This is a genomic window from Methylocaldum sp., from assembly GCF_035627495.1.
Taxonomy (GTDB): Bacteria; Pseudomonadota; Gammaproteobacteria; order Methylococcales; family Methylococcaceae; genus Methylocaldum.
In genome coordinates this window covers 1-57,671 of sequence record NZ_DASPLO010000177.1, presented here as the reverse complement: position 1 = coordinate 57,671, position 57,671 = coordinate 1, and the positions used below count along the sequence as shown (strand labels likewise).

The window sequence follows — 57,671 nt, the reverse complement described above, 5'->3', positions numbered from 1 at the left end:
GGTTCAAGACGGCGTCAGCGATGGATTTCCGATCCAACTCGGTGACTTCCTGAAAGCACTTATCGAGCACCGCCGCGGGCTGGAAGTTTATATTCTGAATTGGGACTTCGCGATGCTTTATGCACCCGGCCGAGAAGTCCTACCCATCTACACTCTCGGCTGGCAAAGCCATCGGCACCTTCACTTTTATCTCGACGGCAGGCATCCGGTTGGTGCTTCGCACCACCAGAAAATCATAGTAATCGATGATGCCCTGGCCTTTGTCGGCGGTATGGACTTAGCCCAGGAACGTTGGGATACGCCCGACCATGAACCCAACGCACCCTACCGTTGTCGGTCCAACGGCCAAGCTTACGCTCCGGTCCACGACGTGCAAATGATGGTGGACGGGGAGGCTGCGGCGGCACTCGGCGTGCTTGTCCGCGAGCGCTGGCGGTACGCGACCGGATGCGACATCCATGACACCAGTCAGGCCGAAACTGATCCCTGGCCCCGGTCGGTCATCCCGGACATCACCGATGTGGATGTCGCGATCGCCCGAACTGCCCCGCGGTTCAACGGTGCCGCTGAAATCACCGAACTCCGGCAGCTATACCTCGACGCTATCAAATCAGCGAAAAACGCGATTTACATCGAGAATCAATATTTGACGGCTTCCTCGGTCGGCGATTTGCTCGAATTACGACTTCGCGAGCCAACCCCACCGGAAGTCGTCGTCGTGTCGCGACTGACGGGTGGCGGCTGGCTGGAGCAAACCACTATGGAAGTCTTGCGAGCCCGGCTGCTTCGCCGCCTTCGCGCAGCCGACCGACATGGCAAATTCCGGATCTACTATCCCGACTGCGACGGCCTGAACGGCCAATGCATCAACGTGCATTCCAAACTGATGGTGGTAGACGATCGCCTGGCGATTGTCGGCTCGGCGAACCTGAACAATCGCTCGATGGGGCTCGACACCGAATGCAATCTCGCCATAGAAGCGGCCGAATCGCGGACTGCAAAAGCGATCGGCGACTTTCGAAATCGCCTGCTGGCTGAACATCTAGGTGCCGGAGCGGAGCGAGTGGAGCAGGCGATCAAACGCGAGAAATCACTCATTTCCGCCATCGAGAGCTTGCGGGGAAACCCGCACACGCTTCGGCTTCTCGAAGGCGAGGTGTCGCCCGATGCCGACGCGCTTCTGCCGGAAGGCAGCGTGGTCGATCCGGAAAAGCCTATCGACCCTGACCGCCTGATCGACGAACTCATTCCCGTCGAGCACCGGCCTTCCGCCCGCAAACGGATTGTTGCCACTTTTGGCCTGCTCGCCATGATCGGGGGGCTCGCAGCCGCCTGGCGTTGGGGGCCATTGCACGACTGGCTCGACAAGGACACGCTAATCGGTGTCGGACGTGCGCTGCAACAGGCCCCAGTAACACCGGTATGGGTACTCGGGGCCTATGTACTTGCGGCCTTAACGGCAATACCGATCACATTGGTGATCTTTACGACGGTGGTCGTATTCGGTCCTACTATGGGCCTCGTCTATTCGCTTCTTGGATCGCTGGTGGGAGCTTCCCTCACCTTTGCGCTCGGTCACGCTTTCGGTCGAAACATTGTGCGGCGTTTGGGCGGCGCCCGGCTCAACACGCTCAGCCGTTGGTTACGTCATCGAGGTCTGCTCGCCATGCTCACGGTTCGACTGGTGCCCGTTGCGCCTTTCACTGTAGTCAATCTGGTAGCGGGCGCCTCTCATATCCGCTTCCGCGACTTTTTGCTCGGAACGGTCTTCGGCATGCTCCCCGGCGCGACGGCCATCACGGTTTTTTCGGATCGTTTGGCTGCCGCGGTCCATCACCCCAGCATTGCCAACATCGCCTTGCTCGTCGGCTCGACCACCGTCATCGGCGTCGTTGCGTTCGCAGTGCACCGATGGCTCCGGCGCCGCGAAGCGGAAAATACGGCATGCGCCGACAGTTCGGCAGGGTAGCGAATCCACACCAGTCATGTCTTTAGTCGTCGCAACCTACAATGTTCATGACTGCATCGGGCGCGACGGCCGTTACGATCCGGAGCGGGTCTTGACAATCATTCGCGAGCTCGACGCCGACCTCATTGCACTTCAGGAACTGCAATGGGAACCTGAAGTGGCTCTTGATCTGCTTCAACATTTCGCTTCCCGTTTGCAGTACCGGGCAATTCCGGGCCCGACGCTGTTACGCCGCAACGGGCACTACGGCAATGCCATCCTTACTCGGCTGCCTGTCCGTAACATCCGGCGCATCGATCTCAGCTTTCCGCACCGGGAGCCTCGCGCCGCTATCGATCTGTCAGTCGAGAGTTCTTGCGGTCCTCTGCGCGCGATCGGCACCCATCTGGGATTGTTTCCCGGCGAGCGGCGGAAACAAATGACCCGGCTGCTAAGTATACTTGCCAATGCGCATCCACCGGCGCTTCTATTCGGCGATTTGAACGAGTGGTTTCTGTGGGGAAGGCCTTTACGCTGGCTGCGTAACCATTTCGGGCACATACCCGATATTGCGACTTATCCCTCCATACGCCCGCTGTTCGCTCTCGACCGGATTTGGGTCAAACCTCGCGAACTTCTTGCGAATATCGCGGCGTACTCCACGCCTCTGGCCCGGGAAACCTCCGACCATCTGCCGTTGCGCGCTGTGCTGAAGCGCCCTGACTCGAACTCGAATTCATCCGGGCTTTAACGCCACCGTCCCAAGAATGAAACATAATGCTTATCGAGAATCTTACATCCATAAGTAAGTCTGATTTACCTGGGCCTTGAATTTTTCTATAACTTGACTACCAAAGCTTTGCTGAGGTGCAGGACCTGAATTTGCCAACTTAACTCAAAATAAGGAAAGTACCATGAGAATCAAAGGAGACTATTTGAGGAAGAGTCTGCCGGCACTTTTGGACAAATGGGCAGATGATGTTGACCGGCTGGACATCCGGATCCAACCCGACGACGAGATGGACGCAGGTAACGAAGACCGCTATGAACTCCCCCATTCTGTCGGCTTCGATTCTGGCTTCCACGCGCAAGCCGGTTAGCAAACGCATCCGAGTCGGTACGACTCTGTTTGTCCAAGCCTTTCGGCTATCCCTATAAACCCGAGGCTTCTCGCCTCACTTCGTCGCCCGAACCCACTCGGGCGACGAAGTCAACTTCGAAACCTGTGTAATCGGCCCACCGCTCGCGTATCATCATTATTGACGTCGGTCTTGCGGCCCTCATAGCAAACTCGTCAGTTTTTCCCAAGGAGCGGCGGTCGACGGGATTTTCAGGGTTCTTGCGCTCCGCTTTGCGGACCCGGCTGGTCTTAAACTCGCCTTAAAACTGATCGCCGTTTCCGCTTCCCGCACAATCCTTGCCCTTACCATGAATGACTCGACAAGGTTCGCATTCAAACGCGCAGCTGATGCTCCCGCGCTGCCTGATACCAGCTTTCGCTTCATCATTCACTGCATGGCAGGGTTTCGCGGATGGTTTCTGTTGATGCTGATTCTGGAAACGGGGCAAGCCATGAGCAACATCCTTGTACCCTACGCCATCGGGCAAATCATCGATGGCGTGACACAGGGAGCCAGCGACCCGATTTCGTTGACGGAGCGCTTGAAAATGCCGTTGATGCTTTTCGCTGCACTAAATATCGCCGAAGTCCTGTTCAGCCGAGCCAGCGGCGCCTGCCTGATCACGGTAGGGCCGCGCTTGCGTCAGAGGACAACACAAATGCTGTACGCCTATCTGCAGCACCACTCCGTCCGCTATTTCAGCGGACATTTTGCTGGCGCGCTGGCCCACCGGATTACCGAGACCGCCATGAGCGTCAACCATACTGTTTGGGCCATTCTCTTCGATTTCTGGCCGATCGGCGTCGTATTCGCCGTGTCCATTGCTTTGCTGCTGAAAACTCACGTGGATCTCGGATTGTTTGTAGCGGCTTGGGTGCTGGTTTACGTAGGCGTATCGTTCTGGCTGGCCAAGCGTTGCCGCCCCTACGCCCAGGCTTATGCCGAAACCCGCAGCCAGGTGAACGGCAAAATCGTCGACTCCGTGACCAATATCCTGAATGTCAAGCTGTTTGCCCGGCTGCATCACGAACGAGATTATCTCAACCAATACCTTGAAACGGAGGTCAAGGCCGGACGCCGGACTTTCTGGTACATGGAGAGGGTCCGCTGGTTTCAGTTCATTTACGCCGCCGCGCTGAAGGTGGGCACCGTTTACTTTGCCCTCAAGCTTTGGGACCAGGGTTTGATCGGTGTTGGCGACTTCGCCATGAGCGCGGGACTGGCGCTTCTGATCATTGGCGATGCCCGCAATCTCAGCCGCCGTTTTCTGGAGTTTTTCGAATATGTGGGCAATATTGGCAACGGAGTAACCACCGTCGTCCGACCCCATGAAATCGTCGATGCGCCAAAAGCGCAGCCGTTACGAATAACGCGCGGCCGAATCGAATTTCGCGACGTGCGCTTTGGCTATGTGCCGGGACAATGGGTATTCGACGGCATGAATGTCGTCATCGAACCCGGACAGAGGGTCGGACTGGTCGGCTTCTCCGGCTCCGGAAAATCCAGCTTCGTGGGACTGATCCTCCGTTACTACGAACCTCAAGGCGGCCGGATTCTGATTGACGGTACGGACATCGCTCACGTGACCCAGGACTCCCTCCACGAACAAGTCAGCCTGATCCCCCAGGATCCCACGCTGTTCCATCGCTCGCTACGGGAAAACATCCGCTACGGACGGTTGGACGCGGAAGACACCGATATCGCCGTGGCGGCCCGTATGGCTCATGCGGATGAGTTCATCGACGGCATGAAAGACCGCTACGAATCCTTGGTGGGCGAACGCGGCGTCAAACTGTCCGGCGGCCAGCGGCAACGTATCGCCATTGCCCGGGTCATGGTCAAAGACGCACCGATCCTGATTCTCGACGAGGCCACGTCCAGCCTCGATTCCATAACCGAAAAAGCCATTCAGGACAGTCTGGACCGGTCGATGGGCCGGAAAACGGTCATTGTCGTCGCCCACCGTTTATCCACGATCGCGCATCTCGACCGTATCCTGGTTTTCGATCGGGGCCGTATCGTCGAAGATGGAAATCACCGGGAGCTGATTGCGGTGAAAGGTTTTTACCATAAGTTGTGGGCCATGCAGGCCGGGGGTTTTCTGCCGGATACACGCACTGACGTCTGATACGCCATGGTCGAGCACCCCTCGCACATTTTGCTTGATGCTACCCTTTAAAAAGCAACCTCAGCCGAGAAAAGCCCTACTTATAAATTGCTCGGGACGATACGCGGGCTCGCGGTTCCGGAACGTGCATTTTCCCTCTTCCGACTGGGTGTTGCGCATTGGAATCCGTACAATGCGGTCAGAGGTTCGCCTATCAATCTGAAAAGGAGTGTGAACATTATGAAGAAACTCGGATTTTCCTCCCGAGCGGTTGGCATTGCCCTCATTGTATTCGGGCTATTCGGTTGCACCCCCTCACCGTCTCCCAACGCGGAGAAAAACAAAGAGGAAAGCGTCAAGTTTTTAACCGATAACGGGCAAAAACCTGGCGTCGTGACCACGGCAAGCGGGTTACAGTACCAAGTCCTCAGCGAAGGCAGCGGCGCTTCACCGAAAGCCACCGACACTGTAACCGTCAACTACCGGGGCAGCTTAGTGTCCGGTCAGGAATTCGACAACGGCGAAAACGTAAGTTTTCCCTTAAACGGGGTTATTCCTGGCTGGACCGAAGGCTTACAGCTTATGAAGGAAGGCGCCGAGTACCGCTTTTTCATTCCGCCGGAATTGGCCTACGGCGAAAGCGGCGCAGGTCGTGTAATCCCGCCGAACGCAGCCCTGGTTTTCGATGTGGAACTGGTCAAAGTTAATCCTTAACTCGCGCAGATCGCGGGCAGTTGGCCATTCGCCAAGATGCCATCTTACAGCGGCTGGGTGTCGAACCCATCCAGTCGCCGCGATTCTAATGACGCCTCAATCCATATGCGGTTTCTCTGACCCGCTCAGCATCTCCGCAACTGCCCTTCCCCACAAATCAAACCCGCTCTCCCTTTTCAGAGCGGTTTCGCCGCAGAGCGCTGCAGTTGATTTGCCCCTAAGTTTGATCACATTGCGGCAACCGGATGCGGTTTCACCTCAAGTGAGCCTATCATGTTCGAAAATCTCTTCGATGCTCAGACGATCAAAGACCTCGTACCTCATGGGACATGTCTGCTTTGGCGGTCCGATTTGCTGCTTCTTCATGTCCTATCGGATGCGCTGATCACGGCAGCCTATTACTCCATTCCCGCCGCACTGATCTACTTCGTCATCAAGCGACAAGATCTTGAGTTTCGCTGGGTCTTTGTCCTATTCGGCACGTTCATCATGGCTTGTGGAACGACACATTTAATGGGCATTTGGACGATTTGGCACCCCGACTACGTTCTCGAAGGATTCATTAAGTTTTTTGCCGGCCTCATATCGATCACAGCCTCCATCCTGCTGTGGCCGCTGATTCCCCACGCACTTAAGCTCCCAAGTCCCGCCAGGCTCGAAGAAGCTAACCGGCAATTACAACACGAGATTGAAGAGCGAAAGAGAAAGGAACAGCAAATCAGACAACTAAATGCCAATCTTGAAAGAATGGTGGAGCAGCGCACCGCTCAACTCGTCGAAACGAACAGCCAACTGGAGGACGAGATTCAAGAGCGTCTGCGAGTCGAAGAATCGCTACGGGAATCGGAAAGCCGCTATCGGACCTTATTCGAGCAAATGCCCGATGCGCTGGTGTTAGTGGATATTGAGAGTGGCATGTTGATCGACTTTAACCCAAGAGCCCATCAAAATCTTGAATATAGTTACGATGAATTCAGGAAATTACAGCTAAGCGATATCGATCGGCTGGGGTCGGAAGAAGACGTAAAGCGACATATCGAGAACACTCGATATGCCGGGAGTGATTTATTCGAAACCGAATACACTACCAAAACCGGAATAGTTAGGAATGTTCGCGTCACCACCAAGGTCATTCAGGTTAATCAAAAACACTTGATTCAAGCTGTATTCACCGACATTACCAACTACAAGCAGCTCGAACTCGCACTACGCACTCAACAGGAGAAGCTGGAACAGTCCCAGAACCGGCTCGAATATATCGTCAACACCAGCCCATCCATAATTTACATACTCTGCCCAACGGGTCACCCGGAATCTCCGTTCAAGATGTCGTTCGTCAGCGAAACTATAACCCTAGTGACCGGCTATGAACCGTGCCAATGGTATAACGACGAGATCTTCTGGATTGATCATATTCACCCGGACGACCGCACAACCGTACTGAGAAACCAAAACCTACTTATTAGCCAAGGCGAGCTGACGCATCAATACCGGTTTCGACACAAGGACGGCTCGTACCGGTGGATTGACGACAAACTCAGATTGCTTCGCGATTCCGAGGGTAATATGGCCGAAGTTATCGGTGCCTGGGTCGATATTACCGAACGCAAGGAAGTCGAACTAGCTTTAAAGGAAGCCAAAGAGTCTGCTGAAGCCGCAAATCGAGCCAAAACAGAGTTTCTCGCCAATATCAGCCACGAATTGAGGACTCCTTTGAATGGAATACTCGGATTTACTCAGATTCTTCAGAAACAGACTAATATCACTCCAAAACACAGGGAATATCTGAACTATATCGGCCGTTCCGGAAACCACTTACTGACATTGATCAACGATCTTCTCGATTTATCCAAAATAGAGGCAGGACGACTGGAACTGGAAAATTCCATTTTCCATTTTTTAGAGTTTCTCGATGGCATCGCCCAGATATTCGAATTCCGGGCAAAAGACAAAGGCATCGGCTTTATATTTGAAAAATCAACGGCATTACCAGAATACGTGATCGGTGACGAGAAGCGATTGCGGCAGATACTCATCAATCTTTTAGGCAATGCAATAAAGTTCACCCATCAGGGGTATGCCGCTCTGAAAGTATCCCATCACGGCGAAACTGTCTGGTTTCGGATAGAAGATACCGGGCTTGGAATTGCCGAAGAAGACCTGGGGCGGATTTTCCGAGCCTTCGAGCAACTGGCCTATCACGACTCTATTGAAGGAACAGGCTTGGGGCTGGCTATCAGCAAACGGCTTGTCGGTGCAATGGGCGGGCAAATCGACGTTCAAAGCGCGCCCGGCAAAGGCAGTGTTTTTACGGTTTCCATAATGTTGCCGGCGGCCTCGACACCTTCGAGACACAAGACCGATGAAACCCAGATTGTTGGCTACCTGGGGGAAACGCGACGAATATTAATCGTCGACGATAATCCGGATAACCTGACAATGCTGTCGGCGCTGCTGGAAACTCTGGATTTCGTCATAGAGACGGCATCAAGTGGCAGAGAATGCTTGGACAAACTCGCGATATTCAATCCTGATCTGATCATGATCGATCTTTTGATGCCCGAAATGGACGGATCGGAGACCGTTAAGCAGCTGCGGCAGAAAGAGTCTGGACGGAACATTAAAGTTATCGCCGTAACCGCGCATGCATTCGATGACATCAGAGAGATGTGCCTGACGTCGGGCTTCGATGACTTCATCACCAAGCCCGTAGAACTTGGGGACTTGCTGGACAGCATGCAAAAATCCCTAGGGTTGACTTGGCGCTATGCGGACGCCGCACCCCAGAAGAATCCGGCGCCTGGGAAGATCTCCTAACCTTGCCTTGAGCTACGATCAAAGCCGTCGAAAACGTGCATCGCCCATGAAACGGGTGGTCTGGGCGGTGCTCTTTAGGGTCGCCAGCCGCCCTCCAAAGGAGGGGCGTCCGTTTTGCGCCAGTTCGAGGATATCGCTCGCCAGCTGATCGATTACGCTCAGACCGATTTTCAGCATCTCGAGCGACTGATCAACCGGAACAATCAGTCAATGCCGGCTTACTGGCAATCGATGGACGAGTCGGCGGATAGGTGACGACTCGATCCCGTATATCGGCGCTGTTAACACGGTTGGAAGGCTTTACCAACTGCACCGCGGCGAGCACCAGGATCGGCGCAATGATGAAGCTGCCGGTCAGCGCCTGCAACTTCAACCGATCAGGGTCGGGAAGCACCTCTACACCATAGCCCAGCCAGTAGGTCACCCCTAGCTGAAAAATGACTATGCCGCTCCAAAAGCAGGGAGCGAGTAATCCTTTATATGGTACATAGGCCAGTCGAACTGGTTCACCGCGCCTTTTCTCCACGTCCAGCAAAAACCGGTCGATACACTGATTCAGCAGAATCGTAACCATAGCGACGACGTACCACCCGCCATAATTTTCTAGAGTTACCCCGAAGTGAATACCCGGCTCCGGATAATGATAAATATCCCCCAAGAACCAGTATTTGCCGAGATTGGCAATGGGATCGACGATGAGGTCGACGACCAGCATCAAGAACGCACCAAGCAGAAGCACTGCCACCGAGTTTCGGATCTCGGCCGAGGTTACGCGCTGTACATCGTGCGCTCCGACCCATAACGGCGACATGAAAAACTGCGCCAGCGAAAAACTGACATAACTGAGAAACGAAAACGACAGACTGTCGAAAAACGGAACGCCCAAAACGACCAGATCGTTGCTCAGCGCTTCGTAATGGTAGACATACTTACCGAACGGGATCCCGTAGTTAATACTTCCCCATTCGGCGAGCAACGCCACTAAATAACTGCTGACCACCCAAATCACAGTTCGCAGCGCGCCTTGCTCCAACCAGGAAAGCAATAGGAATGAAATCAGAAAAACCGTGATGTACGGACGATATGTCAAAGACCAGAGAAGTTGCTCAAACAAAACCGATTCCTTTGGGGGAGAAGTATTTCTATAAACATAGGAAAGGATTTTCGGAACCTTTCGCATTAACCGGCGACAGCTTTAATCGCGCGCTAAGAAGCTGTCTTCAAACGTCACGAGCGATGTCAGGACAAGGCGCGAAAGGGCGAAAAACCGGAGTGTACACGAGCGTACATGAGGATTTTGAGCCCTTGAGCAACGCCGGCATGGCGGCGCGCAGTAGTTTGAAGACAGCTTCTAAGACTACCAACAGAACCAAGGCCCTACTAGAGTTCGACCCGTCACGTATAATGGCCGCCTTTGTTTGAAAGGAGCCACCATGTCCCAGTTCGACAACGTCAGCGCCGTCAAGAAAGCCAATGTTTACTTCGACGGCAAGTGCATCAGCCATACCGTCCTCTTTCCGGACGGCAGCCGCAAGACCCTCGGCGTGATCTTTCCTTCCGCTCTGACTTTTAACACCGCCGCTCCGGAAATCATGGAAATCAATGCCGGCGTTTGCCGAGTGCGGTTGGCCGGCGAGACGGAATGGAAAACCTATGGGGCCGGCGAATCGTTCCAAGTGCCAGGAGACAGCCGGTTCGATATCGAAACGACGGAAATGCTGGATTACGTCTGCCACTTTGCTTGAGGCAAGGGACAGACCTAACGCGAGCTGCTTTTATGTTTTCCCTTCGTCTTTTTGGGAGTCGCTTTCGACTTCTTCTTAGCCTGGGTTTTCTTTGCCTCGGGCTTTTTATCTAGCAAAAGCTCCTGAGCAGCCTCTTTCTGCTTTTGCCACTCGGCGAGACGGTCCAGAGCCAGGGCCATTTCGCCGGGAGCCATCTCATCGATCAGGCTGTTCTTGCCGTCGACCGCATTTTGATTGCCCTGCTCCGCCGCGAGCGTATACCAGAAATAGGCTTGGGCGTTATCCTTCTCGACGCCGTTGCCGGACGCGTAGAGCGAGCCTAGCACCGCCTGGGCGCTAGCCTCGCCCCGGTCGGCCGCATTGCGGAACCAACGCCCGGCTTCGGCCGTATCCATCTCCGTCCCGAGGCCGTAAAAGTGGAGGACGCCGAGCTTGCTCTCAGCCGTCGCATCACCTTGCCGGGCCGCTTGCTCATACCAGTGTCGGGCTTCGACATAGTCCTGCGGCACGCCCAGTCCTTTCATGTAAAGGTTGCCCAAATTGACTTGGGCCTCTGGCATCCCTTGCTCCGCCAAGGGCTTGAATTCAGCGAAAGCCGTGGAATAGTCCTGACGCTGAATGGCCACCATGCCCTCATCCAACCCGGCCCAGACCGATGCAGGGACGGCCAACCAGCCGCTCACCGCCAATAAAGCCAAAACTGATAATTTTTTGTAGCCAGATGAAATCACGATCTATTCCGGTTTTTTGGGTTCGGCTAAAGAGGGGCGTGAACGATCAAGCCGATCAGCCGAGCCGCACTTAAGCTACCGTTAGCACGATCTTGCCGATGTGCTGGCTGCTTTCCATCAGGCGGTGGGCTTCCGATGCCTCCGCCAGGGAGAACACGCGATGGACAACGGGTTTGACCTGACCCGATTCGAGCAGCGGCCATACCTTTTGCCTCAGAGCACCGGCAATCGAGGCTTTTTCTTTCACGCTTCGCGGCCGCAAGGTTGAGCCGGTTAAAGTCAGGCGTTTCAAAAAGATGGACAGCAGGTTGATTTCGGTCTTAGGCCCACCCTGAACCGCAATCACTATCAGGCGGCCATCGACTGCGAGACAGTTGAGATTCCGCTGAAGATAAGGGCCGCCGACCATATCCAGAATCAGGTTTACGCCTTTGCCCTCGGTTAAGAATTGAATGCGATCGACGAAATCTTCTTCGCGATAGTTGATCGCCCGAGCCCCGATCTGCTCGCAAAATCGGCATTTTTCCGGATTTCCCGCGGTCGCGAACACAGCAGCGCCGAACTCGCGAGCCAACTGAATCGCCGTGGTGCCGATGCCGCTGCTGCCCCCGTGTACGAGCATGCTCTCCCCGGCTTTAAGCCCGCCCCGCTCGAAGACGTTGGTCCAAACCGTGAAAAACGTTTCCGGTATAGCGGCCGCTTCGATCGGGCCGAGTCCTTTCGGGATGGGTAGGCAAAGCGCCGCCGCGGCCAAGCAATATTCCGCATATCCCCCGCCGGTCACCAGGGCGCAAACCGATTCGCCGATGGCGGGCTGATGCACACCCTCGCCCAAGGCGACGACTTTGCCGGCGATTTCCAAGCCCGGTATGTCGGAAGCTCCCGGCGGCGGTGGGTAAAGCCCTTTGCGCTGCATGACGTCCGGCCGATTCACGCCAGCCGCCGAAATCTCGATCAGCACTTCGCCCGGCCCGGGTTTAGGCGTCGGACGCCGGCACGCTTGCAAAACCTCCGGACCGCCCCATTGAGCAATCTCGATGGCCGCCATGGTGGGCGGGACAACACCATTCAATCAAGGACTCCTACAAGATCCGCCAACCAAAGCCGTACCCGCAAGCCAAGTTCGCTTGTATAGCCGATTGTGGAAAAGCGGATATTGCCATCCGGCCCTAAAATGAACACGGCCGGCACGCCGCGTATACCATAGTCCCTGCCGATGGCGCCATCCCGGTCGAGAATCACCGGGACATCGAATCCTTCCCGCTTGACGTAATCCCGGACCTCGTTTTCATCCCCCGACAGCAGCGCCACGCTGACTAGCGGCGCGTCTTGCGCCACTGAACGAATGGAGCCCTGCATCGCCTTGCAGATCTGACACCAACTCGCCCAGAAGTAGATTACGGCCGGTCGCCTTTCACGGTTTGGGACATCGAATGTTGCGCCGTCTAGCGTGGCTTCGCGGATCGGGGGCGGCGTCCCGGAAACCAACCCGCGGGTGACGACCAACTGTGCCCCGACGTACAGCGCAATCGCCGTGCTGCCGAATAGCAGCATTTGCTTTAACTTGCCTGCCATGGCGCTACTCGAAGCGTCTCAACAAATCGGCGCCGTCCCGGCGGAGCCACTGGCGCTCCGCAGGATAGCCGGGCAGATGCCGGGCGACCAAATCCCAGAAATGGGCCGAGTGATTCCGATGGAGGATGTGACACAACTCGTGCACGACCACATACTCCAATACCGATGGGGGCGCGAAAGCCAAGAGCCAGTTCAGATTGATGTCGTTTCTCGGGCCGCAACTTCCCCACCGGCTCTTCATCCGTTTGATCCTAATTTGACGCGGATGCAATCCGAAACGGACAGCGTGCCGTTGCACGATGGACCCGGCTTCGCCACGCATCCACACCTTTACCCAGTCAAAAAGCGCCGTCCGGGTGATATGCTGCAGGTCCTCCGAACTGCCGACGGGTACAGAGACCAAGAAGTGCCCGTCATACTGGATACGCGTCCGCCGTTCGGCATGCTCGCGAACCACCAGCGGAACTTCGCGGCCTTGAAACGGGAGCGTTGAACCGTTCTGCAGATGCTGAACCGGCCGGAACTCGGCAGCCCTAGCGCGCATATCCGACAGCTTGCGCTCGGCCCAATCGCGATGCTTGTGCAAGAACGCCAACGCTCGAGCTTCGCTGACCGTAGGCGGAACGACAAGCTCGATCCCATGGAGTTTTGCAATCAAACGAAGATGCTTGGCCCGCCGGCTGTGGCGGATGCTATAAGGCAGAGGAAAGCTTCCTGACACGGCTTAGCCTTTGTGAATCGCCAAGACTTCCAATTCCTTGTCGCCCAATGGCCTTTTCCAAGTCACTACATCCCCCGCTTGAGCCTCCAGTAACGCCCGTGCCAAAGGCGACATCCAGCTGATTTTCTCCTGAGTCGCGTCCGCCTCGTCCTCGCCGACGATGGTAAAGCGCAGCGTTTGGCCGTCCAAATCGAGAACTTCGACCGTTGAACCAAAGCGCACCTTGTCGTCTGTCTGAGCATCCGGCTGCACCACCACTGCGCTTTGAACGCGCTCCTCGTAATAATGCAAATCACGCTCCACCTGCTTGAGCTGTTGCCGGGCGCCGAGATCATCCTTCCCAACCAGGATTTCCTTCTGCACGCTGAGCTCGCGAACCCGCTCTTGAAGCTGCTGCAACCCTTGCGGAGTGACATAATTGGTATACGAGCTTCGGGGCCGTTCGGGAAGATCGTCACCGATCTGTTCGCCATCCGGTTCTTTGACAAAAGCACGACTCATAACAACTACCTCAAAATCTTAGCGGCAGAGACATGGAAAATTTCCATGCCGGTAACGTGGCCGGATAGGAGTTCAACGCAACTGCCGAAATAAACTCCACAACCACAGGTAAGCTTATGCTTGTCCGTTCGCAAAACGTTTGCTGTCATATTTGCCGGTCAAAATGATACAAGCTGCTATAGTTCATTGAGTAAACGGCCACCTCATTCACAGATCCCGACGAGTCCTAGTGCAGAAGCAAGAAGTCCACGTTAAGAGCCTGCTTGATCGTATACTCGCGCTGGAACAGTTGACCGTTCTGTTCCAGCCGATAGTTGTATTGGATAAACAGTCGATCTTTGGATACGAGGGTTTGATTCGAGGACCTTCCGAATCTTTACTACATCGGCCGAATGTCCTGTTCGCCGCGGCCGCCAAGTATGAGCGCCTGATGGATCTAGACTTTCTGTGCCGGAAGCTCATCATCCGACAATTCGCCAAACTCGGTCTGTCGGGACAGCTCTTCGTCAATATTAATCCCGTCACTTTGACGGACGACGAATTCATTCATGGACGAACGCTGATGTACTTACAGAATCACAAATTAGATCCGGACCGTGTCGTCGTCGAAATCACCGAAACCCAACCCATCCAAGACTGGACGGTATTCCAACAAGCCCTCCAACATTACCGCGGAATGGGTTTCAAAGTCGCGCTGGACGATCTAGGCGCCGGCCACTCCAGTCTCAAGCTCTGGTCCGAACTGAACCCAGATTTCGTCAAGATCGACCGGCATTTTATTGAAGGTGTCGACGAAGACCAAACCAAGCGCCAATTCATCAAATCCATCATCGAAATCGCCAAATCACTGGGTTGTCAGACGATTACCGAGGGCATCGAACATAAGCACGAATACGCCGCCTTGCGCAAATTGGGCATTAACATGGCCCAGGGATTTTATTTCTCCCCACCGAAAAAAACTCCTGATATCACGCTGAACCAGCAACTATTTAGCGACCGGCAAAAACGCAGCGTCTACTCGGACAAGTTAACAGTCGCCCATCTCCTGAAGGAAATCCCAACCGTATCCCCACAATCGAGCATGGAGGAAGTCGGCGAAATCTTCCGAATCAGCGAAACCCTACAATCGGTAGCTGTCGTGGACAATGACGAACCCTTGGGACTTGTCCTCCGCAACGATCTGATGAATCTCTTGGCGAGCCGATACGGACGCGATTTGCATGGCCGAAAACCCATACAAGAGTTTGTCCTTAGGCCGACTCTTAAATTCGACCTGCATACCTCTCTTGAGGATGCCAGCCGCTGCCTGACCAGCGCAGTCAATCACCAGACGGACGAATTCATCATTACGGACAATGGACATCTAGTCGGCAAGGGCACCCTCCTGGATCTCTTGAGCACGATTACCGACTTACAAATCACCAAAGCCCGGCACGCCAATCCGCTGACACTATTACCCGGTAATGTTTTGATTCAGCAGAAACTGGATGAGTTCCTGCGCAATCGGGAGGATTTCATTGTCGCCTACTGCGATCTCGATCACTTCAAAGCTTATAATGACGTTTACAGCTATATACGCGGCGACGATCTCATTCAGCTCGTGGGCCGCCTACTAATGGAAATCACGGATCCCGACTTGGATTTTGTAGGACACATCGGCGGCGACGATTTTATCGTCCTGTTCCGGAATACTGACTGGCGGGAACGCTGCCAGCAACTTTTACAGACCTTCGAGTCGCTCGTCCCGGATTATTACACCGCCAAGGACCGACAAGTCGGCGGCATAGAAGCTAGCGACAGGTACGGCGAAAAGCGGTATTTTCCTTTTGTATCCCTCTCTATTGGCATTTTGCCCGTGGCCGCGACACAGAACGGTTTGACCAAAGAAGTCATCGCTGAAATGGCCTCGATAGCCAAGAAAAAGGCTAAAGGATATTGCGGGAACGCGATATATGTCGAAAACACCGAGGGCGAAAAGGAGACCGGCAAGGATTCTCCCCAGGACGAGATCGCGATTCAAAGCGAATCATTCATTCATTAGCCGATTGACCGGATTCCACCCTCAGTTTCGTTTCAACATTTCCGCCGCCAACCGTGCGAGTTTGGCCACGCCATTCTCCTCTCCCAAATCGCCCCTAATTTGCCTTAGGGCCCGCCGCATCGCTTCCGCATAGTCGGAGTCCCGAAGAATTCGGGCGATCTCGCCAGCGACATTGTCCGCCGTCGCATCATGCTGGATGAATTCGCGGACGATATGTCGACCCGCCAAAATATTCGGCAATCCGATATAGGGAATACGGACCAGCAGGCGACCAAGCCAGTAACTCAGTGGGGTTAACCGGTAAATAATCGCCATGGGTACGCCCAACAGCGCCACTTCCAGAGTCGCGGTGCCGGAAACCGTGATTACGGCATCGCAGCATTGCAGGGCATCGTAATCCTGCCCTTCGATCACGCGGATATTCAGGTCATTAACCGCAAGATGGCTTTTCAGCAACTCGTCCGCTATCGATGGCGCCCGAAAGAGAACGAATTCCGCTCCTGCAAACTCGTGCGCCAGATGTCGGGCAGCACCTAGAATAACGGGCATGAGCCGGTTGATCTCGTTGACCCGGCTGCCCGGCAACAGTCCGATAATCGGCCCCTTGCCCGCAAATCCGAACTTCTCCATGGCTGCGGCCCGCCCCATGGACGGCTTCACCTTTCCCGCCAAGGGATGGCCCACGTAGGTCACGGGTAGCCGATATACCTCGTAGAACGGCACTTCGAACGGGAAAATCACCGCCATGTGGTCGACGATCCGGCCGTAGCTCTTCACTCGACCGGGACGCCAGGCCCAAACCTGCGGGCTCACATAGAACAAGACTTTGACACCGCACGCCTTCGCCTTCCGTGCAAGACGGAAGTTGAATTCCTTATAGTCGACACAGATCAGCAGGTCCGGTTTCTCTTCGTAGGCAATCCGTTGCATCAGACGGAGCGCGCGGCGAATTTCTCCGTAATGCTTGGCCACCTCGGCGAGCCCGATGACGGCGAGATGGGTCGAATCGCAACGGAGCTCGACTCCCGCTTCACGCATCCTGACCCCGCCCATGCCGATGCCGCGAAGGTTCGGGATGAGCTTTTTCAGTTCCAGGAACAGGTTCGCAGCATGGAGATCGCCGGAGGCTTCTCCGGCGCTCAGCATGACGAGAGGCGAGCGGTTAGTCATTCAAAGCAGTGCGGATGACGGACACGATACGGCGAATATCGGCTTCTTGAAGCTCGGGGTAAATGGGCAGGGACAGGCAGCGTTCCGCAACCGACTCGGTCACCGGCAGATTTAGTCCGGCACACGCCTCGGCGAACACGTTCTGCCGATGGAGCGGCACGGGATAATAAACTGCACAGGCAACGCCAGCCTTTTGGAGTGCCTGCATAACCGCATCGCGCCGGTCGGTCAGTAGGGTGTACTGATGATAAACGTGGACGCCAATACCGTCTTCGTGGGGCGTCGTCATCGGCAAGTCCGCCATCAGCTCCGAATACAGATGGGCAACCCGGCGGCGGTTGCGATTGAAATCGTCGATGCGTTTCAGCTTAACGCGCAATATCGCCGCCTGCAGCTCGTCGAGCCGACTGTTATAGCCGATCACGTCGTGATAATAACGCACCTCGGATCCGTGGTTGCGCAATACCTTGACCTTGTCGGCAATGTCGTCGGCATTCGTGGTCACCAAACCACCATCACCATAGCAACCGAGGTTCTTGCTCGGAAAGAAACTGAACCCGGCACTCACGCCGAAACTGCCGGTTTGTCGTCCGCCGATAGATGCACCGAAGGATTGGGCGCAGTCTTCCACCATCTTGAGCCCGTGCTTTTCGCAGATAGCGGCGATCCGCTGCATGTCCACGGGCTGGCCGAACAGATGCACCGGCATGACGGCGGCTGTCTTTTCCGTGATCGCCGCCTCGATTGCCTCGGGAGCGATGTTAAAGGTCTTGGGATCGATGTCGACGAACACCGGTTTGGCGCCCACATAGCGAATCGCCTCGGCCGTCGCGATGAAGGTAAACGGCGTCGTAATGACTTCATCCCCTTCGCCGATACCCGCCGCCAAGAGCGCCAGATGCAGGGCATCGGTTCCGGAAGCGACACCGATCGCGTGTTTGACCCCCAGATAAGCCGCCGTTTCCTCCTCGAAGGCCCTAACGTTCGGCCCCAGGACAAAGGCGCAACTATCCAAGACCTGACTCAAGCTTTGATCGATTTCGTCCTTGAGTTGCAGATATTGGGCTTTTAAATCGACCATAGGGATCATGAGATCTAACTCTCCTCTACGCGTTGTCATGAAAATCGTCGCACAGCAACACCTTTTCCCCTCTCACCGGGAGAGGAAAGGGCTGAGCGAAATCGTTGGTGGCGCACACGCTATGAACGGTTAAGGGTTGAGCAAACGAGCAATTTCCGTGGCCGTCGCCAGGGCGCGCCGTCCTGCAAGCCCGGAGACCAAAGGCTCGCGCCCGTCGCGGATACAAGCGACGAAATGCTTGATTTCCTCCATCAGAGCATCTCCGCTCTCGAATACGGATTCCTCGCTGACAATTTCCGGTATGCCGGGAAACATCTCACCCTCGCCTTTGCGATGGCGCGTTAGCGCACGGTTTTGGAAATCTACGGAAATATAAGCATTCGGCATGAACATGCGCATCTTGCGCTCGACTTTCTGGCTCACCCGACTGGCCGTGACATTGGCCACACTGCCGTTCTTAAACGCGATGCGTGCATTGGCAATATCAACGTCGCCGGTCAATACCGGCACGCCTTTGGCATCGATGCGTTCGACTTCACAGTCGACCAAGTCGAGGATGATATCGATATCATGGATCATAAGATCGAGCACGACGCTAACGTCATTAGCGCGCGGCTTGAACGGCGCAAGACGGTGCGACTCGATGAAAATCGGCTTGTCCTCGGTCAGATCGAGCGCCAACAGCGCGGCGTTAAAGCGCTCCAGATGCCCTACCATGAGCACGCGGCGCTTATCCTCAGCGATACGGATGAGCTCGTCGGCTTCTTCCACCGTCACGGTGATAGGCTTTTCCACCAGCACATGCGCTCCGGCAGCCAAGAAATCCTTGGCCACCTGGTGGTGCAAGCTGGTCGGTACCACGATACTCACGGAATCTACGCCACCGAGCAGTTCGCGGTAATCGGTTAGCGCCTGGGCGCCAGTCTTTTCGGCTACGGCCTGAGCCGCCTGCCGATCCGTATCGACTACGGCGACCAATTCGCAATCAGGAAGTGCGGCATATTTTTCCGCGTGGAATTTCCCCAAATAACCGACGCCGATCACGGCACATTTCAGTGGACTCATGGTGCTTGTTTTTTATGCTGAAAAAGAAAATGGATGCGTCGACGTACCGTGCGAATCAGTCTTCGCCGCGGGCGTGGATATCGACAAACCCTAGAGCGCCGTGGCGCTTCGACTCCCCCACCAACCAATGGCGGAGATAGGCCAGTTCCGGAGTATCCGGCAAGTCGTCCAGGCTCTGTTTGTTCCGTAAACGGCGATAGGCGATCGACACTGCCTTCAAACGGTCTCCATCGATCCCGGCACGTCGCATACCGACTAGATTCAGCCGGTAGTGTTTACCCGGTCTTCCACCCACCAGCGTAAAGGGGATGACATCCTTGTTGATGCCCGCAAGTCCCTGCAATATCGCAAAGCTACCGATGCGGCAAAACTGGTGGACCATGACTCCCCCCCCAAAAAACACCCGATCGCCGACATGAACATGACCGCCGAGGGTTGCGCCACTGGCGAAGATATTGTTGTCGCCCAGCCTACAATCATGGGCCACATGACTATTATTCATGAGATAGTTGTTCGCACCGATCCGCGTAGCGGCCCCTTTTTGGGTAGCGCGACTCACCGTTACGCCTTCGCGAAAAACATTGCTGTCGCCAATCTCCACGTAGGTTTCCGCGGAGGCATCAAACCCTAAATCCTGAGGCAAGCCGCCGATGACCGCATGCGGGCAAACATGATTATCTCTCCCCATGCGGACGTGCGAATGAATTACGGCGTGGGCAGCAATGCGGCAATCGTCGCCGATTTCGGTATGGCTCTCGATCACGGCGTAGGGGCCGATCGAAACGCCGGCGCCCAGTTTGGCATCCGGAGCGATACAAGCAGTAGGATGAATATTTGCAGTCATAAGTCCTCGGGCAGGCTTGGAACGGTTTCAACCACGCGGATGGCAGCGGGCATGCAGGTCCTTTAGACGCTCTTGGGCGACGTGGGTATAAATTTGGGTACTTGACAAGTCGCTGTGCCCTAATAAGAGCTGAACCACCCGCAGATCGGCTCCATGATTCAGCAAATGCGTGGCGAAAGCATGCCTCAAAGTATGGGGCGAAAGCGGCTTGTGGATACCAGCTCGCAAAGCATAGCGCTTGATGAGGTGCCAAAAGGCTTGGCGTGTCATCGCAGCCCCACGATCCGTAACGAAGAGATCGTCACTGCGCCGCCCCTTCAGAATCGTCGGTCGCGCCGTCTGCAAATAGCGATTCACCCAATCTTCGGCCTCTTCGCCGATGGGCACCAAGCGATCCTTGCTCCCTTTACCGACCACTCGAATCACACCTTGACGAAGATTCAGTTGCCCGAGCGTAAGGCCGACCAGTTCGCTCACCCGAAGTCCGGCGGCATACAGAATTTCCAACATAACCCGATCACGGCAACCTAATGGCTCTTCGGTATTGGGAGCTTCCAGCAACGCTTCTACATCCTTTTCTGTAAGCGTTTTAGGCAGAGGGCGACCGATGCGAGGCGCCTCGATGGACACGGTCGGATCCTTGTCTATGCCCCCCTCGCGAGTGACGAATAAGTAAAATTTACGAAGACTCGATAACAACCGAGCGCTCGACCGCTCGCTCGCTTTCTGACGATATTTGAGAGCTAAGTAGCCCTCGATCTCGCCTGCAGCTACTTCGCAAAGTGTCTTTTTGTGCGTATTGCCCAACCAAGCAGCAAATAGGCCAAGATCGCTGCCGTACGCTTTCTGAGTGTTCTCGCTCAACCCCTCTTCTACCCATAGCGTATTCATGAAACGCCGGATCAGATCTCCATTGGCGTCGGCAATGCGCGGTTCAATCGAGCGCACAGCCTTCATGCCTCAGTAGCCAGCACTTGATTTCGAAGAATGGTCCGGATGTGTGACCGCAATACCCGCCTAGTCCGCGCGCAGAAATCACGCGGTGACAAGGGATAATTAAGGGAAATAGATTAGCGCGGCAAGCTGACCCGATGGCGCGAGCGCAACTCCCGAGTGACTGGGCTAAACTGCCATAGGTCTCGACGGACCCTGCAGGAATGTCTAGAAGAGCTTGCCAGGCGCGCCGCATAAATCGAGTACCATTCAATTGCAGCGGTAGGTTAAAACGGCTATTCGGATCCTGAAAATAAGCGGAAAGCTGACGTTCGGTTTCTTCGAGCACCGGATTCGATGACTTATGCCCCGAAACGCCATCCACCACAAAATCGACACCGACGAGACAGCCACCTCGAGCGGATATCGATAGCGGTCCGAACGGGGCGGCTACCAACCAAGACTCTACATCCGGGGCCGCAACAACCGATGGCCTTTTTGCAATGCGCTCCTGGTCTATTTCGTCCCCCAATACGAGAAACGGGCAGCGCTCGCTGCCCGTCACCGATTCTTGCATCAATCGCCGTAGCGATCTCTCCACACCATCAAATTTTTTCTTTGATGCGGGCGGCCTTGCCGGCGCGGTTGCGAAGATAATAAAGCTTCGCGCGACGTACATCGCCGCGGCGTTTAACCTGAATTTCCTGGACCTGGGGGCTATACGTTTGAAAAACCCTTTCCACGCCTTCGCCATGAGAAATTTTGCGCACGGTGAAAGCGGAGTTGTATCCTCTATTCCGCTTGGCGATTACGACGCCCTCGTAGGCTTGCAGGCGCTCCCGATTGCCTTCCTTCACCTTCACCTGCACGACTACGGTGTCGCCCGGGCCAAAGTCCGGCACCGTTTTTTGGCTCATCCATTCGCGCTCAAGTTGTTCAATAATGTGACTGGACATTGCGATTCCCCTTAATTCGTTCCGGCTTTCAATTCGTGTTTAAACTCTTCCAGCAAATTCCGCTGCTCCGCATCGAGCTCCAGCTTAGCTAATAGGTCCGGCCTTCTTAACCAAGTGCGACCGAGCGACTGTTTCAGGCGCCAGCGCCTAATGGCGCCGTGATCCCCGCTTTGCAAAACATCAGGAACTCGCCGACCGTCGACCGCCTCGGGCCTGGTGTAATGGGGGCAATCCAGCAACCCCGCCATGTGCGAATCCTGAACGGCCGAATCGGCATGTCCTAAAACGCCCGGCAGCAACCTAGCCACCGCATCGAAGACCACCAGTACCGCCAACTCGCCGCCACTCAAAACGTAGTCGCCTATAGACCACTCTTCGTCGATCTCGGCTTCGATCAGGCGTTCGTCCACTCCCTCGTAGCGTCCGGCGACCAGAACGAGCCGCGGACATTGAGCAAGACGCACTATTACGTCCTGAGTTAACAAACCACCCTGCGGGCTCAAATAAATCGTCTTTGTCGCCAGATCCGAATCGGCCCGCGCTGCATGAATGGCGCTGCGTAAGGGCTTAACCTTCATGACCATCCCTGGCCCACCACCATAGGGACGATCATCCACTGTTCGATGCCGATCCAACGCATAAGTCCGGGGATTCCAGAGCTTAAGATCGATGACGCCTCTTTCGATTGCCCGCCCGGTCACACCATACCCGACAGCGCTCTCAACCATTTCGGGGAACAGCGTAACAATGTCAAAACGCATTGGGTTCCGACTCTAAAAATCCGGATCCCAATCTACGATCAGGACACCTTCATTTAAATTGACGTCCTTGACAAACTCCCCGACCACAAAAGGAATCAAACGTTCCCGCTCACCTCGGACCTCTATGACGTCATTTGCGCCGGTTTCCATCATGTCAGTCACTTTCCCTAAATTGACGCCGCATGTGGTACGGACCTCAAGTCCGATCAAATCCGCCCAGTAATATTCACCTGGCTTTGGAGGCGCAAACTGATCCCTGGGAACAGAGATACGCAATGAGGTTAACTGCAATGCTTGGTCGCGCGTATCGACGCCCTCCAAACGGGCCACTACTAAGTTACCATGCCGCCGCCCACTGATAACCTTAAGTTCCTTTTGGGTGTTGCCGTCACCGATCAACCAAGGCGAATAATTCAATATATTATCCGGCGGATCTGTATGCGAGCGGATTTTCAGCCATCCTCGGACGCCAAACGCGCCCGATATTTCACCAGCTATAACCTGCCGCGCCACTCTAGCAACTGTGCCGCGTGACTATGCTTTAGGCTGCAGGCGCCTCGGCACGCTTGTGGAATTCTTTGATCAAGGTACCGACCCGATCGGTGGTCTTGGCACCCTGACTTAACCAATACTGCACGCGCGCATCGTTCAAACGTAGCCTTTCGTCTTTCCCGGAAGCGATCGGATTGAAGAATCCAACTCGCTCGATGTAACGGCCATCTCGTTTACATCTGCTGTCAGCAACGACGACATGATAAAAAGGACGCTTTTTTGCGCCACCACGGGCAAGACGAATCGTGACCATTAAAATTCCTCTTAGGATGCAAGAACAACCCGAAAAATCCGGTTATTTTACCGTAAAACTTATTTATGTGAAGACCTTCACGTCCAAATCAGGCTGAACCAAGGGACTGCACCAGAGCGGGGACCGATTTGCGCCATGAAGGCCAGATTGGCTTAGGCTCGCAGCGCACGAAAGACTACACCGACTTGGGCCTTCGCCACTCGAGACTCTCTGCGCTTTAATGGAATGGCGGAGAGAGAGGGATTCGAACCCTCGATAGAGCTTTTGACCCTATACTCCCTTAGCAGGGGAGCGCCTTCAGCCTCTCGGCCATCTCTCCGAAACTGACGAGATTATAATCGACTTATTCAGTACGCTCAGCTGTTTTTTCTGATGTTTGAGCCTGCTGTTCTCGTTTTATGCGTTCATAGATCTCTTCCCGATGCACAGAAACTTCCTTGGGTGCGTTCACGCCAATACGAACCTGATTACCTTTCACCCCTAAAACGGTAACCGTCACGTCATCCCCGATCATCAGAGTCTCGCCGACTCTACGAGTCAATATCAACATAAATCCTTCCTTCCCGGTCGCTCATGACCTACTTAAAACAGTGCCGCTTGCCGCAACACCGAGCCAACCAATACAAACGGTTAAGCGCTATATTATATCAGTGTTTCTTATATTTATAACGAAAATTTCACATTAAGCAGCTACCGCCGATTGCTCAAGATTAAAGGCTTCGTGCAAACTCCGAACTGCGAGTTCCAAATACTTCTCGTTCAAAACCACAGAAATTTTTATTTCGGAGGTGGATATCATCTGAATATTAATCCCCTCTTTTGCAAGAGCCTCAAACATCTTGCTGGCGATTCCAGCGTGGGAGCGCATCCCGACACCCACCAAGGACACTTTGACAATTTTGTCATCGCCGGCGATTTCGCGCCCCCCAAGTTCCGTGCAGGTGTTGTGTAGGATATCTAGGGCTTTTCCATAGTCATTGCGATGCACTGTAAAAGTGAAATCAGTCGTCGCATCTTCTCCCATGTTCTGGACGATCATATCGACTTCAATATTGGCATTTGCGATGGGACCAAGAATTTTATATGCAATGCCCGGACGGTCAGGAACACCCACGATGGTCAGCTTAGCTTCGTCGCGGTTGAACGCGATCCCGGAAATTAGCGGTTTTTCCACGTTTCCTTCCTCGTAACTGATTAATGTGCCGGGACCTTCCTTAAAACTCGAAAGCACCCGCAACGGAACATTATATTTGCCGGCGAATTCAACCGAGCGAATCTGCAGCACCTTCGATCCGAGACTCGCCATTTCCAACATTTCTTCGAACGTAATACGATCCAGCCGGCGCGCCCGTGGCTCGATGCGCGGATCGGTAGTGTAAACACCGTCTACATCGGTATAGATCAAGCACTCATCCGCCTTGAGCGCAGCGGCTAAGGCTACAGCCGTAGTATCCGACCCGCCTCGCCCCAGAGTGGTAATATCTCCATCCTCGGTGATGCCTTGAAAACCGGCCACTACCACTACCCTTCCCTGCTTAAGATCGCTTTGGATACGATCAGTATCGATGTTCACAATGCGCGCCTTAGTGTGAGCTCGATCAGTCAGAATCCTCACTTGCCCACCGGTATACGAACACGCAGGGATACCCTTTTCATGCAGAGCCATGCATAGGAGCGCTATGGTAATCTGCTCTCCCGTGGAGAGCAGCACATCCATTTCCCGCGGGTCGGGACGCACCTGAATTTCCCGGGCCAAGCCCACGAGACGATTGGTTTCTCCGCTCATAGCGGATACGACGACAATAACGTCTTCGCCCCTCCCCCGCGCTTCGATAATATTGTCGGCGACATGCTGTATTCGTTCGGTATTACCTACCGACGTGCCGCCGTATTTATGTACGTATAAGGCCATGCTCTTCTTTGAAGTACGTCGAAAATTATGCCGTATGGCGCCGCACCCAATCCGGCACGCTCTTCAGCGCCGCATCTAGCATCGTCGGATTAGTGCCCCCTGCCTGAGCCATATCGGCGCGGCCACCGCCTTTTCCGCCAACTTGCACTGCCACCGCGTTAACTAAATCACCGGCTTTGATCCGGTCGATCTGATCCTTAGTCACTCCGGCAATAAGAGTCACCCTATCGTCTTTGACCGCCCCTAATACGATCGCCGCACTACCCAACTTGTTCCTGAGTTGATCGACCATATCCCTGAGCCCCTTGGGATCGCTTTCGTCCACTTTAGCCGCCAGAACTTTCACACCGTCGATCGATACGGCCTGGGAAGCCAAATCGTCGCCGGCAGCGCTCGCCATTTTGCCCTTAAGTCGCTCCAATTCCTTCTCTAAGATTCGATTTCTTTCAAGAAGCTGGCTAATTTTCTCATCCAAAGCCTCCCGCCCGGATTTCATCCGATCTCCGAGAGACTGCAAGACGCGATCGCTCTTTTCTACCCAATCCACGGCGGCTTCGCCGGTAATGGCCTCGATTCTCCGGACTCCGGCCGCCACTCCAGTTTCGCTCAAAATCTTAAAAAGACCGATGTCGCCAGCGCGTTTAACATGAATCCCGCCACACAATTCGGTTGAAAACTCGCCGATTCGAAGGACGCGCACTTTATCGCCATACTTTTCACCGAACAAAGCTATCGCCCCCGCTTTAATAGCATCGTCCTTGGACATAGTCTCGGCGCTTGCCGGGTTGTTAGCGCGAATTTGCTCGTTCACCAAACGCTCGATTGCCTCAAGCTGGTCAGACCTAACCGGCTCGAAATGTGAAAAATCGAAGCGCAGGCGTTCCGAATTAACGAGAGACCCTTTTTGCGTCACATGATCGCCCAAGGTTTTACGGAGCGCGGCATGAAGCAAATGAGTCGCAGAATGATTAAGGGCCGTGGCGTTCCGGGCCCTGACGTCGACCTTGGCCTCGCAAACCGAACCCACCGAAAACATACCCTTCGATACTCGTCCAATATGAAGGATCAAGTCGCCAGCCTTCTTTTGGGTATCGAACACTTCGAACAGGCCTTCCCCCGCGCGAATGACACCTCGGTCGCCGACTTGTCCACCCGATTCTGCATAAAACGGTGTTTTTGCCAGAATCAAAATACCTTCTTCACCGGCCGCCAGCTTTTCAACGGATTTGCCGTCCCGCAGCACTGCCGCAATAGTCGTCTCTTCGCATGAACTCCTATAGCCGGTAAATTCGCAGTGCACATCGAGATGCACATCGTGCGAATAATCGACGGCAAAGTGGCTAGCGGCACGCGCGCGCTCCCGTTGCGCCTCCATCGCTCTCTCGAAGCCCTCCATATCCAACACCAAATCGTGCTCACGGGCAAAATCGGCCGTCAAATCAACCGGGAATCCATAGGTGTCATAAAGCTGGAACACGGTCTCACCAGAAATCGTCTTGCCGCTCATACCCTTAAGATGAGCCTCGAGAACCCTCATTCCTTGTTCCAAGGTCTCGGCGAAACGCTCCTCTTCTTTTTTTAGAACCTGTTCCACCATGGATTGGGCCGCTATCAATTCCGGGTAAGCATCACCCATCTGAGCACAAAGCGGGCTAACTAAGCGATAAAAGAAGGTATCACGAATCCCCAGCTTGTAGCCGTGGCGGATTGCCCTTCGGATGATCCGGCGGAGCACGTAACCCCGCCCTTCATTAGACGGCAATACGCCATCGGCAATCAGGAAAGCACATGAGCGAATGTGATCGGCCAGCACTCTTAACGAGCTATGATCAGTGCCATCAACTTGGGCAAGATCCGCCGCAGCGTTTACTAGAGCCCTAAAGAGGTCAACCTCATAATTGCTGTGCACGCCTTGGACGACGGCGGCAATCCGCTCCAACCCCATACCCGTATCGACAGACGGCCTTGGCAACGGCGTAAGCGTTCCATCTGGGGCACGATCGTACTGCATGAATACGAGATTCCAGATCTCGATATACCGATCGCCATCCTCGTTGGGCGAACCCGGCGGACCTCCCGGAATCCCTTCGCCGTGGTCGTAGAAAATCTCCGTACAAGGCCCGCAGGGACCTGTGTCCCCCATGCTCCAAAAATTATCTTTCGAACCGATGCGGGCGAATCGAACCGGATCGACGCCTACATCATCAAGCCAGATCGCCTCGGCCTCTTTGTCTTGGTCATAGACCGTAACCCAGAGGCGCTCGGCCGGCAGTTTCAGAACCCCGGTCAAAAACTCCCAGGCGTAATGAATCGCGTCCCGCTTGAAATAATCACCGAAGCTGAAATTCCCCAGCATCTCAAAGAACGTGTGATGGCGTGCGGTGTATCCGACATTCTCCAGATCGTTGTGCTTGCCGCCCGCCCGCACACAGCGCTGCGACGAGGCCGCACGCACATAGGAACGCTCTTCTCGACCGAGGAATACATCCTTGAATTGGACCATACCTGCGTTCGTGAACAATAGAGTCGGGTCGTCGGCCGGAATCAACGAGCTGGATGGAACGATCGTGTGTTGCCGTTCCTCAAAAAACTTCAGAAAAAGTGAACGCAGTTCTGCGCTGGTCATTTTGCTGCTACCGATGGTTTCATTCTTATTCTTGTGCAGTTATTCGCCGCCTGGATGCCTCAAGCGCTTAAACAAACGACGGATGTGATCCGACTCGAAGCCGCGGCGCCTAAGAAAACGCTCTCGCGCCGCACGCTGCTCAAGCGAATCCGGAATCGTCTCGCCATACTTTTTGATATAAACTTTACGGACAAGCTCATCCCAATTCCGTTCCTTCTCAAGCGCCTCTTCTATGTCGACGCCGCGCTGCCGCAACTCTTCCCGAATCCAGTAAGCACCATAACCCTTTTCGACACGACTACGCACAAACACTTCGGCGAAACGGCTGTCGCTTTGAAAACCCTCGGCAGCCAAATCGGCAACGACCTGCTCGACCATTGCTTCGGAATAGCCTTTGTGTCGAAGCTTTTGCCGCAATTCGGAACTGCTGTATTCGCGACGGGAAAGATAGCGCAGGGCGGCAGCCTTTACGGCCTGAAACGAATCGGGGACGTCGCTCAGGATTCGGCCTCCTCGAGCACATCAGGGTTGTTGGAAGCCCCCCGCCCGGCAAGGGGAACGGCATCGCCGAATGCGTTTTCGCGGATTTTGGACTCAATGCTTTCGGCCAATTCAGGACGGTCTTTCAAAAAATTACGTACGTTATCCTTGCCCTGACCGATGCGTTCCGCTCCGAGACTGTACCACGAGCCCGATTTCTGCAAGATTTCGTACTTTACGCCCAAGTCGACCAATTCGCCTTCACGGGAAACGCCTTCGCCGTAAAGAATCTCAAAATCGGCGTTCTTGAACGGAGGCGCCACTTTGTTCTTCACCACCTTGACGCGAGTCTCGTTGCCGACCACCTCGTCGCCATTTTTAATGGCTCCCAAACGGCGGATATCGAGACGAACCGAAGAGTAAAATTTGAGCGCATTGCCGCCGGTGGTCGTCTCCGGATTGCCAAACATTACGCCGATCTTCATGCGGATCTGATTGATGAAGATGACCAGCGTGTTCGAGCGCTTGATATTGGCCGTAAGCTTTCGTAGTGCTTGAGACATCAGGCGGGCTTGGAGCCCGACATGGGAATCGCCCATTTCGCCTTCGATCTCCGCCTTGGGCGTTAAAGCCGCCACCGAGTCGATCACGACCATGTCTACACTGCCCGATCGAACCAACATGTCGGCGATTTCCAGCGCCTGCTCTCCGGTATCCGGCTGCGACACCAGCAAATCATCGAGATTGACGCCGATTTTCTCCGCATAAACAGGGTCTAGGGCATGCTCGGCATCAATGAAAGCTGCCACCCCACCCCGCTTTTGGGCCTGAGCAATGACTTCGAGTGTCAGAGTGGTCTTACCGGACGATTCGGGGCCGTAAATTTCCACGATACGTCCGCGCGGCAAGCCGCCGCAGCCCAACGCGATATCGAGAGACAGCGAACCTGTGGGAATGACTTCGAGATCGCGGATTGCGGGGACGTCGCCCATCCGCATCACGGCCCCCTTGCCAAACTGCTTTTCGATTTGAGAAAGCGCCGCGTTCAACGCTTTCTTTTTGTTTTCATCCATTAAATTACCGCCAACTAAACCATTGTAAATAATTGCCAATTATCTCACAGACGAGCCTTCTGGAATAGCCTGAAGACCCTGTAGATTCCAGCTTTTGCGCACCACATACAGCGAACCGGCGCGGTAAATTTGGGACTCTATCAGACTGAACGAACTCACACTCCAATTGATCGGATCGGAGAGAACTTGCGAGATACAGCCGGAGCGGCCTTTACGGGCCAAAGTCAGATGCGCGCGGTACGGCCTGTTTTCCATGGCGAATCCGGTTTCGGCAAGCCTAGCGATCAGGCTGTTCGCCAAATTTTTTAACGCTTCTGGGGTATTTACGGACGAGAGGCAAATGATCCCGCTCCTCCGCCAGAACTCGATCCTGTCCAGGCCAAGCTCAAATGGTTGCCCGATAACGCCATCGGCAACCCGATTGATCAGTGGCAACCGGTCTTCGCTCACCTGCCCTAAAAAAGCCAGCGTAATATGAAGATTTTCCGGCCTCCCCCATTTAGCCGTGGTCGTTTGTTTAAGCGACTCGATGGTACGACTCAACGAGGCGCGCACCGCCTCATCCGGCCAAAGCGCAAAAAACAAGCGGAGTGTTTTAGTCTCGACAGACATCAAGAATACCTTGAAGCGCGACCCGCACTGCTTGCCGCCTGACGCTACGCCGGTCGCCCCCGAATCGCATGCGTTGTACGCGGCAAATGCTATCGCCCCGCTGCCAGGCGAACCATACGGTGCCTACGGGCTTATCCAACGTGCCTCCCGACGGGCCGGCGATCCCGCTGACCGCAACTGACACATCCGCGGCACTATGGCTCAAGGCACCTGCCGCCATGGCGCGAACCGTCTCGCCGCTAACGGCACCGTGAACTTCGATGATTTCACTCGGCACACCCAGCAATTCGCACTTCGCCGCATTGCTGTAGGTGACGAACCCCCGATCGAACCAGGCGGAGCTACCGGGCACGTCGGTTACACATTGGGCCACCCATCCACCGGTGCAGGACTCGGCCACGGCGAGCACTCTAGCGCCACAGCACAAAACCCGCCCCACGTCACGCGACAACGCGTATAACTCTTCGTCCTCTGCCATGATAGGCCTTTCACTCAATCGCAGAGCTTTATTGTATCCGATAAACTACACCGATGACCGATCAAGCGACCACTCTCTCCCGACACACGCCCTTGATGCAGCAGTACCTGCGCATCAAGGGCGAACACCCCGACCAGCTGCTCTTTTTTCGGATGGGGGATTTTTACGAACTTTTCTACGAAGATGCCCGTAAAGCCGCACAGCTCCTAGACATTACCTTGACCGCGCGCGGCGAGTCGGCCGGCGAACGCATACCCATGGCAGGCCTTCCCTATCATGCCGTTGACGCCTATCTCGCTCGATTGATCAAGCTCGGCGAATCCGTGGCTATTTGTGAACAAATCGGCGATCCCGCCACCTCCAAAGGCCCCGTCGAACGCAAGGTCGTGCGTATCGTCAGCCCTGGCACGGTCACCGAAGAGGCGTTGCTCGAGGATCGCAAGGAAAATCTGTTGGTCGCCATTGCTCAATTCGGTATGATTTACGGCATCGCCGCGTTAGACCTGGCTGGCGGCAGGTTCGCAGTTCAACAGGTCACCAGCACGGAGAGACTGGCCGGCGAATTGGAGCGCCTGAACCCTTCCGAACTACTCATAAGCGAAGACTGGTCTCCACCCTCGCTCGTAAACGCGCTGCGCGGAATCACCCGACGCCCGCCTTGGCACTTCGATCCGGAAAGCGCACGCCATAGATTGCTGCGTCAATTTAAAACACAAGATTTGGCAGGCTTTGGGTGCGAAGATTTGCCTGCCGCCGTCGCCGCCGCGGGGTGTTTGCTCCAATACGTTCAGGACACGCAAAAAAGTGCGTTGCCCCACATTCAGGGCTTACGGGCCGAAACTGGCGAGGAAGGCATCATCCTGGATGCCGCGAGCCGCCGCAACCTGGAACTGGATTACCACCCCTCCGGGCAAATGAATCTCACTCTGTTCGGCGTAATCGACCGGACCACAACGGCCATGGGCGGACGCCTGCTGCGACGCTGGCTCCATCGCCCGCTGCGTGACCAGGGTATTCTCAAACAGCGTTATGAGGCCATAGAATCGCTACTCAAAAACGGATTCTATGCATCCATCCGCGATGTACTGACGTCGATCGGGGACATCGAGCGCATCGTTGCCCGCATCGCCCTCAAATCGGCCCGGCCGCGGGATCTCGTGGTACTGCGGGCATCTTTAGGCACACTGCCCGAGCTTCTAAATCGGCTTAAACCACTGGAGAGCGCTCTGCTCGGGGATATACGGGAGCGAATTCGAGAGCAGCCGGAAATTTATGGACTCCTCGATAAGGCGATCATAGACAATCCGCCCATGCTGATTCGCGACGGAGGCGTCATTGCCGAAGGTTACCGCAGCGAATTGGACGAACTGCGCAACCTGAGTCAAAACACGGAACGCTTCCTGATTGAACTAGAGCAGCGGGAGCGCCAGCGGGCCGGGATACCCAACCTGAAGGTCGGCTACAATCGCGTGCAAGGCTTCTATCTCGAGCTCTCCCGCGCCCAGGCTGACAAGGTTCCGTCGGACTATATCCGGCGCCAGACCTTAAAAGGCGCCGAGCGCTATATCACGCCGGAACTAAAAGCCTTCGAGGACAAGGTGCTGAGCGCCCGCGAACGCGCTCTGGCCTTCGAAAAAGCTCTTTACGACGAGCTGCTGGATGCTCTCGGCAATCATGTGAAGACCCTGCAGGACTGCGCATCCGGTCTCTCCGAATTGGACGTTTTGGCTAACCTGGCCGAACGGGCCGAGAGTCTAAGACTTACCATGCCCGTACTGGGCGAGGAACCGGGTATTCGCATCACGGGCGGTCGACACCCCGTGGTCGAGACGGTTGCGGACACACCGTTCGTGCCCAACGATCTGGAACTCAACACCGACCGGCGCATGCTCATCATTACCGGCCCGAATATGGGCGGAAAATCCACCTATATGCGCCAGGCGGCTCTCGTGGTCTTGATGGCGCACATCGGCAGCTATGTGCCTGCCGAAGCGGCGATGATAGGTCCTATTGACCGTATTTTCACACGCATCGGCGCCTCCGATGACTTGGCCAGTGGCCGTTCGACGTTTATGGTGGAGATGACCGAGACGGCAAACATCCTTCACAACGCGACGTCTTCAAGCCTCGTGCTGATGGATGAAATCGGTCGCGGCACCAGCACCTTCGACGGTTTGGCGCTAGCCTGGGCAACCGCCGATTATCTGGCGAGGGAAATCCGGGCTTTCACGCTTTTCGCTACCCATTACTTTGAATTGATTACGCTGCCGGAGGAGTGCCCCGCGGTCCGCAACGTTCACCTGGACGCGGTGGAACACGGTGATGGCGTAGTATTCCTTCATGCCGTTAAGAACGGCCCGGCCAACCAGAGCTATGGACTACAAGTAGCGTCACTGGCCGGAGTGCCGAGAACGGTAATTGACAACGCCCGCGAAAAATTGACGGCTCTGGAGAATCAGACCTATGCAGAACAGCAAAACCGAAGCGAGGCACGGCAATTTGACCTTTTTGCAAATACCGAACCCCACCCTGCCGTGGATTTAATCAGGACGATCAGACCCGAGGAAACCACGCCTAAACAAGCGTTGGATTTGCTGTTCGCCCTAAAGGAATTGACAAGCTAAGCACGGCGAGCACCAGGGCCAGCCAAAACGGGAAATTGGCCGCCTTATTTTTCGCTCTCTTGAGCCAAGATTTTGGCCAATTGGCTGGCCGGCACATACCCCGGCAGTATGGTCCCTTTCTCGGTAACGAGCATGGGGGTTCCGGCGGCGCCCATTTGCGTTCCCAACGCCAGATGCTGATCGACAGGATTATCACACTGCCTGCTTTCAACTGTGTCGCCGCGCTTGGCTTTGGTTAAAGCTTCGTTGCGATCCTCCGCGCACCACACCGATACCGCTTTCTTGTAGGAATCCGAGCCTTCGCCGGCACGCGGGAAAAATAGGTAACGGATCTCGATACCTTCTTTCAAATACTGATCGATCTCAGAATGCAGCTTTCGACAGTAGCCGCAATCAATATCGGTGAAAACGTGTACCAATTGCTTCGGGCTCTTGGGTTTGAAGACTATCATATTGTCGAAGCCGACTTTTTTCAGAGAGCTTACCCGGGCCTCGGCCAGCTTACCTTCCGTCAGGTCTTCGCGCTCCTTGATATCGATCATTGAGCCCTGAAACAAATACCGACCGTCCTCCGAAACATAGAAGAGTTTCGGTCCCACCACCACCTCATAAAGCCCCGACATGGCGGACGGCGTGATCGAATCCGGTTTGACCCCGGGCAGAGCCTGCTTCAGCGCTTCTTCAATGGCTTTATTGTCAGCATGAGCCGCCCCGAAAACTAAAACAGCCATTCCCCAAATTGCGGCGCCCCAATATGTCTTCATGAATGTATCCGTTTGTTGCTTAGGTCTTGATTTATGTCAGCAAGCGTTCAATATCCAGAATGAACGCCAGACTCATCAAAGATAACAGAATAAATAAGCCAATTTGTTGAAAAAAGGCTTGCGTCCGCTCCGACACAGGACTGCCTTTGACCGCTTCGATCAAATAAAACATGAGATGGCCACCGTCGAGCACGGGAATTGGCAATAAATTCAACACGGCCAAACTGATGCTGACAATGGCGAGAAACTTAAGAAATTGACTAAAACCGATACTCGCCGATTTCCCTGCATACTGAGCGATACTGATCGGGCCGCTCAGATTTTCGATGGCTGCTTCACCGACGAGCATTCGGCCGATCATTTTCAAAGTCAAAGCCGAGTAATCGCCGGTTTTTGCAATTGCGGCGACAAAAGCTGGAAGCACGCCCAAACGATATTCCACCCGCATAGCGTCAATGAGGTGCTCGGGTATTTTCACCGCGGCGCCGATCCTCCCGATACGGCCTTCCGGCGAGTCTACCGCCACCGGCTTAACTGAACGAGACGATCGCGCGCCGTCGCGCTCTACGACCACATCGAGCGACGCGTCGGGATGGGCACGCACGTAATCCACCCATTCTCGCCATGTTTTGATCGGCTTTCCGTCCACACTGACCAGCAGATCACCGGCCTGTAATCCGGCCACCTCCGCTGCACCGCCCGGCTCGACCCTATCGATAACTGGCGGAAGATCCGGCTCCCAAGGGCGAAAGCCCAAACGCTGGTACAAAAGGTCCGGCTGTTGAGCGAGCTCCGCCGGTACTTTCAAGGTACGCTCCCGCCGTTCACCGTCCCTAGTCTCCACATCGACGGAAATAGCTTCGCCATCCATCACCCGCTCTAACAATTCGCCCATGGCATGGTTCCATGTGGGCGTCTTTTCGCCGGCCACGGCCACTATCTCGTCGCCTTCCGTAAACCCGACCTGCGCCGCCAGCGAGCCCTTGGCAACCGGTCCCAATACGGGGCGCATGCCGGTTTCGCCGATCATTAAAACGAACCAGTAGACCAGGACCGCCAAGACGAAATTGAAGAACGGTCCTGCGAATACGATAGCCGCACGACGGATTAGAGATTGCCGGTTGAAAGCATAGGGTAGGTCAGCCGGAGCTACCGCTCCTTCCCGCTCATCCACCATTTTCACATAGCCACCCAAAGGAAGCGCCGCCACGGTGAACTCGGTGCTATCGGGCGATTTTTGGTAACGCCAGAGGACTTTCCCGAATCCCAGGGAAAACCGGATAACCTTAACCCCTAGTTTTCGCGCGGCCCAAAAGTGGCCCAGTTCGTGAAAAGCGATCAGGATCGCCAACGCTACGATGAAGTAAAAAAGCGTATGCAGAAGCGAAAACATGAGAAAGTTACTGCACTCTTAAACGGTCAACGTAAGCTTCAGCCGATGCGCGAGCAACGCGATCAGCTTCAAGAACGGCATCGATTGTGTCGGCCGCACCTGGCGAAATGGTTGCCATGCAATGTCCGATTGTTTCCGGAATAGCCGTGAACCGTATTTTGTGATCTAAGAATGAGGCGACAGCAACCTCGTTAGCGGCATTCAGTATGGCCGGCATTGTCCCGCCCGCACGAACGGCTTCATAAGCGAGACTTAAACATGAGAAACGGCTCAAATCCGGTGCTTCGAAGTCCAATTGTCTGACACTGAATAGATCCAGAGGTTCCGCGCCCGAGTCAAAACGCTCCGGCCAGGCCAAGGCGTGAGCGATAGGAATACGCATATCCGGGCTGCCCATTTGCGCCAGAACCGTCCCGTCGACATAGTCGACCAGCGAGTGAATGACACTTTGGCGATGGACAACCACTTGAACACGCTTAGGTGCCATGTTGAACAACAAGCAAGCCTCGATCACCTCTAGCCCCTTGTTCATCATGGTAGCGGAATCAACGGAAATCTTCCGGCCCATAACCCAGTTGGGATGAGCGACAGCCTGATCCGGCGTTACATCGTCCAACTCGTCCAAAGGCATACGCAAAAAGGGACCGCCTGAAGCGGTAAGCAAGATCCGCCGGACGCTGGAAGCGGCCTGGCCGGCGTGATAATCCGCTGGCATGCATTGGAATATGGCATTGTGCTCACTGTCGATGGGCAGCAGCTTGGCGCCGGAACTGGCAACTTCAGTCATAAAAAGCTGGCCCGACATCACCAGCGCCTCTTTGTTCGCCAAAAATACCATCTTGCCCGCTCGCGCCGCCGCCAGAGTGGGCAGAAGCCCCGCCGCGCCGACGATGGCGGCCATGACGCCGTCCACTTCAGGCAACACGGCGACTTCTTCCAGGGATTTTGCGCCGCTTAGCACCTCGATGCGCCGTGATCCCGCGGCACTTAACCGCTCCCTCAGTTCCTCGGCCTGAGCTTCGCTGCGCAGGACGACATATTCGGGTCGGAACCGCAAACATTGTTCATAAAGACGGTCCAGGTTGTTATTGGCGGTAAGTGCTACGACTCGGTAAAGGTCGGGATGTCTTGCAACCACATCGAGCGTACTAACGCCGATCGACCCGGTGGAACCCAGAATACATATGCCTTTCATCCTAGGGAGATTCCTTGTTGGAGGGAGATTTTTCTTCATGCATGAAACCCTCCTCTACAACGCCTTCATCTTTTGGCGCCATTTCTTCTTGGGGGAACATCTCTCCCGGAGTTTCCGCAGTCAGTTCCTGCGGAATAACGACATCTGTTTCCAATCCCGCCGCCAGAAACACCCCCAACAGCAACGAGCCGGCGTAAAAAACCGAAACCGCCGCCAGCAAGCTATCGATGCGATCCAGGATTCCGCCATGTCCCGGTAAAATGGCGCCGCTATCCTTCACCCCACGGACTCGCTTTGCCAGGCTCTCAAAAAGGTCGCCACACACCGACACCAGCACCGTGAACAGGGACAGGAAAACAAAATCGGCGAGCATGATTGTTTCGAGTTTTACCAAAGCCCCTACGGCAATTGCCAAGATCACTGTAGCGAATAAAGCTCCGTAAACTCCTTCGACCGTTTTGCCGGGGCTGATCGATTCCAGCAACTTGGTATGCCCCCATCGCTTGCCTACGAAGTAAGCGGCCGCATCGGCCAACCAGATGAGAAACACCAGGTAAAGAACCTGTTCTTGACGAAAATTCAGCCGCAGCCAGACCATCAAGATCCAGCCGGTGATCAGCACGAATGCACCGGCGGCCAACTTCGCAGGAAGCGGATACTTGATCGCCATCAATTTCTCGGGCATCCGGCGAAACGCCATTCCCCAGAGGAACCACCAAGCCACCACGGGCCAGTAAAACCACTCCGGCAGCTCTCCCGGCGCCCAATCGATAGCAAAATATCGGGCGCCGAGCAGAAATATGAGGACCACACCAACAAAACCGAAACGCGCCGACAAGCTACCGAGCCCGGAGAGATTCGCCCACTCCCAAGCGCCGGCCAAAATAATCACACCCCAAAACATCGCAAACCCGTCGGCGGGCAAAAACAAAATCGCGGCGATTATTAGCGGCGCCAGCACCAAAGCCGTAATGACTCGATTTTTCAGCATGAGTGTCTCGTAAATAGCTAAATTAACGGAATTCGCTTGTCTTAGTGCAAACGTTTTCTGAAACCAGATCTTCAACCTGTTCACTCGTATATCCGAAGCGGCGCTGCCGGCTGGCGTAATCTTTTAACGCCTGATCGAGTGATTGATCGTCAAAGTCCGGCCACAAGGCGGGAGTGAAATAGAGCTCAGTGTAAGCCAACTGCCACAACAAAAAATTGCTGATCCGCTGCTCACCCCCGGTGCGAATGAAAAGATCGGGCTCCGGCAGATCCGCCAGTGTCAGCTGCAATTTGAAGGCATCGGGTCCGATATCCTCGGGACACAATTCTCCCCGCGCCACCTTTTCGGCCAGCGCGCGAGTAGCCTGCAAGATATCCCAGCGACCGCCGTAATTCGCCGCGATGGTCAGATTCAAGTGGGTGTTTTCGCTGGTGAGCCTCTCGCCCGCCGCGATCTTTTCCTGCAGAGCGGGAGAAAACGCCACTCGGTCACCAATCACTCGAAGCCGTACGCCATTCTCGTGAAGTTTTTCGGTTTCCCGTTCCAAGGTCGCCAAAAACAACTCCATGAGCAGCGATACCTCTTGCGGAGGACGTCGCCAATTTTCGCTGCTGAATGCAAACAAGGTGAGCGCCTCGATTCGGCGTTTCAGACAATGCTCGATAACCTTTCGTACGGACGTAACACCTGCGCGATGCCCGGCCGTACGCGGCAGAAAACGCTTTTTCGCCCAGCGGCCGTTACCATCCATAACGATGGCGATATGGCGGGGCAGCCGTTCATCATCGATACGAACAGCGGACACTTCCATATTTAAATTCCGAACTGATCATGATTTTGAAGGACGAGACGCCTTATCGCTCCCGATTGCAGCGGGTTTCCCCCAGGTGGCGCCATCGGATATTTGCTGATAATTAAGCAAAAAGTCGACCGCAGATACATCACGACAAGCAAGGGCACTTAAATCGCCAATAAGTCCACTTCCTTTTCGTCCAGCAAGGTATCCACTTCTTTGATGTGCTGATCGGTTAATTTCTGAATTTGCTCCTGACTGCGCCGTTCCTGGTCTTCCGAGATTTGCTTTTCCTTCAACGCTAGCTTGAGCTCATTATTGGCGTCGCGCCGTATGTTGCGAATCGCAACCCGCGCATTCTCCGCCTCGTGACGTACAACTTTGATTAGATCACGCCGCCGCTGCTCGGTGAGCGGCGGCATAGGGACGCGTATTACCGAACCGGCTGTCACGGGATTCAAACCCAAATCGGACGTCATGATCGCCTTTTCGATAGCCTGCACCATGCTACGTTCCCACGGAGTCACAGCCAGTGTGCGGGCATCTTCGACTGCAACATTGGCGGTTTGCGTCAACGGCACCTCGTTGCCGTAGTAAGACACCATAATGTGGTCCAAGAGACTAGGGTGGGCTCGGCCGGTTCTTATCTTGGCAAGCTCATGCTTGAGCGCCTCGATACTTTTCTTCATCCGCTCCGTAGTCCGTTTTTGAATATCGTCGATCATGATTATTTACCGGTTTCAATTAAGGATCCAATATCTTCGCCCAGGACCAAACGCATGACGGCACCTGGCTCGAACACATTCATCACCCTCAACGGCATATTATGGTCGCGGCACAAAACCAGCGCCGTGGCGTCCATTACATTAAGGCGTTGATCTAAGGCCTCATCATAGGTCAGCCGCGAATAAAACCGCGCATTGGGATCCTTAAGCGGATCCGCCGAATAAACCCCTTCCACTTTAGTCGCCTTGATCAACAGCTCGGCATTGATTTCAATCGCGCGGAGGCTTGCCGCCGAATCGGTCGTAAAAAACGGATTACCGGTGCCCGCAGCAAAGACGACAACCCGACCTTTCTCAAGATGCCGGACCGCACGACGCCGGATGTAATCTTCGCAGACCTGGTTGATCTTCAAGGCCGACATGACGCGGACCGCCTGCCCGAGATTTTCCAAGGCGTCCTGCATGGCGAGGGCATTTAGCACCGTCGCCAGCATACCCATATAGTCGCCGGTAACCCTGTCCAAGCCTTCGGATGCCTTCTCCGAGCCGCGGATAATATTGCCGCCCCCGATGACCAAGCCTACCTGGACACCGATTCGGCACAGATCATTTATTTCACGCGCGAGACGTTTAATGGTCTGAGGGTCGATCCCACTTCCCTGATCACCCATAAGCGCCTCGCCACTTAGCTTTAGCAGAATTCGGGTGTATCTTGGCGCGCTCATAGGTTCAAATTCTGTGTTGTCGATTAGTTATCTGCAAGACCCTGGCGGATGCCGTGAAAAGCACTCCCGCCAGGTTCCAATCAATAATGTTTAACTGTTCCGTACTTGTGCCATCACTTCTTCGGCGAAATTGCTTTCCACCTTCTCTATGCCCTCGCCGACTTCAAAGCGGACGAAGCGCACGACACTAGCCCCTCGGCTGCTCAGCAGCTTGCCGACACTCTGATCGGGATCTTTGACAAAGGGCTGACCGAGCAAAGTAACTTCGCCCAGGAATTTCCTGATTTTGCCCTCTACCATTTTTTCGACAATATTTGCAGGCTTCCCTTCGGCCTCGGCCTGCGCCTTGGCGATTTCCTTCTCCTTGACGATGGTTTCGGCGGGCACACCCTTTTCATCTAGGCAAATGGGCTTGCTGGCCGCGATATGCATGGCGATATCCCGACCCAAATCCTGATCGCCGCCGACCAGCTCCACCAGAACGCCGATGCGAGTTCCATGCAGATAGCTTGCCATAATACCGTTCTCAGACTTGAAGCTCTCGAACCGGCGCACGTTAATATTCTCGCCGATCTTGGCAACCATCGCCCGGCGCGTTTCCTCCACGCTGGAACCGGTGGACGGCATTACCGTAGCGAGCAATTCATCGAGCGAGCCGGCTGTCGAGTCCAGTGCGGTTTGGACCACGTTATTGGCAAATTCCACGAAATCATCGCCCTTGGCGACGAAATCGGTCTCACAGTTGATTTCCACTATCGCGGCGCGCTTATTATCAGCACTCGTTTTCACAGAAATGCTGCCCTCTGCGGCGGTGCGACCGGATTTCTTGTCCGCCTTCGCAAGCCCGGCTTTCCGCATTAATTCAACAGCGGCTTCCAAATCGCCGTTGGCTTCCTGCAACGCCTTCTTGCATTCCATCATCCCCGAACCGGTGCGTTCGCGGAGCTCCTTCACCATTGCGGCACTGATATTCATTGACCGAACCTCATCATTGATTGCTTATCTTCGCTTTTCAAGCATTTACGCTTATAAAAACGCCCCCTGATGGAGGCGTTTTGAATTTGTTCAGGCGCAAAAGGAAGAACGCGCGCCGTCACTCGGCATATGCGCCTACTGCTTCTGCATCGGAGTCCGAACTAGTCTCGGTGTTCGACTCCATTTCAACAAATTCGTCTTCCGCTCCGGCAAAATCCAAGCTGTGCGCCTTGCCTTGCAAGATCGCTGTGGCGGCGCTCTGCACATAGAGCTGAACGGCACGAATCGAGTCATCGTTGCCCGGTATGACGTAGTCGATGCCGACCGGACTGTTATTGGTATCGACGACGCCGACTACCGGAATGCCCAGCTTTTTCGCTTCGCTGATGGCATTCTTTTCATAGCCTACGTCGATAACAAACATCACGTCCGGGAGTCGGTCCATATCCCGGATACCGCCCAAGCTATGCTCCAACTTCTCCAACTCGCGCATCATGCCGAGCGCTTCTTTTTTGTTGAAACGCTGCAATCGACCGTCGTCGCGCATCGCTTCCAGCTCTTTCATGCGGGCGATGGATTGCTTGATGGTTTTGAAATTGGTGAGCATTCCGCCCAGCCAGCGATAATTCACGTAAGGCATGCCACAGCGCTTGGCTTCGTCTTCAATGACCTTGCGAGTGGTTCTCTTCGTGCCCACAAAAAGAATTCTGCCCCGATTGGCCGCCTGCTGTTCGAGGTATTTCATAGCCTCGTTGAACAGAGGAATGGTTTTTTCCAAATTGACGATATGGATGTTGCTCCGCGCACCGAAAATATACGGAGCCATCTTGGGGTTCCAATAGCGCGTCTGGTGGCCGAAATGCACGCCGGCTTCCAACATCTGGCGCATGGTTACATTGGACATTCAAATCTCCTGATCGATTTCTGCCGGTCTAAACCGGCATTTGGGTTGAGCCTCCACGCATCCCAACCGGCGACCAAATCACTCGGACATGGCACCCCGCCGGGCGTGACGATACGTGTGTGTTATTGCCAAAAATGGCAGCGCTTTATACCATAACCTGCTTTATTCAACAATCCAGCCCTGTTCCCGCCTCCTCGTTCGACTGAGCGCCACACAATGGGAAGCAACGAATCTCGCGATGAGCATCACCCTTAAAACGCCTACTGAAATTGAGAAAATGCGTGTCGCTGGTCGACTCGCCGCACAAGTATTGGAAATGATCGAACCATTCGTGGTTCCCGGCACGACAACTGAAGAGCTGGATCAAATTTGTCACGATTATATCGTCGACGTGCAAAAGGCCGTTCCGGCCCCGCTGAACTACAGAGGTTTTCCCAAGTCCATCTGCACTTCGGTGAACCACCAGGTATGCCATGGCATACCGGGACCGAAAAAGCTGAAGAGCGGCGATATCGTCAATATCGATATCACCGTGATCAAGGATGCCTATCACGGGGACACCAGCAAGATGTTTCTCGTCGGCGAAGTGCCCATACGAGCAAAACGACTGGTGAAAATCTGCCAAGAAGCCATGTATCTGGGAATCCAGCAAGTACGTCCGGGCGCGCGACTGGGCGATATCGGCTTCGCCATTCAGAGGCATGCGGAATCACATGGCTATTCCGTCGTGCAAGAATTCTGCGGGCACGGTATCGGTCTCGAATTTCACGAAGAGCCTCAAATACTTCATTACGGCAAACCCAACACCGGAATCGCGCTGGAACCCGGCATGATTTTCACTATCGAACCCATGATCAACCTGGGCAAGCGCTACGTAAAAATCCTTTCCGACGGGTGGACCGCCGTTACCAAAGACCATAGTCTGTCCGCACAATGGGAACATACCGTTCTGGTTACGGGGGGCGGCTACGAAATTCTCACCCTGCGTCAAGAAGAGGCATACGCGATTGAAAACGGCCGCCTTAAACTCGCCGGATTATGACGAAATCCTTTCGTCCTCCGAGCGCATCCGAACGCTTAGGGAACATATCCAACAGAACAATGCGGAATTAGCCGAACGCTTCCACGCCGGCGTTCCGGCCGCAGAACTGATTCGGGCACGTTCCGACTTCATGGATGAACTGCTCGGAGCATGCTGGAACTACTTCCTTGGCCCCGACGCCAAACACCTTGCGCTTATCGCCGTGGGCGGCTACGGCCGACGCGAACTGCATCCATATTCCGACATTGACGTCCTCATTCTCCTCGAGTGTCAAGACAGCGAGACTAATCGCGCGGACGAACAACTCTATCGGCATGGCCTGGTCGATTTTTTCAATTTACTGTGGGACATCGGCCTTAAACCCGCTCAAAGCGTCCGCACGGTTGAAGAATGCGTGGACCAGGCCCGGCAAGACCAGACGGTTATCACCAACCTCATGGAATCGCGGTTGCTGCACGGTGCTCCAGCATTGTTCGAAGATCTGTGGACACGCATCGGACCCGAGCATATCTGGTCTTCCCAAGAATTTTTCGAAGCAAAAATGGCCGAACAGGCCGCTCGCTACGCCAAGTACCACGACACCGCCTACAATCTGGAACCCAACATCAAAGAAGGCCCAGGCGGTCTTAGGGATATTCAAATCATCGGCTGGATTATCAAGCGCCATTATAACGCCTTGAATCTACACGATCTGCTTCTGCAAGGCTGGCTCACCGAAAGCGAGTACGGTGAACTCATGCGAGCGCAACACTTCCTCTGGCAGCTCCGCTTCGCTCTGCACATCCTGACGGGGCGTTGCGAGGATCGCCTGCTGTTCGAATACCAAAAAGAGCTAGCCAGCCAATTCGGGCATCGGGACCCGGATGTCAACCAAGCCGTCGAGCAGTTCATGCAGCGCTATTTCCGCACCGTCATGGGACTGGAGCGGTTGAACGAAATGTTGCTGCAACTGTTCAAGGAAGCCGCCCTACACAGCGACGAAGACGCCGTTATCTTGCCGATAAACAGCAACTTTCAGGCAGTCAACAACTATATCGAAGCCCTGCACCCGAACGTATTTCGGGAACAGCCCCTAGCGCTGCTGCAAATATTCCTCCTGTTACAGCAGAATGCCAGCTTGTTGGGCATACGCGCGGCCACAATCCGGCTCATCCGTCAGCATCTCTACCTGATCGACGAGGACTTTCGCAACAATCCCGACGCATGCCGGCTTTTTATGGAGATTTTGCGCCAGCCGGGCGGCATCACGCATCAATTGCGTCGGATGAACCGCTACGGAATTCTAGCGGCCTATCTCCCGGCATTCGGCCGTGTAGTCGGCCGCATGCAATACGATCTCTTCCACGTTTACACCGTGGACGAACATACGCTCTTCGTAGTGCGCAATCTCAGGCGATTCGCTCTGGAAAAACACAAAGCCGAGCACCCCCTCTGCAACGAAATCTTTCAAATCATTGAAAAACCGGAACTTCTATACATTGCGGGCTTAATGCACGACATCGCCAAAGGTAGCGGTGGCGATCATTCCACCATCGGCGCGACCATTGCCGAAGACTTCTGCCAGCGCCATGGCATAGGCCGCCGTGATATCGATTTGGTCAAATGGTTGGTCCAGAACCATCTGCTCATGTCTATGACGGCCCAACGGAAGGACATTAGCGATCCGGACGTCATCCATGAGTTCGCTACCGCGATCAGGGATCAAGACACGCTGAATTATCTGTATCTCTTGACCGTAGCCGATATTCGCGCCACCAACCCCAGCCTATGGAACTCGTGGAAAGACGCCCTGCTCAAGGAGTTGTACCTCGCGACACGCTGGGCATTTCGCCGGGGACTTACGAAACCGCTGGAACAAGAGGAAAAGATTAATGCGGTTAAAGTGGAAAGTCTTTCCCTGCTTAGACGATTAGGGATTAGCGCACGGACCATCGAAAAGGTCTGGCAGATGATGAATGACGAATATTTTCTGCGTTATTTGGCGGAGGAAATTGCCTGGCATACGGTAGCCATCAGCGCTTGCAAGCCGGGAGATTTACCCCTAGCCCTGCTGCGTCCGGTCAGTCAAAGGGGTAGCGCGGAAATTTTCCTGTATGCGAAAAATCAGGATCTTATATTTGCCTACAGTACGGCGGTTCTGGATCAACTGGGACTTACCGTTTTCGACGCCAAGATTATTACCTCCGCCGATGGCTACGTGTTGAACAGCTACCACGTACTCGAGCAGACTGGAGAACCGATCAATGATCATCTTCGGCAGGCCCAGATTTGTCGCCGATTGCGCGAATGCCTGCTACAACCGAGCCCCACTCCGCTTCGCGTCCACCGGCGCGAGCCTCGGCAGATAAAGCATTTCACGGTACCCACTCAGATATATTTTCACGACGACCCGCAAAACCGTTATTCGATTTTGGAGCTCGTAGCCACCGACCGTCCTGGTCTTTTATCGAAGGTCGGCCAAGCTTTTAGGCAATGCGAAGTGCGGCTCTACAATGCGAAAATCTCCACCATCGGCAGCAGAGCCGAGGACATTTTCTATATCACCGATCATCAGGATCGTCCGCTGAATAGCGATCTCCAAAAACGCCGACTAAGCGAAGCGATCGTTGCATTGGTGGGAAAAAATTAAGGCCTTTTTTGGCAGTCTTTTCAGACACAAAAGCGCCGATAAACTCGTTTTTTCGTCAAAAACTCGTGCTATGCTTCCCCGCGATCGGTGAATAGGTCATTCCTTTTTGGAAACCCTTTTCCAAGCATTATCGGAGGATAAAGCCATGCCAACGGTTGCAGATCCGCTGATCGAAAACTGGTATCAAGATGCCGAAACAGGGAGATCGTTTCGCGTTGTCGCACTGGACGAGGAAAACGACTCCATTGAAATCCAGTATCTCAACGGCGATCTCGGCGAATTCGACTTTGTTTCCTGGTACGAGTCGCCTTTTGCGCCGATTGAGCCACCTGAAGACTGGAGCGCCCCTTTCGACGACGTGGAGACCGATGACCTTGGCTACACGGACCCGGACTTACACGAGCCGGATCAGCGGGACCTTACCCTGGATGACTTTCTAAACGAAGAAGACGAGTATTAATTTCCACCCAGCCCCTGGAAACCTACAACTCATGGACGGTTACAACGCGGCAAACGCACTGTAGCGCTCCATAAGCCCGAAAGTTTCGGCCACCGGTTTACAGGTAAGATACCCCTGATAAGTGTTGACGGCCTTGCCAAGCCCGGGTTCATCCCGGAACACCGCCAATCCCCGATTAGCAAGCCGAAGAACATAGGGGAACGTTGCCTCCGTTAAGGCGAGCGTGGATGTTCTGGGATAGGCGCCGGGCATGTTGGTTACACAATAATGGATGACCCCGTGCTTCTCGTAGACTGGCTCCGAATGGGTGGTAGGCCGCGAAGTCTCCACACAACCGCCCTGATCGATGCTTACGTCAACAATGACGGAACCGGGCTGCATCGACTTGACCATATCTTCCGTCACTACATAGTCCGCCTTGGCACCATGCCGCAATACAGCGCCGACGACTAAATCAGCTTCGCGCACCTGCCGTGCGATCGCTTCCGGCTCGGAAGCAAAAAACTCGAGATCCGCCGAAATCTCGCGCTGCATCAGTTCGCCCTTGGCCTCGTCCATGCCCGCAACCGAAACCTGAGCCCCGAGTCCCCACGCCGTTTGGGCGGCATGGAAAGCTACGACCCCATCGCCTACGATCAAGACTCGCCCATGGCGCGTCCCCAGAACCTTGCCGAGCTGCACGCCTTTACCGTCATTGAATCCCGCTAGGTAATAAGCACCGACCAGCGCAGCCATATTACCCGCAACCGCGCTCATTGGCGCGAGAATCGGCAGTCGACCGAACTTGTCCTCCAGAGTTTCGTAAGCCACCGCCGTTGTGCGGCGTTCCAGCAAGGTCTCGGTAAGCGAACGAGGCACTCCGGCAAGATGAAAAAAAGTGAAGACGATCTGGTCTCGGAGGTATGAATACTCGGATTCCACCGGCTCCTTGACTTTGAGTACCAAGTCCGCGCTCCATGCGTTCTCGGCATTGCAAATACGGGCTCCTGTCCGGACATATTCGTCGTCTCCCAATCCCGAACCGAGCCCCGCATTCGATTCCACCAAAACCTCATGCCCCGCCTCGACGAGTATCGACGTGTAACGCGGAATTAAGGCGACACGGTTTTCTTCGTTTTTGATCTCTTTAGGTACGCCGATTCTCATGGCAGTATACGACTCTACGATTTTTTGAATTCCTGAAGGATATGGACACGCTTGGATGTATCAGGCCATCCTTGAAAAGGCATTCTTACTCCAACTGTAGTCGAAGCCTCCGCGTTCAGTTCGGAATCACATATCTCGCGTCGAATAGCCGATTAACAAGGAATCCAGCGCTTAGAGCCGACGACTACTCGAATCCGGGGAGCGGCCCAGAAATCATCCGGAGCTGTTATCGAGTCTCGTCTTGTGAAGACGTCTACTCGGAGTGCCTAAACGGCACGAAAGCTACCGGAAGCACGGATCGTGAATCGATGATCCCATCCTCGCCCTTGGTTAAGAGCTTAAGCTCCTGATCTCTGAAGGGCAATCCTACCGGGATCACCATGCGACCGCCCGGCTTAAGCTGATCCAGGAGCGGCGGCGGAACCTTCGGCGCAGCGGCCGTAACAATTATGCCATCGAATGGCGCATGTTCCGGGCATCCGTGATAGCCGTCGCCGGTAATAACTTCAACGTTTGGGTAACCCAAGCGTTGCAGTTTTTCCCGCGCCGCATCAGCCAATTCTTCCACCACCTCTACGGAATAGACTTGTCGAGCGAGCAGGGACAACACCGCCACCTGGTAACCTGAGCCACAGCCAATCTCAAGGACGTTCGAGCGGGCATCGAGCTCCAACAGATCGGTCATCAGAGCCACGATATAAGGCTCGGAAATGGTTTGTCCCCAGCCTATGGACAAAGGGGCGTTGACGTAAGCCTCGTCCTGACGTTCATGAGGAACAAAAAGATGCCGAGGCACTTTGGCTAGAGCGGACATCACAGCCGGACTAAACCGGCTGCGTCCTGTATACGAGGCGGTGGCTCGGGCTTCCGCCTCGATGGAGGCAATCATATTCGAGCACTGCTGCGCGAATCGTGAATCGGAATGCTGTTCAGGTTGCCGCCCGGTCAACGGCGCCACTCAGCGACCAGCTTAAGGCATTCCCGGCGCCACTGGCACTCGAGATCTTTGCATTCCATGCGATTCTCGGATAAGAAACATGCGGCTTTGCCTCTGGCTCGTTGGATGGCCCACACGAGTTGTTTTTCTGTGCGGAAAAAGTCGAGATCTCGGATACCCTCGTGACGGGCTATATCCAAAAGCTCTGCTGCATTAATCATCAATCTCTCCTTGGTTCGGACACGTCTAAAAAACAGCGCGATTCCGCGCTTGAATCTTCCTTGGACCAAAATTTATCGTTTATCGAAAAAGCGCCTAATTCTCCTTCTTAGCTTGTGCAAAACATTCCTCCCGCCATAGACAACCGTGCTGATCGCACGTAGCGTCGCGAGCCGTACCGAAGCAGTCGAAATTTCCTTCGACAACTTGGATCTTTCGAATCAGATCCCGCTTGCTCAAACGGCCTGGCACTAGACCAATACGTTTGGCGATTTCGCGAACTTCATCGACACGCATAATGAACCTCCTCCAGAAATCGGCTCAATTCTGAGATGCGAATTTGATAATTGCATTACAAGGACCAAAACGATTCAGCCATCAAGTGCCTTGGGATCTTTCAGGCAACATACGTGCCGCATAATCGGCCGCACCCATCAGCCCAGTGCAGGGATTTAATGCGACGCGAACCGGGATGGTTCCGAGAAACTCGGAAAGCCTGCCTTTGGCGCGAAAACCTTCCAGAAAAGAACCATCCTGCAGTGCGGGCAAAATCTTCGGCGCGATGCCACCGCCAACCAGAACGCCTCCTGTGGCGAAACACTTCAAGGCCAAGTTGCCGGCCTCCGCACCAAAAATGCGCGCGAATAGGCTCAGAGTTCCCCGGCACAGCGCATTTCCCGCGTGTAATGCATGCGTACTGATTTCCCGCGCCGGGTCGTCCGCCTTGCTGATCGAAGCGGCCAATTCAGGCGATTCGGGTGCATGCTCTGCGTCGCGCAAATATTCGTAGATATTGACGATGCCCGGACCTGACAGGATCCGCTCATAACTCACATGCCCTCCGAATTTGTTCCGCAAATAGATGAGCAGGCCGTCTTCCAGTGCATTATTAGGCGCAAAGTCCTCATGTCCCCCTTCCGTCGCCAATGCGTGATAGAAATGGCCATCCCAGTACAATATGGCCTGGCCCAGCCCGGTACCCGCGGCGATTACCGCCCGGTTGCCGGTTGCCGGCATCGCGCGTGGGTTGAGCTCGATCCATTCGTCCGGACCCAGCCAGAGCAACCCCAGGGCCATGGCTTGAAGATCGTTCAGCAATTTCACCTTGGGGATGCCCAACAGGGTCATCAGGTGCTTTTCGTCGATCAACCAAGGTAGATTGGTCGTCTGGCAGCGCCCATCGATGACAGGGCCGGCGACCCCGAAGCACGCGGCGTCCAATGACTCGCCCCGGCCGCTCAAGAAATCCCTAACAATTTCCTCAAGCGAGTCATATCCCGCACTTGGATAAGTCTCCTCTCTCAGTACTGCGGGCCGTCCTTCCGGGCGCCCGTCATACAAAGCCAGAATCGTTTTCGTTCCACCCACATCGCCCGCTAATAACATGACGGCCCTCCCGTAGTACTTAGGAGAGATTAATAAAATCGGTATTCCTGAAACTTTTTGACGTTCCCCTTCTTGTCGAAGAGCAGCACGGCGAAAGGATCTTTTTTTCCGCCCATTTCCATCCCCGGCGTACCCGCGGGCATCTCGGGAACGGCAAGGCCCGCCGACTCGGGCTTGGTTTGCAGCAATTTCTGAACATCCGCGGCAGGAACATGGCCCTCGATCACATAACCGTCGACCAGCGCCGTATGGCAGGACTGCAGATTTTCCGGCACTCCGAGCTCTTTCTTGATCTTGTCCATGTCGCCGGTTTTGATATCGCGCACGGTGAAGCCGTGTTTTTTCATATGCTCCAGCCATTTCCCGCAACAGCCGCAGGTGGGACTGCGGTAGACCGTCATCTCCACTGGCTTATCCAGGACCGGCATGCCTTTGTCCCATACGCTCTCCTCGGCATGGACCGAAAACGCCGACAGAAGTATCGTCATTAGCATCAAACGCAAAAATTTCATTGATCACTCCAGGTTTAAAACAATTCCCCGTTCAGGGTGGCGACCACCGCGCGTGAACCGCCTTGATCGCGGTGCTCGCCCAAATAGATGCCCTGCCAGGTGCCCAATAACAATCGCCCGTCGCCGACGGGAACGGTTACGCCGGACCCCATCAGACAGGATTTGATGTGAGCCGGCATATCGTCAGCCCCTTCCAGGGTATGGGTGTAATGGGCCGAACCGTCGGGCGCCAGACTCCTTAGATGAGTTTCCAGGTCGCGCCGCACGCTCGGATCGGCGTTCTCATTGAGAACCAGCGACGCGGAGGTATGTTGAATAAAAAAATGGGCGATACCGACGCGGAAATTCTTCAGTTCGGGCAAAAAGCCCAGCAGTTCTTCGGTAATTAGATGAAAACCGCGCGGCCGCGGTTTCAATGCGATTCGTTTTTGCAGCCACATTAGATTAGAGCCGGATCATACGTTTTATGGATTGTAATTATCGAAGCACCATAGCCAATCTGTCGCATAGCGTAAATACGCGTTTTCCTGACTTGATTAAGGCTTTGAGCGGACAGTGGCGCTTTCGCGTACGCCTAAAACACTTTCACTGCCGTTGCCTTGAAACTGACCCAAACGTTCTTCCCCAGTCCCAAGCCAAGATTTTGCAGCGATTCGAGCGTGATCCGGGCGTGCAGTTTCTCGCCGATATCAATAGTAATCCTCGCCCGTCCCGCCTCTTCCGCGATCATGATGATGCGGCCGGGAAACGAGTTGCGGAGACTGGAGTTCAGGGGATTCGGAGAAAGCACGATTTCTTCGGGGTCGACCGCGAGATACGAACCCTGATCCAGCGCACGCGGCACCTGAATGGCCAGCTTGCCGGTGTCGAACACGCCGTCCCGAAGCGTTCCGCGAAATAAGTTGATCAGCGGCGCGCCCACCACCCTCCCAGCGAAAAGGCTTATGGACTCGTCGGCGAGTGCCGCGCCCTGCAATCGCTCATGGGTGCTGAACACCACGGTCTTTCCGCTTTTCCGCGCATAATTTGAGATCGCCTGCTCGACCAAGTGCACGCCGCCTTGATCGAGGTACGTAAACGGCTCGTCGAACAACAGCACGTCGGGCTCCGAGGCCAGCGCCCTCGCCAAAGCGACCCTTTGCTTCTCGCCGCCCGAAAGCGCACTGACGGGGCGTTCCCCAAACCCACCAAGCCCGACTCGCTCCAATGCATCCATGGCGCTGCGTCGCCGCTGCTCTTTCCCGATACCTCGGAGCTTCAAACCCAGCTCCACGTTGTCGATTACGCTGCCTTTAATCAAATAGGGATTTTGCGCCACCAGTCCGACCCGGCGTCTGAGTGCCAGAATGTCTTCGCCTCTAACCGGCTGACCGAAGAAATACATTTCGCCGGCATCGGGGCAAATCAGAAAAGCGAACAGATTGAGGAGAGTGCTCTTACCCGCCCCGTTCGGCCCGATCAGCGCGGTAACCTTTCCGGCATGGATAGCCAGGTGATCGATGGCCAATGCCGGCCTATCGGCATAAGCGAAAGCCACTTGGTCCAGCCAATACGCCCGTTTCAACCGGCACTCCTCTCAACCGGCCGCAGTAACCAATTTACCGAGAAGGCGACCAGCAACAACATCATGCCCAAGGCCAGCCCGAGCTCGAACTCGCCTTTATTAGTCTCCAGAGCGATGGCGGTGGTCATGGTGCGGGTGAGCCCCTGGATATTTCCACCCAGCATCATTGCGGTTCCCACTTCCCCGATAGCTCGCCCGAAGCCGGCCGCAACCGCCACCAGCAGACTTAAGCGGGTTTCGGACAAAACCAGTCCGAATTGCTGCACACGGCTGGCCCCCAAGGAGCGCAGCGTAGGCAGCAAACGCGGATCGGCGGACTCCACGGCGGTCATCGCAAGATTCATGACGAGCGGAAAAACCAGCACGGCCTCGCCGATGATGACGGCCGCCGGCGTGTACAAGAGACCAAAGTCGCCCAACGGTCCACGGCGGCTGAACAGCCCGTAAAAAATCAGGCCGATCATGACCGTCGGCATCGCCATCAGAGAGTTCAAGCTCTGCCGCAATAGCCGCTTCCCCGTAAATTCCGTGGACGCCGACCAGACCCCCGCCGGTACCGCGAGAAGCGCCGCGCAAACCGTTGCGGTAAGCGAGATCCGGAGCGATATCCAAACGATTTGGTAAACCTTGGGATCGAACTGAAAAATCAACCGGAGTGCGGCAAGAAAAGAATCGGCAAAGTAATCCATGAGGGGACATCAGGGGCGGCAGGGTCGAATTTTGCGAAAACACGATGGGATAAGCAAGTTTTCCATTCACTCCGTTCATCCGGTCAAAAAACACGGCCAACATGGATCAATCTTCGCTGACGGTCGGTCGTGGCTGACGATACAATAGGCTTACTTTTCATCCGGACGTATTAATCACCCGCCATGCGCACCAGCCAATTTCCGCTCAACACGATCAAAGAGACCCCGACCGACGCCGAAATCGTCAGCCACAAACTGATGCTGCGCGCCGGCCTGATCCGCAAACTCGCCGCCGGCCTTTACACCTGGCTGCCTTTGGGATTGCGCGTACTCCGCAAGGTGGAACACATAGTCCGCGAGGAAATGGACCGCAGCGGCGCTTTGGAAGTGCTCATGCCGGCGGTACAACCCGCGGAGCTTTGGCAGGAGTCGGGCCGCTGGGATGTGTTCGGCCCAGAGCTTTGCAGGTTCAAGGATCGCCACGAGCGGGGTTTCTGCCTGGGCCCCACCCACGAGGAAATCATCACCGACTTGGTGCGCAACGAGATCAAGAGCTACAAGCAGGTCCCGGTCAACTTTTACCAGGTTCAAATGAAATTCCGGGACGAGACCCGCCCCCGGTTCGGCGTTATGCGGGCGCGCGAGTTCCTGATGAAAGACGCTTACTCGTTCCATCTCGACAAGGAATCCTTGCAGGAGACTTACGACCGGATGTACGAGACCTACTCCCGCATCTTCGAACGCTTGGGACTGCAATTCCGGGCCGTGCTGGCCGATACTGGCGCCATCGGCGGCAGCATGTCCCATGAGTTTCACGTGCTGGCCGATTCCGGAGAAGACGCCATCGCCTTCTCCGACCAGAGCGATTACGCGGCGAACGTGGAAATGGCCGAGGCCCTCGCTCCCGCCGCGCCGCGTCCACCGGCGAGCCAGCCTAAGGAGAGGATTGCGACGCCGGGCAAGACCAGCATTGCCGATGTGGCGGAATTCTTGAACGTCCCGACCGAAAAAATCGTCAAGGCCATCGCTGTGATGATCAGCAAGCGCGAGCTCAAAAGGGAATGGGAGGAATTTTGCCTGTTGCTGCTGCGGGGCGATCATGAGCTTAACGAGGTCAAGGCTCAAAAAATTCTTGGAAATTTCCGCTTCGCCACCGAGGAAGAAATCGAGTCGCATATGGGCTGCCGGCCCGGCTACATCGGCCCGATCGGCTTAGCTGCTTTGCGCGTGAGGATCATCGCCGATCGCGCCGTTCCGGCGATGAGCGATTTCGTCTGTGGCGCCAACGAGAAAGGGTTCCATCTGACCGGCGTCAACTGGGATCGAGACCAACAAGCGCCCCAGCATGTTTACGACCTCCGCAAGGTGACGGAAGGCGATCCAAGCCCCGACGGCAAAGGGAGTCTCCGCATCGCGCGCGGCATCGAAGTCGGGCACATCTTCCAGCTCGGCACGAAATACAGCGAAGCGATGCAGGCCACCGTGCTGAACGAGCGCGGTGAGAACCAGGTATTGACTATGGGCTGCTACGGTATCGGCGTATCGCGCGTGGTCGCCGCCGCCATAGAACAGAACCATGACGAGCGTGGGATCGTTTGGCCCGAAGCGCTTGCGCCGTTCCAGGTCGCTCTGGCGCCGATCAACATGTACACCTCGGAGCGGCTGCGGGAAACCGCCGAGCATCTATACAATTCGCTGCGGAATGAAGGCATCGAGGTGTTGTTCGACGATCGCAAGGCCCGCCCTGGCGTCATGTTCGCCGATTTGGAGCTGATCGGCATTCCGCACCGCGTGGTCATCAGCGAGCGTTTGCTTGAGTCGAATCAGGTGGAATACAAAGGCCGGCGGGACGCCGAAGCGATTCAAATCCCGCTGGAGGAAGTCGCGCCGTTTCTACGGGCACGGATAAACGGCATCGGTTAGCCGCAATCCGGCGCTCAGGCTTTGGGCGCCGGACTTTTCACTCCACGGATTGCGCGGCCTAATCGGGCAAGTTGGAACCTCCCCAGTATGCCCTTATACTATGCCCCGCTTTTTAAGCGGTAAGGCGCTGAACTTAGGAACCGAACAGTCCCTGCATGAATCCTCATCTGCAAAAACTACAGCCCTACCCGTTCGAGAAGCTGGCGGAGCTCAAACAAGGAATCACCCCGCCGGGTGATAAGCCTCATATCGCATTGTCGATAGGAGAGCCGAAGCATCCGACGCCGCACTTCATCGCCGAAAGCCTGATCGCCCACCTTCACGGGCTGACCAATTATCCGGCCACCAAGGGGATCTTAGAACTGCGCCGGACCATCGCGGACTGGCTGTCGCGCCGGTTTTCCCTGCCTGCCGAAAGCGTGGACCCGGACCACCATGTGCTGCCCTGCAACGGCACCCGCGAAGCCCTGTTCTCGTTCGCCCAGTGCGTCGTCGACGCCTCGAAACGGCCATTGGTGCTGATGCCCAACCCCTTCTACCAGATCTACGAAGGCGCGGTCCTGCTGGCCGGTGCGGAACCCTATTTTCTCAATGCGACTCGGGAAACCGGCTATCTGCCGGACTTCGAATCGGTGCCGGACAAGGTTTGGCAACGTTGCCAACTGGTTTATATTTGCTCCCCCGGCAATCCCACCGGCTCCGTCATCGGCGCGGAAACGCACAGAAAGCTCGTGAATCTGTCGGAACGGTATGGTTTCATCATCGCCTCGGATGAATGTTATTCCGAGCTCTATGCCGACGAATCGGCTCCGCCGCCGGGCCTGCTGCAGTCTGCCCATGCCATGGGCAATACGGAGTTCAAGCGCTGCGTCGTGTTTCATAGCCTTTCGAAGCGCTCCAATGCGCCTGGACTGCGGTCCGGTTTCGTAGCCGGAGATGCCGAGATCCTCAAGCAGTATCAGTTGTATCGGACCTACCACGGCTGCGCTCTCTCGCTGCCGGTGCAGCACGCGAGCATCAAGGCTTGGCAGGACGAAAAACATGTTGTGGAAAACCGAGCCGCATATAGACGGAAGTTCTCGGCGGTATACGAGGTCCTGAAGGACCAGCTCGACCTGTCGATGCCGCCGGCCAGCTTCTATCTCTGGCCCGACACCCATCGCGACGATCGGCAATTCGCGCGGGATCTTTATGCCCGGCAGAACCTGACCGTGCTTCCTGGCAGTTTCTTGTCCCGCGAGGCCCATGCCGCCAATCCCGGCCAAAATCATGTCCGGATGGCATTGGTAGCCCCTTTGGAAGAATGCGTGGAAGCTGCCCACCGCATTCGAGAGTTCGTTCAATCCTTGTAAATCGAAAAGTAAAGTCATGTCCTTAGAAAACATTATCAATGAAGCCTTTGAAGACCGAGCCCAACTCACGCCGTCCTCGACCAGCGCGGTGATTCGTGAAGCCGTGCAGGAAGCCTTAGCGCTGCTCGACAGCGGACGCGTCCGGGTCGCCGAAAAGAAAAGCGGGGAATGGGTCGTCAATCAATGGCTCAAAAAAGCCGTGCTGCTGTCTTTCCGCATCGCCGACAACCGGATCATGGAAGGCGGTGAGACCAAGTATTTCGACAAGGTCGAACCGAAATTCGGCGGCTTCAGGCCGGAACACTTCGCCGCCATCGGCGCTCGCGTGGTGCCGCCCGCAACCGTCCGGCGCGGCGCTTACATCGGACCCGGCGTCGTTTTGATGCCGTCATTCGTCAACATCGGCGCATACGTAGATTCCGGCACGATGGTCGACACTTGGGCTACCGTAGGTTCCTGCGCCCAGATCGGCAAGAATGTGCACCTTTCCGGCGGCGTCGGTATCGGCGGCGTATTGGAGCCCTTGCAGGCTGCGCCCACCATCATCGAGGACAACTGCTTCATCGGCGCACGCTCGGAGGTCGTCGAAGGCGTCATCGTCGAGGAAGGCTCGGTCATCTCCATGGGCGTGTACATCGGCCAGAGCACCAAGATCTACAATCGCATGACCGGCGAGATCACCTACGGACGCATACCGGCCGGCTCGGTGGTGGTGTCCGGGAACCTACCCGCAAAGGATGGAAGCCACAGCCTTTACTGTGCAGTGATCATCAAGCACGTGGATGAGAAAACCCGCAGCAAAGTGGGCATCAACGAACTGCTGCGCGATTAATCGAGTTTGGGGATAAGCAAGTCAATCCGGGAAAATTCAAACATAACAATGAGGTAGAACTATGAAAAAAAGCCTGTTTCTGAGCCTAGCGCTGCTGGTTTCCACGAGCGCCTTCGCCGCCACGGATCACTACGTCCGCCGTGAGGGCAATCATGTCCAGCATCTTAAAGTCACCAAACTTGGCGACGACGTCAACGTAAGCATGGACGTCGATTTCGAGCCCACCGGTTCGGCCGAGGAAGGCCGGAAACCGTGCTCCGCCGAAATTTCGGGCGAAGCCAAGGCGGTCAGCGAGAACGAACTGGTGCTGAAAAAGCAGGCCGAAGGCGAAGCCCACTACTGCTCGCTGAAAATATTGCTGTCCAGCGACGGCGCCAAGGTCGAGCAATCGCCGGACTGCAAATATTTCGTCGCGGGCATCTGCCACTTTGACAGCGACGGGCGGGAACTGATCAAGGTTAAATAACGGCTTGCTCAGCCCCAGAAATGCGAAGCCCCGCCGGATCGAGCGGGGCTTTTTTTATTAGAAAGTCCGGTAGATGTCCCCGTGGGCCTTGATCGGAGGGATCTCTTCGTCTCCAGCGCATCGGGAGCCGCCGGGCTCATCGGCACGTAACATTCGGGCGGGGTACAAACCCCGGCCCGCGCAGGGGATCGCGTCGTTGTACTTGGCCCCGGCGTCGCGGAAGTATGCTTGCCGCATGGCATCAAAGTTGACCAGCGGTATGCCTCAGATCGCCGCCTCAACTCCTCGCCGTCACAGCGTACGCTCAACGAGTTCGGTTGAACTAAATGTTTGAGTCGCTTTGGAAGCACGCTGTTCACTCATTGTGTAACTCCTTTCTTCTTTCTGTTTCCGCACGTCACGACAAGTCACAGAGAGAGTTTAACAAGCACCATTAGAAACTCGACTCCTCTTCCAAGTAATCATCTGGGGGTGTAAAAAGAACTGTGTAATTGGTTTGTATAATCTGACAAAAAGGAAAATAAAGATGACCAGTGATACAGCCAAACAAGACGCCCTGTTAGACGAGTTGCTCAAAGGCTATTCGGATCCCAAGGACATTTTGGGTG

Annotated in this window: 56 protein-coding genes and 1 tRNA gene (1 of these 57 running past the window's edge); 16 read left to right on the top strand and 41 right to left on the bottom strand. The window is 55.1% G+C overall.

Annotated elements, in window-relative coordinates:
- The 6 genes from VEB01_RS16510 to VEB01_RS16485 form a co-directional block, all read left to right on the top strand.
- Positions 1 to 1,969: the 3' portion of a VTT domain-containing protein gene (locus tag VEB01_RS16510; RefSeq protein ID WP_324877321.1), read on the top strand. 200 nt of this gene lie to the left of the window's left edge; 1,969 of the gene's 2,169 nt are visible here — the last part of the coding sequence; the start codon falls outside the window, past its left edge; the stop codon is at positions 1,967 to 1,969.
- A 16-nt stretch (positions 1,970 to 1,985) separates the two neighbouring features.
- Positions 1,986 to 2,699 (top strand): endonuclease/exonuclease/phosphatase family protein, encoded by a 714-nt coding sequence (locus tag VEB01_RS16505; RefSeq protein ID WP_324877320.1) that lies wholly within the window; start codon positions 1,986 to 1,988, stop codon positions 2,697 to 2,699.
- 163 nt (positions 2,700 to 2,862) lie between these two features.
- On the top strand, positions 2,863 to 3,048 hold the full coding sequence (locus VEB01_RS16500) for a hypothetical protein (protein ID WP_324877318.1): 186 nt from the start codon (positions 2,863 to 2,865) through the stop codon (positions 3,046 to 3,048).
- A gap of 415 nt (positions 3,049 to 3,463) precedes the next feature.
- The gene (locus VEB01_RS16495; RefSeq protein WP_324877316.1) at positions 3,464 to 5,197 is read left to right on the top strand and encodes an ABC transporter ATP-binding protein; all 1,734 of its coding nucleotides are present in this window, start codon (positions 3,464 to 3,466) and stop codon (positions 5,195 to 5,197) included.
- Positions 5,198 to 5,416: 219 nt separating this feature from the next.
- On the top strand, positions 5,417 to 5,890 hold the full coding sequence (locus VEB01_RS16490; protein ID WP_324877315.1) for an FKBP-type peptidyl-prolyl cis-trans isomerase: 474 nt from the start codon (positions 5,417 to 5,419) through the stop codon (positions 5,888 to 5,890).
- A gap of 273 nt (positions 5,891 to 6,163) precedes the next feature.
- On the top strand, positions 6,164 to 8,707 hold the full coding sequence (locus VEB01_RS16485) for an ATP-binding protein (protein WP_324877313.1): 2,544 nt from the start codon (positions 6,164 to 6,166) through the stop codon (positions 8,705 to 8,707).
- Between the two features lie 18 nt (positions 8,708 to 8,725).
- Here the strand turns inward: VEB01_RS16485 and VEB01_RS16480 are convergent, their stop codons facing one another.
- Positions 8,726 to 8,884 (bottom strand): hypothetical protein, encoded by a 159-nt coding sequence (locus VEB01_RS16480; protein ID WP_324877311.1) that lies wholly within the window; start codon positions 8,882 to 8,884, stop codon positions 8,726 to 8,728.
- 13 nt (positions 8,885 to 8,897) lie between these two features.
- Positions 8,898 to 9,821, bottom strand: coding sequence for a carotenoid biosynthesis protein (locus VEB01_RS16475; RefSeq protein ID WP_324877310.1), 924 nt, complete (start codon positions 9,819 to 9,821; stop codon positions 8,898 to 8,900).
- Between the two features lie 319 nt (positions 9,822 to 10,140).
- Between VEB01_RS16475 and ppnP the strand changes: the two genes are divergently transcribed.
- On the top strand, positions 10,141 to 10,452 hold the full coding sequence (ppnP, locus tag VEB01_RS16470) for a pyrimidine/purine nucleoside phosphorylase (protein WP_324877309.1): 312 nt from the start codon (positions 10,141 to 10,143) through the stop codon (positions 10,450 to 10,452).
- 14 nt (positions 10,453 to 10,466) lie between these two features.
- Here the strand turns inward: ppnP and VEB01_RS16465 are convergent, their stop codons facing one another.
- From VEB01_RS16465 to VEB01_RS16445, 5 genes are all read right to left on the bottom strand, one after another.
- The gene (locus VEB01_RS16465) at positions 10,467 to 11,183 is read right to left on the bottom strand and encodes a tetratricopeptide repeat protein (RefSeq protein ID WP_324877307.1); all 717 of its coding nucleotides are present in this window, start codon (positions 11,181 to 11,183) and stop codon (positions 10,467 to 10,469) included.
- A gap of 70 nt (positions 11,184 to 11,253) precedes the next feature.
- Positions 11,254 to 12,231 carry an NAD(P)H-quinone oxidoreductase gene (locus VEB01_RS16460; protein ID WP_324877360.1) on the bottom strand — a complete coding sequence of 326 codons (978 nt, stop codon included), beginning with the start codon at positions 12,229 to 12,231 and terminating at the stop codon, positions 11,254 to 11,256.
- Positions 12,232 to 12,251: 20 nt separating this feature from the next.
- Positions 12,252 to 12,758 carry a protein disulfide oxidoreductase gene (locus VEB01_RS16455; RefSeq protein WP_324877305.1) on the bottom strand — a complete coding sequence of 169 codons (507 nt, stop codon included), beginning with the start codon at positions 12,756 to 12,758 and terminating at the stop codon, positions 12,252 to 12,254.
- A 4-nt stretch (positions 12,759 to 12,762) separates the two neighbouring features.
- Positions 12,763 to 13,479 carry a M48 family metallopeptidase gene (locus tag VEB01_RS16450; RefSeq protein ID WP_324877303.1) on the bottom strand — a complete coding sequence of 239 codons (717 nt, stop codon included), beginning with the start codon at positions 13,477 to 13,479 and terminating at the stop codon, positions 12,763 to 12,765.
- Positions 13,480 to 13,482: 3 nt separating this feature from the next.
- Positions 13,483 to 13,980 (bottom strand): GreA/GreB family elongation factor, encoded by a 498-nt coding sequence (locus VEB01_RS16445; protein WP_324877302.1) that lies wholly within the window; start codon positions 13,978 to 13,980, stop codon positions 13,483 to 13,485.
- Positions 13,981 to 14,209: 229 nt separating this feature from the next.
- Here VEB01_RS16445 and VEB01_RS16440 point away from each other — a divergent pair, with 229 nt between their 5' ends.
- Positions 14,210 to 16,021 carry a GGDEF domain-containing protein gene (locus VEB01_RS16440; RefSeq protein WP_324877300.1) on the top strand — a complete coding sequence of 604 codons (1,812 nt, stop codon included), beginning with the start codon at positions 14,210 to 14,212 and terminating at the stop codon, positions 16,019 to 16,021.
- Positions 16,022 to 16,042: 21 nt separating this feature from the next.
- Here the strand turns inward: VEB01_RS16440 and lpxB are convergent, their stop codons facing one another.
- The 18 genes from lpxB to VEB01_RS16355 all read right to left on the bottom strand — a co-directional run bounded on the left by lpxB (position 16,043) and on the right by VEB01_RS16355 (position 30,817).
- Entirely contained in the window at positions 16,043 to 17,191 is a 1,149-nt protein-coding gene (gene lpxB / locus VEB01_RS16435) for a lipid-A-disaccharide synthase (protein ID WP_324877299.1), read from the bottom strand.
- On the bottom strand, positions 17,184 to 18,281 hold the full coding sequence (locus VEB01_RS16430; RefSeq protein ID WP_324877298.1) for a DegT/DnrJ/EryC1/StrS family aminotransferase: 1,098 nt from the start codon (positions 18,279 to 18,281) through the stop codon (positions 17,184 to 17,186). The genes lpxB and VEB01_RS16430 overlap by 8 nt, the downstream gene beginning before the upstream one ends.
- Before the next feature lie 120 nt (positions 18,282 to 18,401).
- Positions 18,402 to 19,337: a Gfo/Idh/MocA family oxidoreductase gene (locus VEB01_RS16425; protein WP_324877296.1), complete on the bottom strand. Its 936-nt coding sequence runs from the start codon at positions 19,335 to 19,337 to the stop codon at positions 18,402 to 18,404.
- A 55-nt stretch (positions 19,338 to 19,392) separates the two neighbouring features.
- Entirely contained in the window at positions 19,393 to 20,181 is a 789-nt protein-coding gene (lpxA, locus tag VEB01_RS16420; protein ID WP_324877294.1) for an acyl-ACP--UDP-N-acetylglucosamine O-acyltransferase, read from the bottom strand.
- A 27-nt stretch (positions 20,182 to 20,208) separates the two neighbouring features.
- Positions 20,209 to 21,138 carry a site-specific tyrosine recombinase XerD gene (xerD, locus tag VEB01_RS16415; RefSeq protein WP_324877293.1) on the bottom strand — a complete coding sequence of 310 codons (930 nt, stop codon included), beginning with the start codon at positions 21,136 to 21,138 and terminating at the stop codon, positions 20,209 to 20,211.
- Positions 21,116 to 21,691, bottom strand: a complete 576-nt coding sequence (locus VEB01_RS23155; RefSeq protein WP_414675500.1) for a methylated-DNA--[protein]-cysteine S-methyltransferase — start codon at positions 21,689 to 21,691, stop codon at positions 21,116 to 21,118. Before VEB01_RS23155 ends, xerD begins: the two co-directional genes overlap by 23 nt.
- 28 nt (positions 21,692 to 21,719) lie before the next feature.
- Positions 21,720 to 22,070: a 50S ribosomal protein L19 gene (rplS, locus tag VEB01_RS16410; RefSeq protein WP_324877292.1), complete on the bottom strand. Its 351-nt coding sequence runs from the start codon at positions 22,068 to 22,070 to the stop codon at positions 21,720 to 21,722.
- A gap of 11 nt (positions 22,071 to 22,081) precedes the next feature.
- A complete protein-coding gene (gene trmD / locus VEB01_RS16405) occupies positions 22,082 to 22,831 on the bottom strand; it encodes a tRNA (guanosine(37)-N1)-methyltransferase TrmD (protein WP_324877290.1) in 750 nt (249 codons plus the stop codon).
- 12 nt (positions 22,832 to 22,843) lie between these two features.
- Positions 22,844 to 23,344 carry a ribosome maturation factor RimM gene (gene rimM / locus VEB01_RS16400; protein ID WP_324877289.1) on the bottom strand — a complete coding sequence of 167 codons (501 nt, stop codon included), beginning with the start codon at positions 23,342 to 23,344 and terminating at the stop codon, positions 22,844 to 22,846.
- 28 nt (positions 23,345 to 23,372) lie between these two features.
- Positions 23,373 to 23,636: a 30S ribosomal protein S16 gene (gene rpsP / locus VEB01_RS16395; RefSeq protein ID WP_324877287.1), complete on the bottom strand. Its 264-nt coding sequence runs from the start codon at positions 23,634 to 23,636 to the stop codon at positions 23,373 to 23,375.
- Positions 23,637 to 23,862: 226 nt separating this feature from the next.
- Positions 23,863 to 23,955, bottom strand: a tRNA-Ser gene (locus VEB01_RS16390).
- A gap of 24 nt (positions 23,956 to 23,979) precedes the next feature.
- Entirely contained in the window at positions 23,980 to 24,186 is a 207-nt protein-coding gene (gene csrA / locus VEB01_RS16385) for a carbon storage regulator CsrA (protein WP_324877285.1), read from the bottom strand.
- Positions 24,187 to 24,318: 132 nt separating this feature from the next.
- Positions 24,319 to 25,548 carry an aspartate kinase gene (locus tag VEB01_RS16380; RefSeq protein ID WP_324877283.1) on the bottom strand — a complete coding sequence of 410 codons (1,230 nt, stop codon included), beginning with the start codon at positions 25,546 to 25,548 and terminating at the stop codon, positions 24,319 to 24,321.
- Between the two features lie 25 nt (positions 25,549 to 25,573).
- Positions 25,574 to 28,174, bottom strand: coding sequence for an alanine--tRNA ligase (alaS, locus tag VEB01_RS16375; protein ID WP_324877281.1), 2,601 nt, complete (start codon positions 28,172 to 28,174; stop codon positions 25,574 to 25,576).
- A gap of 39 nt (positions 28,175 to 28,213) precedes the next feature.
- Positions 28,214 to 28,630 carry a regulatory protein RecX gene (locus VEB01_RS16370; protein ID WP_414675499.1) on the bottom strand — a complete coding sequence of 139 codons (417 nt, stop codon included), beginning with the start codon at positions 28,628 to 28,630 and terminating at the stop codon, positions 28,214 to 28,216.
- A 41-nt stretch (positions 28,631 to 28,671) separates the two neighbouring features.
- Complete coding sequence (recA, locus tag VEB01_RS16365; RefSeq protein WP_324877278.1) at positions 28,672 to 29,727, bottom strand: recombinase RecA; 1,056 nt, start codon at positions 29,725 to 29,727, stop codon at positions 28,672 to 28,674.
- 39 nt (positions 29,728 to 29,766) lie between these two features.
- Entirely contained in the window at positions 29,767 to 30,339 is a 573-nt protein-coding gene (thpR, locus tag VEB01_RS16360; protein WP_324877276.1) for an RNA 2',3'-cyclic phosphodiesterase, read from the bottom strand.
- Positions 30,323 to 30,817: a CinA family protein gene (locus VEB01_RS16355; RefSeq protein WP_324877274.1), complete on the bottom strand. Its 495-nt coding sequence runs from the start codon at positions 30,815 to 30,817 to the stop codon at positions 30,323 to 30,325. Before VEB01_RS16355 ends, thpR begins: the two co-directional genes overlap by 17 nt.
- A gap of 53 nt (positions 30,818 to 30,870) precedes the next feature.
- Here VEB01_RS16355 and mutS point away from each other — a divergent pair, with 53 nt between their 5' ends.
- On the top strand, positions 30,871 to 33,441 hold the full coding sequence (mutS, locus tag VEB01_RS16350; RefSeq protein ID WP_324877272.1) for a DNA mismatch repair protein MutS: 2,571 nt from the start codon (positions 30,871 to 30,873) through the stop codon (positions 33,439 to 33,441).
- A gap of 44 nt (positions 33,442 to 33,485) precedes the next feature.
- Here the strand turns inward: mutS and VEB01_RS16345 are convergent, their stop codons facing one another.
- From VEB01_RS16345 to rpsB, 9 genes are all read right to left on the bottom strand, one after another.
- Entirely contained in the window at positions 33,486 to 34,205 is a 720-nt protein-coding gene (locus VEB01_RS16345; RefSeq protein ID WP_324877271.1) for a DsbC family protein, read from the bottom strand.
- Positions 34,206 to 34,236: 31 nt separating this feature from the next.
- Positions 34,237 to 35,598 (bottom strand): RIP metalloprotease RseP, encoded by a 1,362-nt coding sequence (gene rseP, locus VEB01_RS16340; RefSeq protein ID WP_324877270.1) that lies wholly within the window; start codon positions 35,596 to 35,598, stop codon positions 34,237 to 34,239.
- Positions 35,599 to 35,605: 7 nt separating this feature from the next.
- Positions 35,606 to 36,793 (bottom strand): 1-deoxy-D-xylulose-5-phosphate reductoisomerase, encoded by a 1,188-nt coding sequence (gene ispC / locus VEB01_RS16335; RefSeq protein WP_324877269.1) that lies wholly within the window; start codon positions 36,791 to 36,793, stop codon positions 35,606 to 35,608.
- A gap of 1 nt (position 36,794) precedes the next feature.
- Entirely contained in the window at positions 36,795 to 37,784 is a 990-nt protein-coding gene (locus VEB01_RS16330) for a phosphatidate cytidylyltransferase (RefSeq protein WP_324877268.1), read from the bottom strand.
- A 22-nt stretch (positions 37,785 to 37,806) separates the two neighbouring features.
- Complete coding sequence (gene uppS, locus VEB01_RS16325; RefSeq protein WP_324877267.1) at positions 37,807 to 38,595, bottom strand: polyprenyl diphosphate synthase; 789 nt, start codon at positions 38,593 to 38,595, stop codon at positions 37,807 to 37,809.
- 149 nt (positions 38,596 to 38,744) lie between these two features.
- Positions 38,745 to 39,302, bottom strand: coding sequence for a ribosome recycling factor (gene frr, locus VEB01_RS16320; protein ID WP_324877266.1), 558 nt, complete (start codon positions 39,300 to 39,302; stop codon positions 38,745 to 38,747).
- A 2-nt stretch (positions 39,303 to 39,304) separates the two neighbouring features.
- Positions 39,305 to 40,027, bottom strand: coding sequence for a UMP kinase (pyrH, locus tag VEB01_RS16315; protein WP_324877265.1), 723 nt, complete (start codon positions 40,025 to 40,027; stop codon positions 39,305 to 39,307).
- A 90-nt stretch (positions 40,028 to 40,117) separates the two neighbouring features.
- Entirely contained in the window at positions 40,118 to 41,002 is an 885-nt protein-coding gene (gene tsf / locus VEB01_RS16310) for a translation elongation factor Ts (RefSeq protein WP_324877264.1), read from the bottom strand.
- Positions 41,003 to 41,120: 118 nt separating this feature from the next.
- Entirely contained in the window at positions 41,121 to 41,906 is a 786-nt protein-coding gene (gene rpsB, locus VEB01_RS16305) for a 30S ribosomal protein S2 (RefSeq protein ID WP_324877263.1), read from the bottom strand.
- Positions 41,907 to 42,144: 238 nt separating this feature from the next.
- Between rpsB and map the strand changes: the two genes are divergently transcribed.
- The 3 genes from map to VEB01_RS16290 all read left to right on the top strand — a co-directional run bounded on the left by map (position 42,145) and on the right by VEB01_RS16290 (position 46,037).
- Positions 42,145 to 42,948, top strand: coding sequence for a type I methionyl aminopeptidase (map, locus tag VEB01_RS16300; protein ID WP_324877262.1), 804 nt, complete (start codon positions 42,145 to 42,147; stop codon positions 42,946 to 42,948).
- Positions 42,914 to 45,577 carry a [protein-PII] uridylyltransferase gene (glnD, locus tag VEB01_RS16295; RefSeq protein WP_414675498.1) on the top strand — a complete coding sequence of 888 codons (2,664 nt, stop codon included), beginning with the start codon at positions 42,914 to 42,916 and terminating at the stop codon, positions 45,575 to 45,577. The genes map and glnD overlap by 35 nt, the downstream gene beginning before the upstream one ends.
- 145 nt (positions 45,578 to 45,722) lie before the next feature.
- Positions 45,723 to 46,037, top strand: coding sequence for a DUF6763 family protein (locus VEB01_RS16290; protein WP_324877261.1), 315 nt, complete (start codon positions 45,723 to 45,725; stop codon positions 46,035 to 46,037).
- A 39-nt stretch (positions 46,038 to 46,076) separates the two neighbouring features.
- Here VEB01_RS16290 and ald read toward each other — a convergent pair whose 3' ends face one another.
- The 7 genes from ald to VEB01_RS16255 form a co-directional block, all read right to left on the bottom strand.
- On the bottom strand, positions 46,077 to 47,183 hold the full coding sequence (gene ald / locus VEB01_RS16285) for an alanine dehydrogenase (RefSeq protein WP_324877260.1): 1,107 nt from the start codon (positions 47,181 to 47,183) through the stop codon (positions 46,077 to 46,079).
- 253 nt (positions 47,184 to 47,436) lie between these two features.
- Positions 47,437 to 48,072: a protein-L-isoaspartate(D-aspartate) O-methyltransferase gene (locus VEB01_RS16280; protein WP_324877258.1), complete on the bottom strand. Its 636-nt coding sequence runs from the start codon at positions 48,070 to 48,072 to the stop codon at positions 47,437 to 47,439.
- Positions 48,073 to 48,717: 645 nt separating this feature from the next.
- Complete coding sequence (glk, locus tag VEB01_RS16275) at positions 48,718 to 49,725, bottom strand: glucokinase (RefSeq protein WP_324877256.1); 1,008 nt, start codon at positions 49,723 to 49,725, stop codon at positions 48,718 to 48,720.
- Positions 49,726 to 49,754: 29 nt separating this feature from the next.
- Positions 49,755 to 50,237 (bottom strand): DUF411 domain-containing protein, encoded by a 483-nt coding sequence (locus VEB01_RS16270; RefSeq protein WP_324877254.1) that lies wholly within the window; start codon positions 50,235 to 50,237, stop codon positions 49,755 to 49,757.
- 14 nt (positions 50,238 to 50,251) lie between these two features.
- Positions 50,252 to 50,677: a secondary thiamine-phosphate synthase enzyme YjbQ gene (locus tag VEB01_RS16265; RefSeq protein WP_324877252.1), complete on the bottom strand. Its 426-nt coding sequence runs from the start codon at positions 50,675 to 50,677 to the stop codon at positions 50,252 to 50,254.
- A gap of 134 nt (positions 50,678 to 50,811) precedes the next feature.
- A complete protein-coding gene (locus VEB01_RS16260) occupies positions 50,812 to 51,801 on the bottom strand; it encodes an ABC transporter ATP-binding protein (RefSeq protein WP_324877250.1) in 990 nt (329 codons plus the stop codon).
- Complete coding sequence (locus VEB01_RS16255) at positions 51,798 to 52,490, bottom strand: ABC transporter permease (protein WP_324877248.1); 693 nt, start codon at positions 52,488 to 52,490, stop codon at positions 51,798 to 51,800. Before VEB01_RS16255 ends, VEB01_RS16260 begins: the two co-directional genes overlap by 4 nt.
- 183 nt (positions 52,491 to 52,673) lie before the next feature.
- On the opposite strand from VEB01_RS16255, the gene VEB01_RS16250 reads away from it, so the two are divergent.
- The 4 genes from VEB01_RS16250 (at position 52,674) to VEB01_RS16235 (ending at position 57,063) form a co-directional block, all read left to right on the top strand.
- Complete coding sequence (locus tag VEB01_RS16250) at positions 52,674 to 54,413, top strand: proline--tRNA ligase (protein WP_324877246.1); 1,740 nt, start codon at positions 52,674 to 52,676, stop codon at positions 54,411 to 54,413.
- Positions 54,414 to 54,568: 155 nt separating this feature from the next.
- Positions 54,569 to 55,765 (top strand): succinyldiaminopimelate transaminase, encoded by a 1,197-nt coding sequence (gene dapC / locus VEB01_RS16245; RefSeq protein WP_324877244.1) that lies wholly within the window; start codon positions 54,569 to 54,571, stop codon positions 55,763 to 55,765.
- A gap of 16 nt (positions 55,766 to 55,781) precedes the next feature.
- Positions 55,782 to 56,597 (top strand): 2,3,4,5-tetrahydropyridine-2,6-dicarboxylate N-succinyltransferase, encoded by an 816-nt coding sequence (dapD, locus tag VEB01_RS16240; protein ID WP_324877242.1) that lies wholly within the window; start codon positions 55,782 to 55,784, stop codon positions 56,595 to 56,597.
- A gap of 61 nt (positions 56,598 to 56,658) precedes the next feature.
- Complete coding sequence (locus VEB01_RS16235) at positions 56,659 to 57,063, top strand: hypothetical protein (protein WP_324877240.1); 405 nt, start codon at positions 56,659 to 56,661, stop codon at positions 57,061 to 57,063.
- Positions 57,064 to 57,671: the final 608 nt, after the last annotated feature.

Excerpts from the sequence above, each read along its gene's own strand:
- VEB01_RS16255 (WP_324877248.1), bottom strand. The coding sequence starts at position 52,490 with ATGGATTACTTTGCCGATTCTTTTCTTGCCGCACTCCGGTTGATTTTT.
- VEB01_RS16445 (WP_324877302.1), bottom strand. The coding sequence starts at position 13,980 with ATGAGTCGTGCTTTTGTCAAAGAACCGGATGGCGAACAGATCGGTGAC.
- lpxB (WP_324877299.1), bottom strand. The coding sequence starts at position 17,191 with ATGACTAACCGCTCGCCTCTCGTCATGCTGAGCGCCGGAGAAGCCTCC.
- mutS (WP_324877272.1), top strand. The coding sequence starts at position 30,871 with ATGACCGATCAAGCGACCACTCTCTCCCGACACACGCCCTTGATGCAG.
- VEB01_RS16500 (WP_324877318.1), top strand. The coding sequence starts at position 2,863 with ATGAGAATCAAAGGAGACTATTTGAGGAAGAGTCTGCCGGCACTTTTG.
- VEB01_RS16425 (WP_324877296.1), bottom strand. The coding sequence starts at position 19,337 with ATGAGTCCACTGAAATGTGCCGTGATCGGCGTCGGTTATTTGGGGAAA.
- VEB01_RS23155 (WP_414675500.1), bottom strand. The coding sequence starts at position 21,691 with ATGCAAGAATCGGTGACGGGCAGCGAGCGCTGCCCGTTTCTCGTATTG.
- dapD (WP_324877242.1), top strand. The coding sequence starts at position 55,782 with ATGTCCTTAGAAAACATTATCAATGAAGCCTTTGAAGACCGAGCCCAA.
- thpR (WP_324877276.1), bottom strand. The coding sequence starts at position 30,339 with ATGTCTGTCGAGACTAAAACACTCCGCTTGTTTTTTGCGCTTTGGCCG.
- VEB01_RS16330 (WP_324877268.1), bottom strand. The coding sequence starts at position 37,784 with ATGCTGAAAAATCGAGTCATTACGGCTTTGGTGCTGGCGCCGCTAATA.
- rpsP (WP_324877287.1), bottom strand. The coding sequence starts at position 23,636 with ATGGTCACGATTCGTCTTGCCCGTGGTGGCGCAAAAAAGCGTCCTTTT.
- VEB01_RS16250 (WP_324877246.1), top strand. The coding sequence starts at position 52,674 with ATGCGCACCAGCCAATTTCCGCTCAACACGATCAAAGAGACCCCGACC.
- VEB01_RS16280 (WP_324877258.1), bottom strand. The coding sequence starts at position 48,072 with ATGATTGCCTCCATCGAGGCGGAAGCCCGAGCCACCGCCTCGTATACA.
- dapC (WP_324877244.1), top strand. The coding sequence starts at position 54,569 with ATGAATCCTCATCTGCAAAAACTACAGCCCTACCCGTTCGAGAAGCTG.
- csrA (WP_324877285.1), bottom strand. The coding sequence starts at position 24,186 with ATGTTGATATTGACTCGTAGAGTCGGCGAGACTCTGATGATCGGGGAT.
- xerD (WP_324877293.1), bottom strand. The coding sequence starts at position 21,138 with ATGAAGGCTGTGCGCTCGATTGAACCGCGCATTGCCGACGCCAATGGA.
- VEB01_RS16490 (WP_324877315.1), top strand. The coding sequence starts at position 5,417 with ATGAAGAAACTCGGATTTTCCTCCCGAGCGGTTGGCATTGCCCTCATT.
- lpxA (WP_324877294.1), bottom strand. The coding sequence starts at position 20,181 with ATGACTGCAAATATTCATCCTACTGCTTGTATCGCTCCGGATGCCAAA.
- ispC (WP_324877269.1), bottom strand. The coding sequence starts at position 36,793 with ATGAAAGGCATATGTATTCTGGGTTCCACCGGGTCGATCGGCGTTAGT.
- VEB01_RS16495 (WP_324877316.1), top strand. The coding sequence starts at position 3,464 with ATGGCAGGGTTTCGCGGATGGTTTCTGTTGATGCTGATTCTGGAAACG.
- VEB01_RS16480 (WP_324877311.1), bottom strand. The coding sequence starts at position 8,884 with ATGCTGAAAATCGGTCTGAGCGTAATCGATCAGCTGGCGAGCGATATC.
- VEB01_RS16460 (WP_324877360.1), bottom strand. The coding sequence starts at position 12,231 with ATGGCGGCCATCGAGATTGCTCAATGGGGCGGTCCGGAGGTTTTGCAA.
- VEB01_RS16485 (WP_324877313.1), top strand. The coding sequence starts at position 6,164 with ATGTTCGAAAATCTCTTCGATGCTCAGACGATCAAAGACCTCGTACCT.
- ppnP (WP_324877309.1), top strand. The coding sequence starts at position 10,141 with ATGTCCCAGTTCGACAACGTCAGCGCCGTCAAGAAAGCCAATGTTTAC.
- VEB01_RS16235 (WP_324877240.1), top strand. The coding sequence starts at position 56,659 with ATGAAAAAAAGCCTGTTTCTGAGCCTAGCGCTGCTGGTTTCCACGAGC.
- alaS (WP_324877281.1), bottom strand. The coding sequence starts at position 28,174 with ATGACCAGCGCAGAACTGCGTTCACTTTTTCTGAAGTTTTTTGAGGAA.
- rpsB (WP_324877263.1), bottom strand. The coding sequence starts at position 41,906 with ATGTCCAATGTAACCATGCGCCAGATGTTGGAAGCCGGCGTGCATTTC.
- frr (WP_324877266.1), bottom strand. The coding sequence starts at position 39,302 with ATGATCGACGATATTCAAAAACGGACTACGGAGCGGATGAAGAAAAGT.
- uppS (WP_324877267.1), bottom strand. The coding sequence starts at position 38,595 with ATGGAAGTGTCCGCTGTTCGTATCGATGATGAACGGCTGCCCCGCCAT.
- VEB01_RS16380 (WP_324877283.1), bottom strand. The coding sequence starts at position 25,548 with ATGGCCTTATACGTACATAAATACGGCGGCACGTCGGTAGGTAATACC.
- ald (WP_324877260.1), bottom strand. The coding sequence starts at position 47,183 with ATGAGAATCGGCGTACCTAAAGAGATCAAAAACGAAGAAAACCGTGTC.
- VEB01_RS16455 (WP_324877305.1), bottom strand. The coding sequence starts at position 12,758 with ATGGCAGGCAAGTTAAAGCAAATGCTGCTATTCGGCAGCACGGCGATT.
- VEB01_RS16505 (WP_324877320.1), top strand. The coding sequence starts at position 1,986 with ATGTCTTTAGTCGTCGCAACCTACAATGTTCATGACTGCATCGGGCGC.
- trmD (WP_324877290.1), bottom strand. The coding sequence starts at position 22,831 with ATGCGTTTTGACATTGTTACGCTGTTCCCCGAAATGGTTGAGAGCGCT.
- pyrH (WP_324877265.1), bottom strand. The coding sequence starts at position 40,027 with ATGAGCGCGCCAAGATACACCCGAATTCTGCTAAAGCTAAGTGGCGAG.
- VEB01_RS16430 (WP_324877298.1), bottom strand. The coding sequence starts at position 18,281 with ATGATCCCTATGGTCGATTTAAAAGCCCAATATCTGCAACTCAAGGAC.
- recA (WP_324877278.1), bottom strand. The coding sequence starts at position 29,727 with ATGGATGAAAACAAAAAGAAAGCGTTGAACGCGGCGCTTTCTCAAATC.
- VEB01_RS16270 (WP_324877254.1), bottom strand. The coding sequence starts at position 50,237 with ATGAAATTTTTGCGTTTGATGCTAATGACGATACTTCTGTCGGCGTTT.
- VEB01_RS16290 (WP_324877261.1), top strand. The coding sequence starts at position 45,723 with ATGCCAACGGTTGCAGATCCGCTGATCGAAAACTGGTATCAAGATGCC.
- map (WP_324877262.1), top strand. The coding sequence starts at position 42,145 with ATGAGCATCACCCTTAAAACGCCTACTGAAATTGAGAAAATGCGTGTC.
- VEB01_RS16355 (WP_324877274.1), bottom strand. The coding sequence starts at position 30,817 with ATGGCAGAGGACGAAGAGTTATACGCGTTGTCGCGTGACGTGGGGCGG.
- VEB01_RS16345 (WP_324877271.1), bottom strand. The coding sequence starts at position 34,205 with ATGAAGACATATTGGGGCGCCGCAATTTGGGGAATGGCTGTTTTAGTT.
- VEB01_RS16265 (WP_324877252.1), bottom strand. The coding sequence starts at position 50,677 with ATGTGGCTGCAAAAACGAATCGCATTGAAACCGCGGCCGCGCGGTTTT.
- glk (WP_324877256.1), bottom strand. The coding sequence starts at position 49,725 with ATGTTATTAGCGGGCGATGTGGGTGGAACGAAAACGATTCTGGCTTTG.
- tsf (WP_324877264.1), bottom strand. The coding sequence starts at position 41,002 with ATGAATATCAGTGCCGCAATGGTGAAGGAGCTCCGCGAACGCACCGGT.
- rplS (WP_324877292.1), bottom strand. The coding sequence starts at position 22,070 with ATGTCCAGTCACATTATTGAACAACTTGAGCGCGAATGGATGAGCCAA.
- rseP (WP_324877270.1), bottom strand. The coding sequence starts at position 35,598 with ATGTTTTCGCTTCTGCATACGCTTTTTTACTTCATCGTAGCGTTGGCG.